Genomic DNA, 57671 nt, shown 5'->3' on the forward strand with positions numbered 1-57671 from the left:
GGCTCAGGCTCAGGCTCAGGCTCAGGCTCAGGCTCAGGCTCAGGCTCAGGCTCAGGCTCAGGCTCAGAAAACTCTAACGATTCGGAAGGGGCGGCAAGCGCCGTTTCCTCTTGCGCAATCTCGTCTTGCGCAGGCGCTTCAGGCTCGGGCGTATCGGCAACCTGCGGCACCTCATCGTCCGCCTCGGCCTCCATCTCGGCCCGGCGGGCAGCGCGGCGGCGCATGTACTCTTCATGGCGTTTGAGGGTCATGACAGCACCCCATGACACAGCCCCGCGCCGGGGCGCGTGCCTGTGGGTTTGCCGGGGGTGGCCTGTCCTGCCATTGCAAGGTCTCCTGCCTGTTGGCACAGATATGCCCGGCAATTCCGGCAACAATGCGACCAAAACTTAGGGATTGTATGCCGCCGGTTCATATCTCAAAAGCCAAGCAACCCGGCGCGATCCACGGCCTCTTGCAGGAATTCCTCACGGTTCGACACCGGCGTCCAGCCCAACAAGGCCTTGGGTTTGGTATTGTCGAACTGAGCGTAATGCGCCCGCGACTGCCAATCGCGCAAGGAGGCGCGGATCACGCCGGGGCGGCGCAGGGCATGGGTCTTGAGCGCCGATTTGACCGCATCCGCCGCCCACATCGTCGTCAGATTGCCGGAACTCACGCGAATTCGCGCTCCAAGCCGCATATGGATCGCGTTGAAGTAACTGCGCGCCGTCAGGGGCACATCGCCCACAAGGTTAAAGGATTGGCCCGGCGCGGCCATGCTTTCGCCCATGCGGATAAGCCCGTCGGATACATCCCCAATCAGCACGAAGGGCAGCGGGTTGTCCCCCGACCCCCAGAGCCGCACCGCCCCCGCCCCGTGCCATCGCCCGATGCCCCAATGCTGCAACGGCCCTCCTTGTCCGACCACGATGCCGGGCCGCGCGATGGTCAGCGGCAGACCATGGTCACGTGCCATCTCCCACAGCCGCCGCTCGCATTCCGCCTTGGAGCGGGCGTAGAGATTGCGGTCGGTCATATCCTGCGCGAAGGGCGTCGATTCAGCGATCACCGTTTGCGGGTTGGACATGTCATAAGACGCAATCGTCCCGGTATAGACAAAACGCTTGACCCCAGCCGCCTGTGCTGCCCGCGCAATGCGGTCGGACACGGCCACATCGTTTTCCAGACAATCCTCCCATGTCGTGCCCAAAGCACGGGCAAGGTTGTAGACAACGTCAATGCCCTGCATTGCTTGGCATAGCCCCGCCTCATCACGCAAGCTGACTGCGCAGGTCTCGACGCTCTCGGGCAGGTCGTCAAACGGGCCATGCGCCCCACGCGACAGCACCCGCACATCCTGTCCCCGCGCGACGAGCCTGCGCGTGAGGTCACGACCCAGAAACCCGGTGCCACCGATGACAAGGGCGGTGGGATTTGGCCTGCGCCGGGGCTTGGGCGGGATCCAAGTCTCGCGGCCCTGATCGGGCATAAGGGCAATCGCCGCGTCAATCGCACGCATCACCCCCTCTGCGGCCGCCCCGTCAAACCGCGTATCCAGGGGCTTGCCGTCGCGGATGGCACCATAAAACGCCTCGAATGTGCCGGCAAAGCCGAGGGCATAGGGCGATTTTCTGTTCAGCGATCCAATTTGCCGCGCGGCATTGCCAAGGCCTTCGCGCAGATGCCCCCATGCCCCGCCCATTTGGCGCAGAAAAGGGTTGAGGACCAGATCAGCAGTGTTCTCATGGCTGACGCTCAGCACATCGGCGGCATAATCCAGCCGTGCCAGCCCCGAGGACCCGCGCAACGTAACAGAGCGGTCATCGACGCTCTCGACCAATTGCATGTTGAATGCGATATCGACGCCGCCCGCCTCTGCGGTGATCCGCCAGCTTTGCGGCCGCGTCCCCGCACCCAGCAGCGCGACCGGCTTGCCCAGATAGAGCCCGGTGACGGTGACAGGACCAAAGAGGTCATGGGCAAAGGCAAAAAGATGCGGTCCAAGCTCCAATAACAGGTTGCGCGGCTCCCGCATAAGCCAGAGGCCATAGGGACCAGAACGCAAGGGGGCGAGGGGCAAGGCCCATGTGATCTCGGCGCTCGAAATACGGCCTAAGTCACCCCGTGCAATCTGCTGCTTGAGCCGTTGATAGCTGGGCAGCCCGAGGAAATTGTGACCGACGGCAAAATGGCGATCTGCCGCCCGCGCTGCATTGGCAATTCCGGCGGTTTCGTCCCCCGAGAGGGCCACCGGCTTTTCCACCAACACATGCAGCCCCGCCGCCAAACATTTGCGTGCCAGCTCCGCGTGGCTATCTGGGGGTGTCAAGATATGCACAGCCTCGACCGTTCCGCTGGCAATCAGATCGTCGAGCGCGGAAAAGGCCCGCGCTCCATACGCCGCCGCCAACCCATCGGCGGCCGAGGCCGACAAATCACAAACCGCCGACAGGCGCGCACTCGGTGTCAGTTTCAACGCCCCCGCGTGCCAGCCCGCGATATATCCCGCACCGATGAGACCCACGTTGATCCGTTTATCCACCATGAAAATTGCTCACTTATATTCGATGATCCGCATTGCCGCACCCCGCCGCTTGCGCAAGCGATAAGTGAGCATGCCAATCAGGTTTGGAAATTTGGACAGGCTGAGAAAGACCGCCTGATGCAGCGCCGCCCGTGGGGCCATTCCAGACTTGCGCAATCCCTGCGCCGTCTTGACATATGATATCGCGTAAGCGGCCACCACGGCCACCAAAAGCGGAAACCAGAAGAACCCCGCGAAAGCCAACAGAGGCAGGACCAGGCCATAGCCCCAGACTCGCGCCCTCTCCCGCGCGAAGTAGCCGGGGTGCATATCCCCAACTTGCGCGAACCCATGCCCCGTCCGCACAGCGCGCCGCCACCATTGCCCAAAGGTCCGCATCGCGGCATCGTGGCGGGTCATCGGGTGCGGCAAACGGATCAGGTGCCACCCTGCCTTGCGCAGGCGTTGGCAAAATTCGTCATCCTCGGCGGCGATAATTGACCCGTCAAAGCCGCCGACCTCTTGATAGGCTGCAACGCGAACCATCATGTCGCCGCCACAAGCGGTAATTTCTCCTGCCGGTCGGTGCCATTCATGCTCGCACAGCGCATTATAAACCGAAGCGTTCGGATGAATTTCCGAGCGCCAGCCGGTAACAAGGCCAATGCTGTCATCCGCCATCAATGCGGCAACAGCCCGGTCGATCCAGCCCGGCACCACGATGCAATCCCCGTCGATGAATTGCACTGCATCGGGCAGGTCCGGGGCCAGAGCGGCAAAACCCGCGTTGCGCGCCCGCGCGGCGGTAAAGGGCATGGTTGTGTCCAACTCCACCACCTCGGCCCCTGCCGCCCGCGCCGCCGCCACGCTGCCGTCGGTCGAGCCGCTATCGACATAAACCACCCGCAGCCCCTGCCCGCTGAGCGAGGCCAGGCTTGCAACAAGGCGCACACCCTCATTACGCCCAATCAGAACAACCGCAATGCGCAGGGTCATGTGGTGGCCTTTGGTCGGAGGGATTTAGGCGGAACACCCGCGGAGTAGCCTGCAAAGAGCGCGGCAAGCCATGCCGCCTCGTGATCCGAGGCGAACTCGACCTCAACCCGCAGCCGTCCCGCCTCGCCCACGTCTCGGCACAGGTGCTTATCGTACAGCAAGCGCTCAATTGCCGCTTGGAGGGCATGGACATCACCGGGGGGCACCAAGAGACCACTCACACCGTCCTCGACCAGTTCCGGCACGCCCGCGATACGCGTTGTCACGACCGGCACCCGCGCCGCCATCGCTTCCATCAGCACGACCGGCACGCCTTCGGCAAAGCTGGGCAGGACAAGAGCCGTCGCCGTGCGCAGCAGGTCCGCCACCTCGGCCTGAGATTTGTAACCTGCAAAGGTGATACGCGACGTTAGGCCCATTTCGCGGGCACGCCGCTCCAGTGACGCGCGCTCTGGCCCGTCGCCCACCAGCGTCAGGTGCAGCGCGGGATGATCCGGGCTCAAGTCACGCAGGACGTCAAAGAGCATCGGCACGCCTTTGACTGCCGCCAGACGGCCCACAAAGAGCAATTGCGCCGGGGCAGGCGTGGCGGGGAGGTCATAGCGCGCGGGATCAACTCCGCAATGGACGATATGCAACTTGTGCCAATGCCGGGGGTCGGAAAAGGCCATCGCCTGCGAGCGGGCGAAATGGCTGATACAGACGACAAAGCGCGCGCGGGCAATCTTTTCATCCAATCGCCAGCGATAGGGTTCGTAAAAGATATCCGGCCCGTGCAGCGTGAAGCTATAGGGAATGCCTGACATTTCGGACATGAGCATCGCCACCGTGCAGCTCGATTTGGCGATGTGGTTGTGCAGATGCGTCAGGCCACGGGCGCGCAGATGCTGCGCCAGAACGGCAGCCTCGGCAAGATAGATGAACTGGTATAGCGTCGCCTTGATCCCCCCGGGGCTGGTGCTCCACGCTAGGCGCAGGGCACGCAGCCACGCCCCCGGCCTGCGCCACGCCGCCAGATGCGCCGCGATCAGGTGGCGGGGCGAAAGGGCGGTTTCCAATACGTGAAATGTCCCCGCCGCCTCGGCCCGTTGCTCGGGTCCGGTGTGATGTTCGGCCCCGGTGCGGCGGATCGAACATGTTTCGACCATGAGCCCCCGCGCGCGCAGCGCCGCCACCTCGCGCTGGATGAAGGTATCGGTGGCGCGCGGATACTCGCCGGTCAGATACGCGATGCGCAGGCTCATGCCGCCCCCTCCTGCGCCCGCGCGAGGGCGGTGTCGAAATCATCCTGCGGCACCCAGCCAAGCGCCAACTCCGCCGCCGTGATGTCATAGCGAACCGGTCGCATCCGTGCGCGCAGGACGGCAGGGCGCAAGAGACCTGGCACGCGCGCGCCAAGTGGTGAGAGAAGCCATGCCAAGGGTGCTACCATCCGCCAGTTGAACGGCAGCACATGGCGCGGCCAGCCTGTGCGTCGCAGCGCTGCGACGTATCGCGCCCGCGTGGGCCGATCCGCCCCGAGGATATTGAGCGCCCGCCCCTCGCCCGCTGTCTCTGCCGCCAGAACAAAGGCGCGGGCGCAATCCGTGAGCGACACCACCGGCACCTCGCCCCCCCGCTCCATCAGTATGAGCGTGCCGCCCATCCCCGGCCCCAGATGCGCGGTCATCACCCGATCCGGCCCAAGGATCGCGCCGGGACGCAGGATCGTATGGCGAAGGCCGCTGCTACGCATCAAATCTTCCTGTACCAGCTTGGCGCGGGCATAGGCATCGCGCCGCTCCGGTCGATCCTCAAGCGGCGTGGCCTCGGTGACAACGCCCGACGCATCGGCGCTGTAGACGGCAATGGAGCTGGCCAGCACCAGACGTGGCGGAAGGGGCTGCGCCTGCATGGCGGCAATGAGGCGACGCGTGGCACTAAGCGTATCGCGCGACTGCACGGCCCAAACCCCGGAAAGAGAGCCCGCCAGATGGATCACGCACTCTATCCCGTCCAGAAACCCGCTAAGGTCCCCTTTTGCCAGATCGACTTCGGCGCGCGTCACTTGGCGCACCGTGTGCCCTCGCGCGCGGGCTTCTGCAACCACAGCGCTGCCCAGAAACCCACCTGCGCCCGTAACAAGAAGGTTCAGACCCATGCCGCAACCTCCATCGGGGCACAGCGGCTCTCGATCTCCACCACGCCACTGGGGCCCTGAAGGGCCAGCGTCACCTCGGTCAGGTGCAGCGCCATGGCGTTGGTCAACCGACAGGCGCGCCCTTCGGCCAGAGCCGCCAACATCTCGGCTGGACCAAGCGCGAAGTTCATCGACGCCGCCCCCCACCTCCCCACCTTGGGATGCGAGGGGCCACGCGCGCGGATGCGCCGCGCGAATGGGTGCTCGATCAGCCTGCGCCGCAGCGTGAAACGGCGGTGAAATCGCACGGCTGCGGCATTGTTCCACACCTCGCGCACCTGCAAAACGCCGGTGTCTCCAAACACCCGCAGCCGGTGATCATGGGAGGCCACAATCGAGCAGGTGAGCCGCGCCATCGGACCTGTCTCGAAATGCAGCGTGGAAACCGAAACATCGGGCGCATGCGCGCCACCAGGCTTGTCCGGAATAACCTCGGCAGAGGCCGACACCACCCGCGTCACGCTGCCGAACATGGCGATGAGCCAGCTCAGCACATAGCCCGCGTGCTCCAGCGTGCAGCCAACCGCGAATTCATCGGCATGAGGCCACGGTGCTCCGCTCTCACTCTGCCATTTGGCGAAGGGGGCTTGGGGGATGAACCCGTCGTCCATCTCGGCATAGATCAGCCGCGGCGTGCCCGCCAACCCGCGCCGCACCGCGCCGATCAGCACCTGCGCCGCCTCGCCCAACACAGATGAAGGCGCCGAGGCCAGCATCAGCCCACGCGCCTCTGCCAAATCATGCAGGGCGCGGGCCTGCGACAGCTCCAGCGTCAGGGGCTTTTCGCTCCACACATGATGTCCCGCCTCCAGACAGGCGCGGCTCACGGCATAATGCGACGAAGGGTTCGTGAGGTTCAGCACAACATCGTCAGGACCAAGCCGCGCCAAAAGCGCCGCAAGCGTCGGTTCAACCACAACATCCCAGTGCGCCGCAAAAGCGGCCAGTCGCGCCGGGTCATGGTCGTGGACTGCGATCACGGCAATCTCGGGATGGGCCGCGAGCGACCGCATGTAGAGATCGGCCACGAATCCGCAGCCTACCAGCGCCACGCGCCCCAGCCTTGCCTCTCGGCTGCTGTTCTCTTTGCCCTCTACCTGCATCATTGCCCCTGTGTCTCGTCCTCTGGATAATCACAGGATCATGGCGAGAATCTGACCATTTCCCTACGGTTTCAAGCCTTTGCGCGCGCCCGACGGAACGCGGGCACAGGTATTGGCCGCAGTGCCGTCAAAGCCGCGCAATTTCGCCCTAGTGTCACCACGGGTCACAGTTGATATAGCATTAAAGGCCGCGACTGTCGCAGGGGGTTCGGGTGAAATTTCACATTCAGGATCAGGTGATACGGGTTGCGCCCCGCGATACCCCACGCCTGCTGTCTGTCCTGAGCGAGCGGTTGCGCGCGCGGCGTGGCTTTGCCTTGGCAACGCTCAATCTCGACCATCTGGTGAAGTTGCGTCGCGATCCTGCGTTTCTGGCGGCCTATATGCAGCATAATCTGGTGGTTGCGGATGGGAACCCGGTGGTTTGGCTCTCGCGCATTGCCGGGCGTCCAGTGGGGCTGGTGCCGGGGGCGGATATGGTGGTGCCAATTGCACGCCTGGCGGCTGAGGCGGGGGTCAGCGTGGCCCTTGTGGGGAGCACCGAAGATGCCCTGCGCGCCGCAGGCGAGGGGCTCTGCGCCCGCGTGCCGGGGCTGGTGATCGCCGCGCGGGTCGCGCCGCCCATGGGGTTCGATCCGGCGGGCCAACAGGGGGCCGAGGTGATCGCCGCGCTGCGCGCCTCTGGCGCGGGGCTCTGCCTTTTGGCGCTTGGCGCGCCCAGGCAAGAGATTCTCGCCGCGCGCGCCCATACCGCTCTCCCGCAAATGGGCTTTGCCAGCATCGGGGCCGGGCTCGATTTCATCGCAGGGGTACAGTCGCGTGCACCTCTTTGGATGCGACGTCTGGCGCTTGAATGGCTGTGGCGCGCGCTCACAAGCCCGCGTCGGATGCTGCCGCGCTATGCGCGCTGTGCGGCTATTCTGCCGGGCTTGATAATTGCGGCGTGGCGTCTGCGCGGCTGACGCTCTGCCGACGCGGACCAAACAGCGCCGCAAGCCCAAGGATCACGCCCGAGACCGTGGCAATCATGCCGGCCGCGCTGACTGCATTGTCATAGCCCAGCCAGAGCGGACCATAACCCGCCAATACATAGCCCAAGACGGCCGACAGTGTGGCAAAGACAACGCTCCACGCCACCTGACGCCCCAAGCGGTCCGTCATCAGCCGGGCACTTGCGGGCGGGCAGATGAACATCGCGATCACGATGATCGAACCCACCGCGTCAAAGGCAGCCACCGCCGACACAGCCGCCACTGCCACCAATGCCAACCCTAAAATGGCTGTGGGGATGCCCATGGCGCGGGCGAACCCCTCGTCAAAGGTGGCAATCACCAGCGGTCGCCACAGCACCGCAATAAAGAGCGCGGTGCAGAGCAACACCGCGCCCATGCGCCCCAATTCGGGCGGCAGTCCAGCCAAGGCCGCCGGATCAGTCAGCGCCCCCCAGCCGTAACCATCCAGCCAGATCAGGCTTTCGAGATTGCCGTAGAGGGCGTGTTGCACATCGAGATGCACGCCGGACGCAGCGCTTTGTTCCAAGAGCAGCACACCGCCCGCAAACATGGCGGTAAAGACCACGCCCATCGCCGCCCCCGGCTCGATCCGGCCCAAGCGGCGGATTGTCTCGATCAGGATGACAGCCACCAGCGCCGCCGCGGCCGCCCCCAACATCATCGGTCCGGTGGCAACCATCCCGGTGACAAGGAACCCGGCCACGATCCCCGGCAACACCACATGGCTGATCGCATCGCCGATCAGCGCCTGCCGCCGCAAAAGCAGGAAGTTCCCCGGCAGCGCACAGGCCACCGCCGCCGCAATGCCAATCAGCAGCGGCGTGAGCGACAGCATAACAAAATCCTGTCCCATCACACCGCCCCCTCTGGCCCAAGCCCCCGGTCAAGGGCTGCAATCTGATCTCCTGTCAGCACCTCGTCCAACGGTGTCAGCCCGTCATAGCGTGCCGCTGCCGCCTCGAACGCAGGGTCAGAGCGCAGGATTTGCCAACGCCGCTCGTCCAGGCGCGCGCGTGCCGCCATGGCGCGCCCTGCCTCAGTCGCAACCCCGTCCGCCCGCGCCAGCCCGGCCCGGCGCATCAGGCGCAGGGTCAGCGGTTCATAAACCGGCTGCCCGGCCCCCAGCGCCAACAATCCCTGCCGCAGATGCACTCGCCGCTGAAACCGCATATGCCGTACCGACGCCGCAAGCACGCCACGCCCCGGTGCCACCAAGAGCGACAGCACGAACAGCGCAAAGGCCGCCAACACAATGAGCGGTCCGGTGGGCAGGTCCGGCGCCGTTGCAGAAACCGCGGCCCCAAGATAGCCCGCCAGCCCGCCAATGATCCCTGCAATGACCACCACATTACCTGCACGTTCGGACCAGAACCTCGCCGCCACCGGCGGAATGATCAAGAGCGCCACGATGAGCACGAGGCCCACCACCTTGAGTCCGGTCACGGTGATGGCCAGCGCCAGCCCCATCATCGCCAGATCGACATGCGCAAGCCGCATCCCCTGCCCCACCGCATATTCTGGATCAAACGCCACGAGGATCATGGGCCGATGCAAGAGTCGCACCAGCGCCAGCACCAGAGCGCCGCCTGCCGCAATCGTCACCGCCTCATCGCGCAGCATGCCCGCCGTGGCCCCAAGGAGAAAGGTCTCAAGCCCTGCCTGTCGCCCGGCATCCATCACCTGCACCACCGTCAGCAACACGACGCCAAAGCCAAAAAAGACCGACAGCACTGCACCAATCGCCGCGTCCTCGTGCAGTCGCGTGCGCGTCTTCAGCCATGTGACGGCGAGAAGGCCAAGCCCCGCCGACAGCGCCGCCCCCAGCATGAGACCGGGCAGAAACCGGCCCTCGCCGCCAAGCGTCACCATCACCATGAATCCGAGCACGACACCGGGCAGGGTGGCATGACTGATCGCATCCGACACCAGCGCACGCTTGCTAAGATAGAGATAGGTGCCTGTGGCCCCCGCCCCCACGCCCAGCATCATCGCCCCCAGCGTGACCAGCGTGGCGTTGTACCCCAATTGCAGCGTCAGAGCGTCCCAGAGCATGCTCAACCCGCCGCCGCGCCACCCATTTGCGCGAGCGCCAGCCGACCGCCATAGGCGGTTTGCAAATGGTCCGGGGTAAACACCTCGGCCACCGGTCCTTCGGCAATTGCGGTGGTGTTGATGAGAAACACACGGTCGAAATAATCTGCCACCGTGGCCAGATCGTGATGCACGGCAATCACCGTCTTGCCCTCGGCTCGAAGCCCGTGCAGCACCGCAATGATTGCCTTTTCCGTGGCCGCATCGACCCCGGCAAAGGGCTCGTCCAAGAGATACAGATCCGCCTCTTGCGCCAAGGCCCGCGCCAGAAACACGCGCTGTTGCTGCCCGCCCGAAAGCTGCCCGATCTGGCGATGGGCGAAGCCCGCCATCCCGACCCGCTCGAGACTGGCCACGGCGCGGGCGCGGTGGCTCGCCCGGATCCGCCCCAAGAGGCCCAATTCGCGGGAGAGACCCATCATCACGACATCGAGCACGCGAGCCGGGAAATCCCAATCCACACTGGCGCGCTGTGGCACATAGGCAATCCGCGCGCGCCGCTCGTTCAGCGGACGGCCCAGGCTTGTGACCTGCCCTGACAATGGCCGTATGATCCCGAGCGCCGCCTTGAGCAGCGTCGATTTGCCCGCACCATTCGGTCCGACGATAGCTGTCATCTGACCAGGCCGAAAACTGACATCAACGGAGAAAACCGCAGGCTTTTCACCATAGGACACTGTCAGACCCCGGATCGACAGAGGGCTGTCAGTATCGGGTGCGGGCCGTGATCCGACCAGTTCCAATGGCATTCTCATCCCCCTGCTGACAGGTTGCCATCCATGCCCCGCGCCGGGGCGGTGCCGCCCAATGCAGCGGCGATGGTGGTTACATTATGGTCGATCATGCCCAGATAGCTACCCTCATAGGTGCCGGGCGTGCCCATGGCATCCGAGAAAAGCTCGCCGCCGACGATCACCTCATGGCCCTGCGCCGCCGCTCCCTCGATCAGCGCGCGGATATTGCGATCCGAAACGGTGCTCTCGACAAACACCGCCCTGATTTGACGGCTGACCAACAGATCAACGAGATCACGGATACGCGCGAGACCGGCCTCGGATTCCGTGGACAGCCCCTGGATACCCTCGACGCGGTAGCCATAGGCGCGGCCAAAATAGCCAAAGGCATCATGCGCCGTGACCAGCACGCGGGCCGGTTCAGGCACAGAGGCCAAAACATCCTTTGCATAGATGCCCAGCCGCGCCAAATCGTCCTTGTAGCGCGCGGCATTGGCAACAAAGAGCTGCGCACTCTCTGGTCTTGCGGCACTCAGCGCTTCGGTGATGCGGTCCACCACCGCGCCCCATAGCTCCGGCACCATCCAGACGTGAGGATCGTAGCGCCCCTCGTAATCCTCATGCGCGATGCGCGCGCTCTCCGGTACCGCCTCGCCAACGGCAACGACCGGCGACCGCGCCGCCAGCTTGAGGAGAAACTCCTCCATCTGCGCCTCGAGATAGAGACCGTGCCAGAGCACCAGATCGGCTCGCGCGAGCGCTGCAATATCGCTGCGGGTCTGACGATAGGAGTGCGGATCAATCCCCGGCCCCATGAGGGCGCGCACCTGCACGTGGTCACCGCCCACAACGCGGGCCGCATCTGCAATCATGCCGGTGGTGGCGACCACCTCTAACGGGGCGGTTTGGGCAAAGGCTGGACGCGAGGTCAGCGCCACGGCACCCAGCGCAAGGCCAAGCGCGCGGCGGCGGGTCAGTGAGGGAAGAGATTTCATAGACTGCAACATGAGAATGAATATGAGAATTATTCGCAACAAGTCAAGGTCCCTCCAGCCGATTGATCCCCCTCTTCTTTCATGCCACCGTCGCGACAGAGGCACGAGGGAGGGAACCACCATGCAGGGCCAGATGATGCATCGGCCGCTCAGGATCATCGACATCCTGTTGCACGCCGCCGAAGCGCATGCTGCCGAAGGCATCGTGTCCGCACGGGTCGAGGGCGATCTCCACCGCCAGACCTATCCGCAAACGCTGGCGCGGGCGGCGCAGCTGGCGCAGGCGCTTACATCACTGGGTGTAGAACCGGGCGACCGGATCGGCACGCTGGCATGGAACGGACACCGGCATTTCGAGCTGTATTATGGGATTTCGGGCATCGGTGCGGTGTGCCACACTCTCAATCCACGGCTGTCACGCGAACAATTGCTCTATATCATCGCCCATGCCGGCGACCGGATCTTGTTTCTCGATCTCACCTTTGTGCCGCTGATCGAGGCGCTCTTGCCCGACTTGCCATCCGACCTGCGCTTTGTCATCCTGACCGACCGCGCGCACATGCCCGACTGCGCCTTTGACGCGCTCTGCTACGAAGAGTTGCTCGCGGCTCAGTCCCCCGTTTTTGACTGGCCCAGCTTTCCCGAAGAGATCGCCGCTGGCCTTTGCTACACCTCCGGCACGACCGGCAACCCCAAGGGCGCGCTCTACACCCACCGCTCCACGCTCTTGCATGCTCTGCAAGTGCCGCTATGCCAGACCTCCAGCTTTCGCGCCGGGGCGCGAGCACTGCCCGTGGTGCCGCTTTTTCACGTCAACGCGTGGGGACTGCCCTATGTCGCGCCGCTCACTGGCATGACTCTGGTGATGCCAGGGCCAAACCTTGACGGTGCCAGCCTCTTTCGCCTGATGGACGCAGAGAGTGTCTATTCCGCCTGGGGCGTGCCCACGGTTTGGGCGGGGCTGCTGGCGGAAATCAAGGCAAAGGGGCGCATTCCCACAGGCTTTGCCGATCTGGTGGTCGGCGGCTCGGCCATGCCGCGCGTTATGATCGAGGCCTATGAGACACGCGGCGTCGTGGTTTCGCAGGCCTGGGGCATGACCGAAACCAGTCCCATCGGCGCTTATGGCGTTCTTTCGCCGGAGATGCAGACTGCACCGCTGGCAGAGCGTATCGCCGCCAAATGCTGCGCCGGGCGGCGCCTCTTTGGAGTGGAGTACAAGATCGTCGATGACGCCGGCCAACGCCTGCCGCATGACGGACAGGCGGCGGGCGAACTCTTCATTCGCGGCAATACCGTCATCAGCGGATATTTCGAGAACCCCGAGGCCACGCGCGCTGCGATGGATGCCGAGGGCTGGTTTGGCACTGGCGACGTCGCCTCGGTCAGCCCCGAAGGGCGGCTCACGATCCGAGACCGGTCCAAGGACCTTGTGAAATCGGGGGGCGAATGGATCAGTTCGATTGATCTGGAAAACGCCGCCCTCTCGCATCCCGGCATCGCCGCCTGTGCTGTGATCGCCGTACCGCATCCGAAATGGGATGAGCGCCCCGTCCTGGTTGCGGTGGCCGCAGGGGCAGAACGCCCTACGCTGGCAGAGGTCTGCACCCATATGGAAACGCATTTCGCCAAATGGCAATTGCCTGACGATCTGCTTTGGGTCGAGGCGCTGCCGTTGACCGCCACGGGCAAGGTCTCGAAGCTCACGTTGCGCGAGCAGTTTGGGGACTACATCCACCCCGACCTGCGCGGGGACGATGCATGAGCACGCTTGATACCGATGCCGTCGCGACATGGCTTGCCGCGCATCTGCCGGGCTTCGAAGGGCCGCTTACTGCACAGAAATTCAGCGGCGGGCAATCCAACCCGACCTACCGCCTGACAACGCCCAAGTGCTCTTATGTCCTGCGCCGCAAACCGCCCGGCGTGCTCTTGAAATCCGCCCATGCGGTCGAGCGCGAATTCCGCGTACAGCGCGCGCTCTACGGCACATCCGTCCCCGTCGCCCGGATGCACCTTTTGTGCGAGGATGAGCGTGTCATCGGCACGCCCTTTTACATCATGGACGAGGTCAAGGGCCGCACCTTTGATGCCCCCGCGATGCCCGGCCTCTCTGCGCCCGAACGCCACGCTATCATCGACGAGATGAACCGCGTTCTCGCCACGATCCACAACGTGGACCTCGTGCAAACCGGCCTCACGGATTATGGCCCCTCTGGCAATTACTATCGCCGTCAGGTGGACCGCTGGTGCGCGCAATATACTGCCACCGCCACCGAGGACCTGCCCGACATGACCGCCCTCATGGCATGGCTTGATGCACGTATTCCCGACGATGACGGGCAACGCACGCTGGTGCATGGCGACTACCGGCTCGACAATCTGCTTTTCGAACACGGCGGCACCGCCTGCGCCGCCGTACTGGATTGGGAGTTGTCCACGCTCGGCCACCCCTATGCCGATCTTGCCGCCGTGATCATGCAATGGTCGATGCCCGCAACCGCGGAGGGGCGCGGGTTGGCGGGAGTGGACCGTGCCGCCCTTGGTCTTTGGTCGGATGCGGAGTTTATCGCCCGCTATTGCGAACGACGCGGAATTGCCCCGATCGAGGGGTTCCATTTCTACCTCGCCTTCAGCTATTTCCGCATGGCGGCCATTCTGCAAGGCGTCAAGAAACGCGCTCTGGATGGCAACGCCTCGGACCCTGCACGCGGCTTGCGTCTTGGGGACTATGTGCCGGAATTCGCCCGCGCGGGCCTGTGCGCTACCAAGGACAAGACATGACACAAGACCTTGACCCAAACCTGCTCGAACCGCCCTCGGCGCTGCAAAGCCATCTTGGATATCGCCTGATTGCCTGGTCCAAGGACTTTGCGCGGCTGGAATTGCCGCTGGAACCGTTCCTGATGAACCGCCAAGGCTTGCCCCATGGCGGCATTCACGCGACCATGCTCGATACCGCCATGGGGTTTTCCGGGTGCTATACCGGCGATCCCGCGCGACAGCAGATGGCGCTCACCCTGTCGCTTACGGTCAACTATCTGGGGCAGGCTAACGGAAAGAAGCTGATCGCCGAGGCACGGCGCACGGGCGGCGGTAAATCCACCTATTTCGCTGAAGGCATGGTGTGGGATGATAACGGCACCCTCATCGCCACGGGCACGGGCGTATTTCGCTTGCGGCGAGATCACACGCAATAATCATAGATTATGATTACATTTAGTAAATCCAATTATTAATTATTAAAAGCATCTGTTACACCGCGCGAGGATAACGCGCGTGGCCTCTGGAATCGGTCGCATCCTTAGCGGCGAATCCAACCACTCACCGACGAAAACGCTTCAGGTAGGAGACAAAAATGGACGGCAACAACATCGGCAAATGCCCGGTTATGCATGGCAGCGTGACCGAAACAGGCGCCAGCGTCATGGATTGGTGGCCTAAATCCCTCAATCTCGACATCCTGCATCAGCACGACCAGAAAACCAATCCGCTCGGCGCAGACTTCAACTATGCCGAAGAGGTCAAGACCCTCGACTTCGAGGCGGTCAAGGCCGACGTCAAGGCGCTGATGACCGACAGTCAGGAGTGGTGGCCCGCCGATTGGGGCCATTACGGTGGTCTGATGATCCGTCTCGCATGGCATTCCGCCGGCTCCTACCGTCTGGCCGATGGGCGTGGCGGCGGCGGTCATGGCAACATCCGCTTTGCGCCCCTGAACAGCTGGCCGGACAATGGCAACCTCGACAAGGCACGTCGCCTGCTCTGGCCGGTCAAGAAGAAATACGGCAACAAGCTGAGCTGGGCCGACCTGATCCTGCTCGCGGGCAACATCGCCTATGAGTCGATGGGCCTCAAAACTTTTGGCTTTTCGTTCGGTCGCGAAGACATCTGGCACCCCGAGAAAGACACCTACTGGGGCGCTGAAAAAGAATGGCTGGCCCCCTCTGACAGCCGTTATGAGAGCGTCGAGAACCCGGCCACCATGGAGAACCCCCTCGCCGCCGTGCAGATGGGCCTGATCTATGTAAATCCCGAAGGCGTGAACGGCAAACCCGATCCTCTGGCGACCGCCGGTCAGGTGCGCGAAACCTTCGCCCGCATGGCCATGAATGACGAGGAAACCGCAGCCCTGACCTGCGGCGGCCACACGGTAGGCAAGGCGCATGGCAATGGTGATGCGTCCGCGTTGGGCGCAGAGCCGGAAGCGGCAGATGTGGAAAATCAGGGCTTTGGCTGGGTCAACCCCAACCTCGGCGGCAAGGCAACCAATGCCGTGACCTCGGGCATCGAGGGTGCATGGACCACCCACCCGACCAAGTGGGACATGGGCTATTTCAAACTGCTGTTCGGTTATGAGTGGGAACTCACCAAATCCCCCGCCGGTGCGCAGCAATGGCGGCCCATCGACATTCGCGAAGAGGACATGCCGGTCGATCCAACCGACGAGACCAAGCGCGTCATGCCGATGATGACCGATGCGGACATGGCGATGAAGATGGACCCGACCTATCGCGCCATCTGCGAAAAATTCATGGCCGATCAGGCCTATTTCGAGGATTGCTTTGCCCGCGCGTGGTTCAAGTTGACCCACCGTGATCTGGGCCCCCGGACCCGCTACATCGGCCCGGACGCCCCGCAAGAGGATCTGATCTGGCAAGACCCGATTCCCGCGGGCTCGACCGGCTACGACGTCGCCGCCGTCAAGGCCAAGATCGCCGCAAGCGGTCTGAGCCTGTCGGACATGGTTGCCACCGCATGGGATAGCGCGCGCACGTTCCGCGGTTCGGACCTGCGTGGCGGTGCCAATGGCGCGCGCATCCGTTTGGCCCCGCAAAAGGACTGGGAAGGTAATGAACCTGCCCGTCTGGCGCGAGTGCTGGCCGCGCTCGAGCCCATCGCGGCAGAGACCGGCGCAAGTGTGGCGGATGTGATCGTTCTGGCAGGGAATGTCGGCATCGAACAGGCGGCCAAAGCCGCAGGTTTCGATATCGAGGTGCCCTTTGCCCCCGGTCGCGGCGACGCGACTGCGGAAATGACTGATGCCGCATCCTTTGAAGTGCTGGAGCCGCTGGCCGATGGCTTCCGCAACTGGCTCAAGAAGGACTATGTCGTGTCCCCCGAGGAAATGCTGCTCGATCGGGCGCAGCTCATGGGCCTCAGTGCACATGAGATGACCTGCCTCATCGGTGGCATGCGGGTTCTGGGAACCAACCACGGCGACACGGCCCATGGTGTCTTTACCGACAAGGTGGGCGCGCTGACGACGGACTTCTTCACCACGCTCACCGACATGAGCTACAAGTGGGAACCAAACGGCGATGGCACCTACAACATCACCGATCGCAAATCGGGCGCAGTGAAACACACCGCCACCCGTGTCGATCTGGTGTTCGGGTCGAATTCGATCCTGCGGGCCTATGCCGAAATCTATGCACAGGACGACGCCCCGGAGAAGTTTGTGCGCGATTTCGTCGCCGCGTGGACCAAGGTGATGAACGCAGACCGCTTCGATCTGGCCTGATCGCTTCTCTTGATGAAAATAGAACGGCGCGGCGAGGCATCGCCGCGCCTTTTCGTTTCGCACCCGGACAATCGGCAATCCGGCGCGCGCGCATCCTGAGATCGCTTTTGATTCGGAAACAATCGGGCTATCTTGAGACCAGAGCCACACAACAAAGAGGCCGGGCCATGCGAGCAGCATATCTAGGACTATTGAGCGTTCTGATCGGGGCATCCCCAGGGTTGGCCCAAGCAGTTGAGCAATCGTTGCGCCCCCAGATGCGGCCCGGTTCTGGTCTCATCACGGCAGCGGTAATTGTGGCCAGTGACGTGCCGATACGCAGCCTCCGTCCCCAGATGCGCCCCTCTGGCGTGTCAGAGACTGCCATCGTGCCGGTTAACGCAAACCCCCGCTTCGACAGTTGGGTTGCCGGTTTTCGGGGCCGCGCCCTGTCGCAGGGGATCAGCGGTCAAGTGTTCGACCGCGCCTTTCTCGGCGTGACCTTCAATGCCGAGATCGTGTCCAAGGACCGCAACCAATCGGAATTCAAGCGCGAGATCTGGGATTATCTCGACAGCGCCGTCTCACCCGTCCGGGTCAAGAACGGGCAAGAGGCGCTGCGCAAGCACCGCCGCGCGCTGGAACGGATCGAGGCGCATTACGGCGTGGAAAAAGAGGTGGTCGCTGCCGTCTGGGGCATGGAGAGCACCTATGGCGAACGGCTGGGCGATCTGCCGCTGATTCAATCGTTGGCAACGCTGGCCTATGACGGACGGCGCGGGGCATTCTTTGAAAAACAGCTCATCGCCGCCTTGCAGATCCTGCAATCTGGCGATGTGACGCCAGAGAACATGAAGGGCTCTTGGGCTGGTGCCATGGGGCATACGCAGTTCATGCCAACCTCTTACCTCGCCTATGCAGTGGATTTCACCGGCGATGGCAAGCGTGACATCTGGTCGGACAACCCCACGGACGCCCTCGCCTCGACCGCGGCCTATCTCAAACGCTTTGGCTGGACCAAGGGTCAGCCCTGGGGTGTCGAGGTGCAAGTGCCGCGTGGCTTCAGCGCCGGGGCGGCCAAGGCCAAGCGCCTGCCGTCACAATGGGCGGCGCAAGGCGTCGTCGGCATGGATGGACGCGCGGTGCGCGATTACGGCAATGCCTCGATCCTGCTGCCTGCAGGGCTTCAGGGGCCAGCCTTCATGGTCTTTGACAATTTCGGTGTGATCAAGCGCTACAACAATTCCGATGCCTATGCGCTTGGCGTCGGGCATCTGTCGGACCGGATCGGCGGAGGGCCTGAAATCCGTGGGGCCTGGCCTCGCGGCTATAACCCCCTGTCCTTTGAGGAAAGGATGGAGATGCAGCGCCGTCTGCAACGCAAGGGTTTCGCCATCGAAAAGATCGACGGCATCATCGGCCCCAACACGATCAACGCAATTCGCGCCTTTCAGCAATCCGTGGGGGCGACGCCAGATGGCCTGCCGTCGCAGGAACTGCTGGCGCTGCTGAAACGCTCGTGAGCGCCTGCGAGGCGGACAGCGGCGCTCTGGCGGGCCTCATCTGCTGCCCGACCTGCGATCTGGTTTATACAGCGCCAGAGGTGGCGATGCGGCAACGCGCAGTTTGCGCGCGCTGCCATACGGTGCTGATCGCGCCCCGGCGCAAGGCGGGCAAACAGTTGATTTCCCTCGCGCTGACGGTGCTCATTCTCATCGTGGCGGCGGTGCTCTTTCCGTTCCTGTCCATCGGGGCGGGCGGGATGCATCATGACGCATCCATCCTGCAGGCGGCTTTCGTGTTCGAGGGCGGGCTGTCGGTGCTGGCGGTGGCCGTGCTTTTCTTTATCGTGGTGATCCCGGCGCTGCGCCTGCTCTTGTTGATCTATGTGCTCGCCCCCATCATCGGTGACCGCCCGCCTGCGCCCCTTGCGCGCCCCGCCTTTCGCCTCTCCGAGGCGCTCGTGCCTTGGTCCATGGCCGAGATTTTCGCCATCGGCTGCGCGGTTGCCTTGGTCAAGCTGAGCGATTTGGCCGACGTGGCCTTTGGTCCGGCCGCGTGGATGTTCGCGATACTTGTGGTGCTCGTCGTGGCGACGGACAGCCTGATGTGCCGCTATTCGATCTGGGCCTCGCTGGATCAATGAGAACCGCGCGCGACATGGGCCTGGTCGGCTGCACCCGTTGTATGAGAGTTGCCCCGCTCGGCACGGCCCTTTGTCCGCGCTGCGGCAGCATCTTGCACTCCCGCGATCCCATGGCCCTGCAAAAGGTCTGGGCATGGTGGTTGTTGGGTCTTGGCTGTTACATTCCCGCCAACCTCTACCCTATGCTAGAGACGCGGACATTGGTCAGCACGCAGTCCGACACAATCGTGGGCGGTGCCGTGACATTGGCGCAGCATGGCAACTGGGGCGTGGCCTTGATCATTCTAGTGGCCAGTGTGGTGATCCCGGTGGCCAAATTCCTCGTGTTGGCCGGCCTTGCCTTTGGCGTATGGCGTGGCACGCGCCTGTCACAGGCGCGGCAACATCTGCTTTACGAGATTGTGGAATATATCGGCCGCTGGTCCATGATCGACGTCTTCGTTGTGGCTATTCTGTCGTCTCTGGTGCAATTGCAGGCCTTGGCCACGATCACGCCGGGGCGCGCCAGCCTGTTTTTCGCCCTTTCGGTGATTTTCACCATGCTTTCAGCCCAGAGTTTTGATAGCCGCATGATCTGGGACAGCGCCCGCCCGCCTGACGATCAAGAGGACCGCCAAACGTGACCCAAACCGCCACGCCGCCGCCAGAGCCCCCCGTCACCCCAGCAGGGCGCAGCCTGATCGACCGCATCTCGGTGATCTGGCTTGTGCCCTTGGCGGCTCTGCTTGTCGTGTTGGGTGTTGCATGGCAGGCCTATTCCGAACGTGGGCCACTCCTCGAGATCGCCTTTGATAACGCGTCTGGCGTGCGCGCGGGGACGACCGAATTGCGCTATCGCGATGTCACCGTCGGGATGGTTGAGGATGTAAGCTTTGCGCCCGGGCTGGACCGCGTGCTGGTCAAGGTTCGCGTGGATCAGGAGGTAGCCCCCTATATCGACGGGGATGCCCAATTCTGGGTCGTGCGCCCCCAGGTCACAGCGCGGGGGGTGACGGGCCTGGGGACGGTGCTCTCGGGCGTGTATATCGAGGGTCTGTGGGATAATAGCCCCGGTGCGGCAGTCACGCAGATCACCGGCCTGCCCGATGCCCCGCTGGAGCGTGTGGGACAGGACGGACTGCGCCTCATGCTGCGCGCGCAGGGGCGTGCCTCGCTGGTCGAGGGCGCACCGGTGGTCTATCGCGGTATCGAGGTGGGGCGCATCGGGCGACCGCGGATCACCGCCGATGGGGCCTCGGCAGAAGCGGAGGCGCTGATCTTTGCCCCGCATGATCGGCTGATCAACAGCGCCACGCGGTTTTGGGACACGTCCGGGTTTTCCTTTTCGCTGGGGCCCGGCGGCGCGCAGCTCGATTTTTCATCCGTGGCGGCCCTCGTATCGGGTGGTGTGACGTTCGAGACGATGATTTCTGGCGGCACCGCAGCACGCGCCGGGGACGACTATACCGTCTACCCAGAGGAATCCGCCGCCCGCGCCAGCCTCTTTCGCGGCGATGACAGCGAAGTCTTAACGCTGTCCGCGGTGTTCGAGGACAATATTGCCGGCCTCACCGTCGATGCTCCGGTGGAATGGAACGGGCTGCGCGTCGGTCAGGTGAGCGCTCTCAATGGCGTGGTGGACGAGGACAGGTTCGGCGACGGGCGCGTGCGGCTTTTGGTGGATCTGGCGATACGACCCGGTCGGTTGGGACTGGAGGGAGCCGCAGGGCGCGAGACGGCGTTGGAGTATCTGCACGAAAGCGTCGCGCGGGGGCTGCGCGCGCGCCTCGCCTCGGCCTCGCTTCTGACGGGCGGGCTCAAGATCGAACTGGTCGATGTCCCCGATACCCCCCCAGCCGAGATCGAAACGATGGAGGGCGGCGACCTGCTCCTGCCCACCACCGACAGCGAGATCGCCGATGTTTCGGCCACCGCGACAGGCGTCTTCGAGCGGATCAACGCCCTGCCCATCGAAGAGGTGATGGCCGAGGCGATCGCTCTCATGCAAAATGCCAATGCGCTTGTCTCGAGCAGCGAGACCCGCGACATACCGGGCAGTGTCAACGCGCTTTTGGATGAGACACGCGGCGTCATCGGCGCGCCAGAGGTTCAGGCCCTTCCCGCGCGGCTTGATGCGTTGCTGACCGAGATGGAAACGCTGGTCGCACAAATCGCGCAAGAGGCACTGGCGACCAAGCTGAGTACCGCGCTCAGCGATGCCTCCGCGGCCTCGCAAGGGGTGAGCGACGCGGTCAGCGGCGTACCCGATCTTGTCGCGCGGCTGGATGCCGTGGCGCAAAAGGCCGAGAGTGTCGAGATTGACGCCTTGGCAGCAGAGCTGACCGAGCTCATCCGCAGCGCGGATGCGTTGATCGCCGGAGAGGGCGCGCAGGCGTTGCCAGGTACGCTGAATGCCACCCTTGAAGAATTGCGCAGCGTGCTGGCGCAATTGCGCCAAGGCGGCGTAGTCGAGAATGCCACGGCGGCCCTCGGCTCGGCCCGCGACGCGGCGGATACCTTTGCCGAGGCAGGGCGCGATCTTCCCGGTCTCATTGCCGAAGCCGAGGCGGTGCTGGCACAGGCGCGCGGCACATTGGCAGGCTATGCTGCGGACAATGGCGTGGGCCGCGACGCCCGCGCGGCAATGCGCGAGGTTGAACGCGCCGCCCGCGCCGTGTCATCATTGGCCCGTGCGATTGAACGCAATCCGAATTCGCTGCTGTTGGGAAGATGATGAGAATGAAGAACTTTTCTGCCGTCCTCGTGCTTGCCACACTCGCCGCTTGCACCTCTGCGCCCGAACAGCGCCTGACCGTGCCGCGCGCGCCGGTCGAGACCAAGCTGCGGATCGCCTTTGCGTCGGTCGCGCTGCGCGAAGTGTCCTTGCCAGGCTACGCGGCGGGCGAGGACGTCTATCTTTCGGATGCGGCGGGCGTACTGCGCACCCAACCGGGCCTCTTCTGGGCGGATGACCCAAGCCGCGCCATCACGCTGGAACTCAGCCGTCATCTGGCGCAGATCACGGGCGCCAAGATCGCGGCAGAGCCTTGGCCCTTTGGCGGATTTCCTGAGGCGCAGGTCGAGGTGCGGGTCGAAGAGATGCTGGCACAGGAGGGCGGCATGTTCCGCCTTGCCGGGCAATATTTCGTGTCGTCCGAGACTGGCCGCGCAAGGGCGCAACTCTTTGATCTGAGCGTGCCGTTGCCGCTTGAGGCGGGTGCAACTGCCATCGCCGCCGCGCGCGCCCAAGCGGTGCGGGATCTTGCGGTTGCAATCGCCCGCGACGGGCTTCGATAACACCTGCGCTACCGCCGCTTACGCTCCGCCTTGCGGCGATCAACCGCCGCTTTGCGCTTGGCGCTGCCCAGTTTGCGCTTGGGCGGTCTACCTCGAGAGGCCCGCGGGCCCTTTGGCAAAGTCTCGCCATCAAGGCTCACGAGTTCCAGCGCGATGCCACCTGTCACCGGCGCGGCCTCGGCCAGCTTGACCGTGACGCGCTGCCCAAGTCCAATCAGGAGCCCGGTATCAGACCCCATCAGCGTCCCCGCCTCGCGGTCGAAATGGAAATACTCACGCCCCAATGAGCGCACCGGGATCAGCCCATCGGCCCCGGTCTCGTCCAGTTTCACAAAGACCCCGAACTTGGCGATGCCGCTGATCCGTCCGGTGAATTCCTCGCCCAGCCGTTCCGACAGGAACGCAGCCAGATAGCGATCATTGGTGTCACGCTCAGCCATCATCGAGCGGCGCTCGGTATCGGAGATGTGCTGCGCCGTGGCCTCAAGCTGAGCTTCTTCCTCGTGGCTCAGGCCGTCCTTGCCCCAGCCATGCGCCGAAATCAGCGCTCGGTGCACAACCAGATCGGAATAGCGCCGAATGGGCGATGTGAAATGCGCATAGGCCTGAAGGGCCAAACCGAAATGCCCGAAATTCTGCGGTGCATAGTAGGCCTGCGTCATGGCCCGCAGGGTGGACATGTTGATGACTTCGGAATGGTCCGTGTCGCGCGCGGCATGCAAAAGCGCGTTAAGATGCGCAGTTTTCAGCACCTGCCCCTTGGCCAGAACCATCCCCGCCGCCGCTGCCACGTCGCGCAGCGCGTCGAGCTTCTCGGGGCTTGGTTCCTCATGCACCCGGAACAAGAGCGCCGATTTGCGCGCCACCAGCGTTTCGGCGGCGGCCACATTGGCCAGCACCATACATTCCTCGATCAGCTTGTGGGCCTCCAACCGCTCGGTGAAATTCACCGACAGAACCTTACCCGCATCGCTCAGCACAACCTTGCGCTCGGGCAGGTCGAGATCAAGCGGCTGACGCCGCCGCCGCGCCTCTTCAAGGGCAGCATAGGCGGCATAGAGCGGCGTGATCACCTCCTCCATAAGTGGCGCGCATTTGTCATCCGGCGCGCCATCCTGCGCGGATTGCACCTGTTGATAGGTCAGCGAGGCGGCAGAGCGCATGAGCCCTCGCACAAAGCGATGCCCGATCTTGTCGCCTGTCGCGGTGATCTGCATCCGCACCGCGATACAGGCGCGCGGCACCCCTTCGTGCAGAGAACACAGATCGCCCGACAACCGGTCAGGCAACATCGGCACCACGCGGTCGGGAAAATAGCTTGAGTTGCCGCGCTTGCGTGCTTCATGGTCCAGCGCGGTGCCGGGGCGCACGTAATGCGCCACATCGGCAATCGCGACCCAGATCACATGCCCGCCCGGGTTCTTCGGATCGTCATCGGCATGGGCCCAGACCGCATCATCATGGTCGCGCGCATCCCATGGGTCGATGGTGATCAGCGGCAGGTCGCGCAGATCCTCTCGGCCCTTGAGCCCCGCCGGTTTCATCGCATCCGCTTCGGCGATCACCGCATCGGGAAAGGTATCGGGGATTCCGTGCTGATGGATCGCAATCAGCGACACGGCCTTGGGTGCCGAGGGATCGCCCAGCCGGTCGAGCACCCGCGCCCTTGGTAGCCCCATGCGGCCCACCGGCCCCGCCTGTTCCCCTTCGACCAGTTCGCCGTCCTGCGCACCGCCTGTGGCATCGGCAGCCACCAGCCATTCCTTGCCGTCGCCCTTGTCGATTGGCAGGATACGCCCGCCCTCGGCCCCCTTGCGGAAAATCCCCAAGACCTTGCGTGGATTGGTACCGATACGACGGATCAGCCGCGCCTCGTAATGGTGGGTCTCGCCCTTGACCTCTTGCAGCCGCGCTAAGATGCGGTCTCCCGCTCCCATTGCAGGATCCGAGGCCCGTGGAACGAGCAGCACAACGGGTTCCACACCCTCGCCCGTCCACTCGAGGGGACGCGCCAAAAGCTCGCCGTCAGAGGCTGGTCCGGTGATCTGCAACACGCTCACGGGTGGCAGGCGATCAGGGTCACGATAAGTCTTCTTGCGCTTTTCCAGGTGGCCCTCGTCCTCCAGTTCCTTGAGCAGGCGCTTGAGGTCGATCCGCGCAGCCCCCTTTATGCCAAAGGCCTTGGCGATATCGCGTTTCGCGGTGAGGGTCGGGTTGTCCGAAATCCATTGCAGGATTTCGATCTTGCTGGGCATCTGGCTCATGGTTTGGCCCTATCACGAAGCACGGGCGGCGTCATCTGGGAAACCACCGAAATCCCGCGTCAGGTTTAGAGAATTCTTCACCCTTTGGCCTCTAAGGTCAGCCCTGACCCGCAGAGAGGCCCGCGATGAAAGCACCCACTCCCTTGGCCCGTCTGGCCCCGCCCCATCGTGGCGGGGTGGCGGCCCATCTGACCCGCTCGCAAAAGGCGGCTATCATCGTCCGGTTTCTGATCAATGAGGGTGCCGAAATCGCGCTGACCGACCTGCCGGATGTGCTTCAGGTACGGTTGACCACACAGATGGGGTCGATGCGTTATGTCGACCGCGGCACGCTCGCCGATGTGGTCGCGGAGTTCGCGCAGGAGTTGGAGGGCATGGGCCTGACCTTTCCGCGCGGGGTGGCAGGGGCGCTCAGCGCGCTTGATGGTCGGATCAGTCCACAAACCGCCGCGCGCCTGCGCAAAGAAGCGGGCGTGCGTCAGCAGGGCGATCCTTGGGAGCAGGTGAAACAGGCCGATCTTGACGCGCTCATCCCGATTGTCGAACGCGAGAGCACCGAGGTTGCGGCGGTGCTCTTGTCCAAGCTCGACGTGGCGCGCGCGGCAGATCTCTTGGGCAAACTGCCCGGTGAACTGGCGCGGCGGATCACCTATGCCGTGTCGCAAACCGGCGTAGTCAGCCCGGAAGCGGTGGACAGGATCGGTCTGGCGCTCGCGGCGGAACTGCATGACATTCCAGAGGCCGCCTTTGCCCAAGGGGCGGTCGAGCGTGTCGGCGCAATCCTCAACTTCTCCCCCGCCGCGACGCGCGATGACGTCCTGACAGGATTGGACGAAGCCGATCAGGAATTTGCAAACCTCGTGCGGCGGGCAATCTTTACCTTTGTGCATATTCCCGACCGGGTAAAACCCACCGATATTCCACGCATCACCCGCGAGGTGGATCAGGCTGTCCTCGTCACGGCGCTTGCAGGGGCGGCCTCGGGCGACCTGGCGCCGGTGGCGGAGTTCATCCTCAATAACATGGGCAAACGTATGGCCGAAGCCATGCGCGAGGAGATGCAAGAGCGCGGCCGCGTGCGCCTGCGCGATGCCGAAGAGGCCATGACCGCAGTGGTCAACGCCGTGCGCACCCTCGAGGCGGCAAGCGAGATCGCCTATGTCACCGCCCCTGAGGACGATGGCGCGTGACCTCTGGACAAGCCCTGCCTTCCCTCCTACGCTTCTTGTCATGAGCGATTGGAATGGACGCCGTTGGCATGACATGGGCGGACAGGCTGCCGGGCCTGTGCCAATGGAAGGGCATGACTTCGCCCTTTGGGAGAAGCGTATCGACGCGCTGATGGTGCTCTGCGGGCAAAAGGGACTGTTTACCGTCGACGGGCTGCGCCGCGCGCTCGAGGATATGGGCGAGGACGCCTTCGAGAAACACTCCTATTACGAACGCTGGATCGCCGCCGTGAACCAGAACCTGCTGGAAGCCGGGGTCTACTCGCTGGAAGAGCTGGCCACCCGGATGGAGGCGGTCGCGGCCCGTGGCCCCACCTATGCCGAGGCGCAAGATGGCTGAGCGGGTACGGGTCAAGGCTCTCACGCCGCCGGGCCATGTGCGCGCGCCGTGGTATCTGCGTGGCAAGGAGGGCGTGATCGAGCGGCCCTTGGGGGCATTTCGCAACCCCGAGCAATTGGCATACGGCCTGCCTGCCGAGGAAAAGCCACTTTACCGCGTGCGTTTTGCCATGCGCGACATCTGGGGTGAGGCGGCCGAGAACCCCGACGACACGCTCGATGCCGAACTCTACGCGCATTGGCTCGAAAAGGTGGATCACCATGCCCCATGACCACCACGATCACGACCATTTCCACCACGAGGGAATGAGCCCCTCTGGACACCCTTACCGCGCCGATAATGATGGCCCACTGACCTATTGGCAGCGTATGGAAATCGCGGTGCGCGAATTGCTGCTGGAAAAAGGCCTTATCACCCCTGCCGAGATTGCCGCACAGATTGAGGCGATGGATGCCCGATCCCCGGCCAATGGCGCGGCAGTGGTGGCGCGCGCTTGGGTCGATCCCGATTTCAAGGCGCGGCTTTTGGCGGATGCCTCTGCCGCCAGCCGCGAGATGGGGTTCGACATCGGTCCGCTCCACCTGATCGCGGTCGAGAATACCGCGCAGACCCATAATCTCATCGTCTGCACACTCTGCTCCTGTTATCCGCGCAATCTCTTGGGCCTGCCGCCCGATTGGTACAAAACGCGGGAGTATCGCAGCCGCGCGGTACGCGAACCGCGCGCGGTGCTGCGCGAATTCGGCCTCGATCTGCCCGATGATGTCACAGTGCGCGTCCACGATAGCACCGCCGACATGCGCTATATCGTGCTACCGGCGCGCCCCGAAGGCACAGAGGGTCTGGACGAGGCGCAATTGGCCAGCCTCGTCACGCGCGATTCGATGATCGGCACCGGCCTGCCCCGTCAGCCCTGACGCGGCGGCGGGCATGTGCGGGCGCTTTGTCATCACCCTGCCAAACGACGCGATGGCGCAACTCTTTGGCGCGGCCCCCGACAATGACCTGCCCCAGCCCCCAGATTACAACGTCTGTCCCACGGCGCGGATCGCCGCCGTGCGTCTGGGAGAGAGCGGCGCGCGGCGGCTTTCGGCCCTGCGGTGGGGATTCCTGCCCTCTTGGTATGACAGCCTGACCGCCGGACCGCTCTTGATCAATGCCCGCGCCGAGACCATCGCCGACAAGCCCGCCTTTCGCGAGGCGGCGCGCGCGCGCCGCTGCCTGATCCCATGCACGGGGTTCTACGAATGGACCCGCGACGGCGACAACCGCCTGCCATGGTTCATCCGGCGGCGGGATGGCACACCGTTGGTCATGGCCGGGATATGGCAAAGCTGGGCGCGCGGGGCCGAGCGGATTGACACCTGCGCGATTGTCACCTGCGCTGCCAATGACAGCATGGCGCAGCTGCATCACCGTATGCCCGTGATCCTCGAGCCGCAGGACTGGCCGCTCTGGCTGGGCGAGACAGGGCATGGCGCGGCGCGGCTGATGCGCTCAGCGCCCGAGGATTGTCTGGAGATGTGGCGTGTCGCCCCTGCGGTCAATTCCAACCGCGCACGGGGCGCGGACCTTATCGCGCCGGTCACAGACGCGGTGGATTGAATGGCTTCTTTCACGGGAACCCTTTTCTAACCCCGGTCAAACGATATATAGACGTCATGAAACAGACCCTGTCACATGGCAATGATCCGAGTGTGCGACTGAAATGATCCAGCATCCGATGACACTGACCGGGCCCAAGGAGGACGCGGGCGATCCTGCGGTGGTCGTTGCAACACGCCCCAAGACCAAGCGTCCGCCGCTTTACAAGGTTTTGCTACTGAATGACGACTACACCCCGATGGAATTCGTCGTCGCTGTGCTCGAGCGATTTTTCGGCATGTCGCATGCGCAGGCCTTTGAGATCATGCTGACCGTTCACAAGAAGGGACTGGCTGTGGTTGGTGTCTTCAGCCACGAAATCGCAGAAACCAAGGTGGCTCAGGTGATGGATTTTGCGCGTCGTCACCAACATCCGCTGCAATGCACCATGGAAAAAGAATAGCTTGGCCCTTGCCACTCGCCTGACACTTGCCCTCGCCGACGGGGTTGCGCCCCTGCCCGAGGCGGGACGCATTGCCGTTTTAACCCCGCGCGCAGGTGCTGATCTGTCGGCCCTACCTAAAGAGCGCGTGCAAGTGATTACTGCGCTCAAGCCCGATCACGATCACTTTGCCAGCTTGGGATATGACTGTGCCATTGCCACCGAGGGGCGGTATGGTGCCGCAATCCTCTGTCTACCCCGCGCAAAGGCGCGGGCGCGCGCGCTCTTGGCAGAGGCCGCCGCTGTCACCGATGGCCCGATCATCGTGGATGGTCTCAAGACCGATGGCATCGAATCGTTGCTGCGCGATTGCCGGCGCCGTGTGACGGTCAGCGCGCCACTCTCCAAAGCGCACGGAAAGATTTTCAGCTTTGCCGCAGGTCCAGAGTTTGCCGATTGGACCGCCACCGCATCGCAGCCCATCGCAGACGGCTTTGTCACGGCGCCGGGGGTCTTTTCGGCCGATGCCATCGATCCGGCATCGCGCTTCCTGGCCGAGAGCCTGCCGCAGGCGCTTGGCGCGCATGTAGTCGATCTGGGCGCGGGCTGGGGCTATCTGAGTGCACGAGCACTGGAGCGCGCAAGCATCGCGCGGCTTGATCTGGTCGAGGCGGATCATGCGGCCCTCGACTGTGCACGCAAGAATGTGACAGATTCACGCGCGCAGTTTTACTGGGCCGATGCAACCGTTTGGCAGCCGGAGGCGCGTGCCGATAGCGTCATCATGAACCCGCCCTTTCACGAGAACCGCAGCGCCGATCCCGATATGGGCCGCGCCTTTATCCGATCGGCAGCGGGAATGCTCAAACCCTCGGGTAGCCTCTGGATGGTCGCGAACCGCCACCTGCCTTATGAAACCACGCTTGCGCAAGCCTTTAGCTCGGTCATCGAGGTTACAGGCGATACGCGCTTCAAGATACTCCACGCCAGCCGTCCGATGCGACAGGGCCGATAGCACCGCCCGTGCGCCATGGACCCAGCTTGAAAGGCCAGACATGTCCTTCTCCATTACCGGGAAAACCGCCATTGTCACCGGGGGCGCCAATGGCATCGGCCTCGCCATTGGACGTCATTTCGCGGACAAGGGCGCCAATGTCGTCTTTGCCGATATGGACGAGGCGCGCCTGATCAAGGAATTGGGCGAGAATGACGACAGCAGCAACATCCGGTATTTTGCAGGCGACCTGCGGCAAAAGCTGACGCAGGCCAATCTGCTGTCAGCGACGATTGACGCCTTTGAGCAGGTGGATATTCTCGTCAATGCCTGCCGTCAGGTCGTGCCTTCAGACGCGCTCAACCCGGATGACGATGCAGTGGAGATGCTGCTGGAACAGAACCTCTTGACCGCGCTGCGCATGAGCCAGCAGGTCGCGCGCCGGATGATCAAGCAATCCGAGGGCCAGACCGAGGGCAGCGCCGGCACCATCGTGAACCTGTCCTCGATTGCCGCGCGCTGCACGCATCCCGATCTTTTGGCCTATTCTGTGGCCTCGGCCGCCCTTGATCAGATGACGCGCAGTCTGGCACTGGCACTGGCACCGCACCGTATCCGCGTCAACGCCCTGGCCTTTGGTTCGGTCATGAGCGCTTCGCTCAAGGAAACGCTGAGGGAACACAGCGATTACCGAAGCGACATCGAATGTCACACCCCTCTGGGTCGGATTGCATCGGCGGCAGAACTGGCCGAGGCGGTGCATTATCTGGCCTGCGATGGGTCGGCATTCATGACCGGGCAAATCATGACGGTGGATGGCGGACGCACTCTGCTTGACCCCTGCGCGGCCCCGGCGCACTAATAGGCATCATGGCCCTAGGACAAGACGAATGACCGACGATTTCACCCAGCAGAAGACCCGCGCCGCCGCATGGTTCCGCCAATTGCGCAACGACATCGTCGCCGCCTTCGAGGGGTTGGAAGACAGCCATGTCACCGGACCAATGTCAGAGGCGGCACCCGGACGGTTCGAGGTCAGCGAGACCCGCCGCCACAGCGATGACGGATCGGACGCCGGCGGTGGGCTCATGAGCGTGCTCCGTCGCGGCCGGGTGTTTGAAAAGGTCGGTGTAAATGTGTCCGAGGTTTACGGCACCTTGGGCGAAGCGGCCCAGCGTGCGATGGCCGCGCGGGGCGTGCCCGGCATGGACAGTGACCCACAGTTTTGGGCCTCTGGGATCAGCCTTGTGGCGCATATGCAGAATCCACATTGCCCGGCCGTGCATATGAACACCCGCATGTTCTGGACCCCTCATGCGTGGTGGTTCGGTGGCGGTTCGGATCTTAATCCTTGTATCGAATATCCCGAGGATACGGCGCATTTCCATGACCAGCAGCAGGCGCATCTCGACCCGCACGGGGCCGATCTCTACCCCAAACTCAAGGCTTGGGCGGATGAGTACTTCTATGTGCCGCATCGCAACCGCGCGCGCGGCGTGGGCGGTATTTTCATGGATGACCGCAACACAGGCGATTGGGAAGCCGATTTTGCGCTGACGCAGGACATCGGCCGCGCCTTTCTGCCCGCCTATGTGCCGCTGGTGGAAAAGCGCAGGATTCAGCCGTGGTCGGACGCGGACAAGGACACGCAGCTTCTGCATCGCGGCCTCTACGCCGAATACAACCTCGTCTATGACCGGGGCACCAAATTCGGGCTGGCCACGGGACACGATGCCAACGCCGTGTTGATGAGCCTGCCACCTCTGGCGAAATGGGTCTGAGCGCGCCTCAGGCGACCAGTTTCGACAAATCCGCCGCCGCCGCGCGCATTGCATCCAAGAAATCCATCGCCTGCTCGATACTGAAGCGCTGAGTGGGCGCGTGAAAGGCAAGTGTCGCCATCAACCGGTCATTGACATCGAGGATCGGCACAGCGAGGGCGATCATATCTTCCATGAACTCCTCTCGGTCGAGCGAATAGCCCTGATCACGCACACGCTGAATTTCCGCCAAGAGCGCGTCGGGATCGGTCAGAGTGTTCGGAGTGCGGGCCACAAGATCGGTGGCTGAGAGGTAGCGCACAAGGTGGCTGCGCGCCAGCGTGCTGAGATACATCTTGCCGCTTGCGGTACAGTAGAACGGCACACGCGTGCCGATGGGTAATTGTATGCGCAATGGCCATTGCGTCTCGACCCGCTCGAGATAGATCATCGCGTCCCGATCCGGCAGAGCGATATTGCAGGTTTCGCCGACCTCTTGGCTCAGGCGTTGAAGGATCGCCTGACGCGCGGTGCGGATGCGCAGCGAGGACAGAACCCCGCCCGCCAAGGTGCGCAGGCGTGGCCCCGGCGCATAACCGCGCCCATCGAGATCGCGTTGCAAGAACCCTTCTTCCTCGAGCGTGGAAAAGAGGCGGTGGATGGTTGGCTTGGGCAGCCCGAGGGTTGCATTGATCTCAGTGGGCGTGACTGGCACGCCCACGCGTGCGATTTCCTCGAGCACGAGTAGAAGTCGCAGATTGGTTGGGATTGTCCCTGCGCCTTCGCCATCCATGTTCAGCCCTTTCTTACCGTTGCGGAAGCAGCGCTGTAGACAGGGCAGGCACCAGAGCCACAAGCACCCAGACCGACAACAGCGCCACAAGGTATGGCACGGTGTAGCGTAAGAGCTTGAAATATGGAACGCCCGTCACCCCAGAGGCCACATAGAGGTTGAGGCCATAGGGCGGCGTGACAAACCCGATTGAGGCCCCAACAAGGAAGATCACCGCGAATTGCACCGGCTCGACCCCGACGGAATGTGCAATAGGGGCCAGAATCGGGGCCAGAATGATCGTCACCGGCAGGCTCTCGAGCACCATTCCGCAGACAAAGACGATGGCCATCGCGGTAAAGAGCACCGCGTAGTAGCCGCCCATCGAGGTCACGAAATTGCCGATTACTTCCTGCGCACCCAAAACCGAAAGGATTTGCTGCATCACTACCGAAACCGCGATAAGCGGTGCGAGAATGCCCGTGATCTGCGCCGAACGCATGGTGATCGAGGGCAATTCCAGAGGGCTGAAGCCTTCCACCACCAGCATTTCCGAGATCTTCTTTTCGCTGACGTCGCGCCCCTTGGCACCGCCCATCAGCTTGTAGAGCGGCAGGCTAAGAAAGCCCACGATGACGCAAAAGCCCACCGTCACACCCGCCGCCTCAGTGGGTGAAAATTTACCAGTGTAGATGCCCCAAAGCACGAGACCGATGGCAAAGAACCCCAGCCATGCGCCAATCGCGGTCTTGAAAACCCGCAGCGGGCTGAGCGGGATCAGGAACCCCCAGCCATTGCGCCAGCAGATCAGGAAGGCGGCGAACATCATGGCCAAAACCATCAATGTGCCCGGAATGATGCCCGCGACGAAAAGTTCGGAAATCGGCAGGTTGAGCAAGAAACCATAGACGATGAAGATGATCGAGGGCGGGATGATGATGCCCACCGTGCCGCCCGCCGCAGCCGTCGCCGCCGAGAAGCGCGCATCATAGCCGCCTTTGACCATCTCGGGATGCAGCATCGAGCCGATGGTCGCGGTGGTGGCCGAGTTGGACCCCGAAATTGCTGCGAAGAGACCGCACGCGCCAAGCGCCGCCATGGCCAGCCCGCCGCGTATCCAGCCAAGGCAGGCATAGGCGAAATCGCTCAGGCGCCGCGCAATCCCTGAGCGGTTGATGAGATCGCCGGTCAGAATGAAGAGCGGCATCGCCAGAAGCGCAAAGCCGTCGGTGAACACATCCCCGAGCGCCCCGCCAATGTTCTGAAGCGGCATGCCAAGAACAAAGGAGACGCCGATCACCCAATAGCCGATGACCAGAAACACCGGCACACCCAGCATGAAGAGAAACGTTACCCCGATGGAGATAGCAGTGATCAGAGTTGGGTCGCTCATGTCAATCGCCTCCGATCACTGCCTGGGTGATCAGGGTCTCGCCACTGCGGAAATTGGCAATATCTATCACAACATTCTCGATCACCCGCGCAACCAGCGTGGTAAAGGCCAGAGGCACGGACAAAAGGAACCACCATTGCATCACATTGTCGGTGCCCAGCATGATCTGAAAATTCGCGGCCGAGTTGATGGCGACTTTGGTTGACGTAACAACGACGACCCAGGAAAACCCGGTCCAAAGCAGTGCGTCGAGCATCAGGCACCCCATCTGACCCGCACGCGACATGGCGTTGCGGAATTCGGCAAAGGCCAAATGCGTGCGTAGTTTGACGTTATAGCTGCACCCGAAATACGTCATGATCAGAAAGAGAAACGGCGGCAGCGTAGTGGACCATGGTACCTGTTGCGACAGCGCGAAGCGGCGAAACACCTCGACAAAGATGATTCCGCCGATAGCCAGATAAGACACGACCATGATGGTCTTTTCCAGATTTCGCTCTGCCCAAGGGCTAAGGCGATAGAACACCAATATCACCAAGGCCAACGCCAGCATCGCGGCCAGACCGAGCGGCCAGGCCGCTGGTTCGTCCATCGCCTGACTCAACATCCAGGAATCGCCTGCCATGAGGGCACTCAGGATATCGCCTGTGCCCTGAAACCAGCCGGTCATGCCCGTTCCTCCCTTTGGGTTGCCGTATGTCCGTGCCGCACGTGTCGGCGGCTTGGGGTATCGGGCCACGCGGATTGCGCGACCCGATCAGAGCCTATCGTCTTAGACTGACCGCCACCAGCGGCGCGGTTCGACATTCTCAGGCAGCGTATCCACAGGGATCTCCCGCGCGACGTTGTAGATTTCCTGATAAGTGTCGATGCCATCGGCCCAACCATTGAGCCGCTCGCGCCACTGCGCCCAAGGCTCCGGATTGAACTCGGGCGAGCACATTTCCTCGGCCATCTTGATCTGATCATCGGCGAGAAACGCGGGGCGCACGCCGTTCTGGGCAAAAATGGTGCCGGGCAGTTGCGGGTCTGAAAAGCCCACCGTCTTGACAAGCGCCGCCTCGTTGGCCGCCTGCACATGGACCTGCGCCAGATAGGCGGACTCCATGATTGCATCCTGCAAATGCGCCTCCATCGCGTCGAACACCTTGACCGACATCGAAGTGTGCTCTGTGCCACAGAAGAATTTGAGGTCGACCGACTGGCTGACAACGGGGGCCATATTCGCATAGGCTACGGCAGAGGCCCAGGTTTCGGCCCCGTCGATCAACCCCTGCTTGAGCCCATCGAGCGTTTCCTCCCACGCCACTGGCACCGGGTTAAGGTTGAGCAGTTGCATTGCGATCCGACCGAGTTGCGTGCCGGTCACGCGGTTCTTGGTACCGAACAATTCCTCGAGCTTGGTCACGGTGGGCTTATCGGCAAAGGACTGGCCCATCTGGAGACCGCGCAATTCGCAATGCGAGAACAGGAACTTTAGCCCATGCCGCTTTTCCAAGGGCTCGCGCAGAATTTTCTGCGAGGCGGGGCTATAGAGGAAATGATACTGCGCGGCCCGGCTGGGGAACATATAGGCATAGTCGAGCACGTTCAGATAGGGCGCACCGCCGGCAGAATTCTGCGTCGAGGCGGAATACATATCGACCACACCTGTTTGGGTCTTTTCCACGCAGTTGAGCTGTCCACAGATCTGGTTGTCGCCGATGAATTCCACACGAATTTCGCCCTCGGTCCGCTCCTCCAGATCGCGGGCGAATTCCAGAACGCCGGCGCGTTCGATCAAGAGGTTGCGCGCGTTGAAACCCGCAGCCCCCAATTTCAGCGTGTGCTTGGGCTCTTTGCCAAAGCGCTTTTCATAGGTGCTCTCGGCCGCGCGCGCCAAAGACGGAAGCGAGACCGCCCCCGTCAGCGCCCCCGCACCCAATACCACGGATGACAGGCCGAACTGACCTGACAGGCGGAACAGGTCCCGGCGGGAAATTCCGCTCAGGGCTTTCGATACTTTCATGGTCTCCTCCCTATTGTGCAATTTTGATACTTGCAGTCTCAATATTGATCGAATTATCCTTAATCTGGCAAGGATATTTTTTCCATGCACCAAGAATGACCAGATGGAGGCCCGGAATGTCGGAGATTTCAGCGGATTACGTGATCGTCGGCGCGGGCTCTGCCGGATGTGTGCTGGCGAATCGCCTCTCAGCGAACCCCGCGATCAAGGTCGTTCTGCTTGAGGCAGGCGGCCGCGACTGGAACCCGTGGATTCATATTCCAGTGGGCTACTTCAAGACCATGCACAATCCGGCGGTGGATTGGTGTTATCGCACAGATCCCGATCCGGGGCTGAATGGCCGCGCACTCGATTGGCCACGCGGCAAGGTGTTGGGTGGCTCGTCCTCTCTCAACGGGTTGCTCTACGTGCGCGGTCAGCCGCAGGATTACGATCGTTGGGCGCAAATGGGCAATCCGGGCTGGGGGTGGGAGGATGTGCTGCCGCTCTTCAAACGCTCCGAACATCAAGAACGCGGTGCCGATGAGTATCACGGCGATCAGGGCACGCTTTGGGTCTCTGACATGCGCCTCAAACGCCCGATCTGTGACGCTTGGGTGGCCGCCGCACAGGAGGCGGGCTATCCGTTCAATCCCGATTACAACGGGGCCACGCAAGAGGGCGTGGGATATTTCCAACTGACCACGCACAACGGGCGGCGGTGTTCTGCGGCTGTGGCCTTTCTCAACCCGGCGCGCAAACGGCCGAACCTGACCATCATCACCCATGCCCAGGCCAGCCACATCATCCTTGAGGGGCGGCGCGCGACCGGCGTGGCCTACCGCGACCGGGCAGGCTTGGATCAGGTGGTCCTGGCGGGGCGCGAGGTGATCCTGTCCTCGGGTGCAATCGGCTCGCCCCAGATATTGATGCTGTCGGGCATTGGCGAAGCAGCGCATTTGCAGGATCACGGAATCGAGGTGCGCCGTGACCTGCGGGCGGTGGGGCGTCACATGCAGGACCATCTGCAAGCGCGGCTGGTGTTCAAATGCCATGAGCCGACGATGAACGACGAGGTGCGCAGCCTCACCAACCAGGCTCGCATCGCGCTGAAATATGCTCTCTCGCGTTCAGGCCCCATGGCCATGGCGGCCAGCCTTGCCACCGGCTTCCTGCGCACGGGCGACCATGTCGAGACACCAGATATTCAGTTCCATGTCCAACCATGGTCCGCCGACAGCCCAGGTGAAGGCGTGCATCGCTTCTCGGCCTTTACCATGTCGGTCTGTCAGTTGCGGCCGGAAAGCCGGGGAGAAATCCGCCTCGCCTCAGCCGATCCGCGGCGCTATCCGAGGATCATCCCCAACTACCTCTCGACCGAGACCGATTGCCGGACCATCGTCGAAGGGATCAAGATCGCTCGCCGCATCGCGCGCTGCGCGCCGTTAACGTCAAAGATCTCAGAGGAGTTCCGCCCCGACCGCACGCTTGACCTTGAGGATTACGAAGGCACGCTGGATTGGGCGCGGCGCTATTCAACCACGATCTATCATCCGACCGGCACCTGCAAGATGGGACAGGGACCAGATACCGTGGTGGATGCGCGGCTGCGCGTGCATGGCATTGACGGGCTGCGCGTGGCGGATTGCTCGATCATGCCCGAGATCGTTTCGGGCAACACCAACGCCCCCGCCATCATGATCGGCGAGAAAGCCTCGGACATGATCCTCGAGGATCGCGTGGTGGGCTAAGCGCGGCTCGTGGCTAGGTTTCGGCCTGTAATACCTCGGGCGGCCCGTCTCAGCCGGATCAGTCCGCGTCGCCACGTCCGCGCAGGTGGCTAGCGCTAATCTTGGCGTTCAGTGTGCGACGCGGGATGCCAAGCTCCTGCGCCGCGCGGGCGGTGTTGCCCTTGCAGCGGTCCAGCACACGCGCGATCTCCATCGTCTCGAACTGGCGGACGCGCTCCTTCAGCGTGCCAACGGGGGCGGCGCCCGTGCCGCCGGCGCGGGTGTCGAGGCCGATGACGCGGCGCTGCGCAAGCTGGCGGAGCTCATGCGCGTTACCGGGCCAGTGGTGGCGCAGCAAGGCCTTGCGGTCGGCGAAGGTAATCTCGGGTTCCGGCAGGCCGTAGCGGGCGGCGGCTTCGGCCACGAAATGAGTGAAAAGCAGTGGGATATCGGCGGATATCTCGCGCAGCGGCGGCAGGGTCAGCTCGACCGCGGCGAGGCGGAAGAAGAGATCGAGGCGGAAGCGGTCCTGAGCGATCAGGTCCTTCAGGTCAGCGGCGCTCGCCGCCAGGATGCGCAGGTCGACGGGGCGAGTGTCGCCGTCGAGTTCCACCGCGCAGGACTGGATCACGCCGAGCAGCCGGGATTGCAGCGAGAGGGGCAGCGCCTCGATCTGGTCAAGAAAGAGCGTGCCGCCGTCCGCCTGGACGATGCGACCGGAGCGATAGGTGCCGTCAGAGCGGAGGTGGCCGAAGAGGTCTGCGTCGAAGTTGTCCTCGCGAAGGGCCGCGCAGTTAATGGTGACGAAGGGACCCGCTGCGCGCGGTCCTCTCTGGTGCAGGATGCGCGCAGTGAGGTCTTTGCCGGTCCCTGTCTCCCCCATCAAGATCACGTCGACGTCGAGGGGGGCGATCTTTTCAATGCGCTTGCGTATGTTGTCGATCGCCGTGGTCTCTCCCAACAGACGCGGCTTCAGCGCGTCGAGGGAGGCGCGGAGTGCCGCGTTCTCTTTCCGTAGGTGAACGGCTTGCAGCGTTCGGGTCACAACGGAGAGAAGGTGATCGGCGTCATAAGGCTTTTCGAGGAAATCCTGCGCGCCAAGGTGGATAGCCTTGACCGCCTGTCCGACGTCGCCATGGCCGGTGAGCAGGATCAGCGGCAAGTCGACGGCGCGGCCGCGGACCGCTTCGAGAAAGGCGATGCCGTCCACGCCGGGCATCCGCAGGTCGCTGAGGATGAGGTCTGGCGTGTCGACGTCCATCTGGTCGAGGGCGGCGCGCGCGCCGTCGAATCCCTGCGCGTCATAGCCTGTGGTGGCCATCAGATCGCAAAGACCGATGCGGTGGTCGTCGTCGTCGTCCACGACCCAGATGCGGGCGCGGGTCATGCGGCGTCAACCGCTGTCGCCCCGGCGGCGCGAGGCAGTGTGATGGTGGCGCAGGTGCCGGCGCCGGGGTTAGAAGTCAGGCGAAGGGTGCCGTGGAAATCCTCCACGATGGTCTGGCTGATCGAGAGTCCGAGGCCCAGACCGTCGCCGCCGGTCTTGGTGCTGTAGAAGGGTTCTCCGATCTTGCTGAGCGCGGCAGGCTCGATCCCGGTGCCGGCGTCGGTGACGCGCAGGATGACCTGGGTGGCCGTCACTTCCCGTGACACAGTCACCGCGCGAGTCTCGACGTTTGCCACTGCGTCGAGCGCATTCAGCAACAGGTTCACCATCACCTGTTCCAACCGGACGAGGCCGCCGATGACCTCTGGCGCCGGGCCCTCTCTTGGGGCGGAAAGGGTGACGCCCAGAACGTCGGCGCGGTGGCGGACGAGGTCGAGGGCATTGTCGACCACCTGATCCATATCGACCCGAGAGAGGTTGCCGGTTTCCCTACGTCCGAAGCTCTTGAGATGACGGATGGTGCGCAGCATCCGTCGGATGTGACCGCGGGCGCTTTCTATCCGGGCGGTGGTTTCATCGTCGGTGCCTCGCGTGCTGATGACGGCCGCTGCAAGGGTCGCCTCCATCGCCGCAAGGGGCTGTGATACCTCGTGCACGATGGCCGAGGACATGCGGCCGAGGGCGGCCATCTTTTCCGAATGGATCAGCGCCTCCTGGGTGTCGCGCAGTTCGGTTTCGGCGGCGCGGCGGGTCTCGATCTGCTCGGCCAGTTCACGGGTGCGCCGCTCGACCTGCTGTTCCAAGAGGCGACCCTGTTGCAGTCGCATCGCGACGAGACGGCGACGTTGCAGGAGGGTCTGCGCCAGCAGGGCAGCAGCGAGCGCCGTCAAGCCGGAGATCGCGGCACCCGCCAGAGCTGCGCGCAGGGCACCGCGCGCGGGGAGGGCGGAAAGCACCTGCCAGCCGTCGGGATCGATCGGTAGCCTGCGCATTAGCAGCCAACGCCCGTTGACGTCGACCGGGCGCGCGTTCTGAAGCGCGCCGTCTATCGAGAGGAGCGGCGGCGTGGTGTCAAGCGCGACCCCTTCGTAGCGGCGGGTGGCAGACACGCGGGCCAGCACCTCGGGGCTCAACGCCAGCAGCGGCTTGTAGAGCCAGGAGGGGTGACCGGAGAGGAAGACAATGCCGTTGTCATCCGCGATGGCGACATCTGCGGCCGCGTTGCGCCAGGCGTCCTGCAGCGGCACAAGGTCGACCTTAACGACGATCACCGCACGCGTGCCATTCGGAAGGGTGACGCGCGACGAGAGGAAATAGCCGGGCCGGCCGGTGGTCACCCCGATGGCGTAGAACCGCCCCGACCCCGTCTGCATGGCGTCGCCGAAATAAGGGCGAAAGCTGTAGTCCGCGCCAACGAAACTTTCCGGCGTGTGCCAGTTGCTGGCGGCAAGTGTGCGGCCCTGATCGTTCAGCAGGTAAAGTTGATCGGCTCCGGAGGCTCTGGCAACGGTTTCGAGGTAGCGGTTGGCGGCGTCGATCGCCGAAGGGTTCTGCGGGTCGGTTATGGCTTGACCGATCCGCACGTCCTCTGCCGCAACGCGGGGGAGATATCGGAAACGGTCGATCTCTGTCTCAATGGCGCGGCGCGTAAGAGTGAGGGACTGGTCCAGCGTTTCGGCCACGCGGGAGGTGGCGATGCGATAGGCAACGGCCCCCCCGGCCAGCGCCACGGCAAGCGCAAGGCATACAAGCAGGATCAGCGGGCGGGTCCGGAGTGGGCGGGTCATGGCGTCGCGCAGTCTGGCACCATGCTTGCGGAAAGTTAAGCCACTTATCGGCATGGCGAGAGCGTGATGGGCGCCCCCATTTCCGCACCAATGACACGACAGCTGCCGTCCCCGCAGAGCGTCCAGCCGTCTTCTGTCGCGCCGGAGGCGGCAAGCGTCAACTCCGGCACATCAAGGTGGCCCGGCGAGACCCACCAACCGTCCTGCAGGACGGCGTCCGGTCCGGGCTCCATCCCTGCGCCAGAGCCCTTGATCCGGGACTGTCGCAGGGTGAGACCGGTTGCCGTCACGTGCCAGGCCTCCTCCCACGTCACCTTTTCGACGGAGTGGGTCCAGGACAATGTCACCACCGGGTCGGCCAGTGTCAGCGCAAAGGTTCCGATGGCGAGGCAGATGCTCATGCCGCTGCCCGCCGGCCCATCAGAACGACCCCCGCGACAAAGGCGGCGGCCAAGGCAAAGCCGATCTCGTCCGTCAGGGGCAGAGCCGCGATCAGCGTTCCGGCCGCGACGACGCCCAACAGGCGCAGCGGCCAGCCGAGTGGTCGGCCCAGCCATCCGATCACCGCGGCGCCCCAGAGACCGATACAGATCACGGTTTTGAAAACGATGTAGGCGACGGCCGGCCAGTAGCCGATGGCATCCGCCAGCGGCCCGCCCGCCTGTAGCATCAGCGCCGGAGTATAAACCGCCATGAAGGGAATGACAAAGCCCGCCGCCGCAACCTTGATTGCCTCAAAGGAGATTCGCAGCCCGTTCTCTTTGGCTATCGGCGCCGCAGCAAAACAGGCGAGCGCGACAGGCGGTGTCAAGTCCGCGAGAATGCCGAAGTAGAAGACGAACATGTGGCTGACGATCAGCGGCACACCGAGCGCCAACAGCGCGGGTCCAGCGATGGAAGAGGTGATGATGTAGTTGGGAATTGTGGGGATTCCCATGCCAAGCAGGATGCAGGTAAGCATGGTCAGGATCAGGCTAAGCAGCAGGGATGTCTTGCCGACCGAGACGATGAACTGCCCGAAGGTATTGGCCGCACCCGTTAGCGTCATGGTGCCGATGATGATGCCGACGAGGGCACAGGCGACACCAACCGGCAGGGCGGTCTTGGCCCCTTCGGCCAGAGAGTCCCGACAAAGGTGCAGCGTCTCGCGCCCTCCGTTCGTCACTGCGCACCACAGGATCAGCGCGGCGAGTGCGACCACCAGCACTTCGATCCCGAACTCAAAGAAGGCTGCGGCGACAAGGCCGAGGCAGACCCAGAACGCTAGGCGCATGGCCCCCGCGGGCAGGTTCATCACCGCCGTGCCACCGAGGATCAGCAGTACGGTGAGGCCCAGGCCGATGGTCCCGGCAAAGAGCGGAGTGTAGCCGCCGAACAGCAGGTAGATCAGCACGCCGAGTGGGACGAGCAGCATCCAGTTTTCTGCAATCGCCTTACGGGGGGAGGGCAGGTCTGCCTTGGCGAGGCCCTTGAGCCCGTGCTTGCCCGCCTCAAGGTGCACCATCCAGAATGCGGAGGCGAAGTAGAGGATCGCGGGGATCAGCGCGGCCTTCACGACCTCGACATAGGGCACGTCCAGTGTCTCAGCCATGATGAAGGCGACGGCCCCCATCACCGGCGGCATGATCTGCCCGCCCATAGAGGCCGTGGCCTCGACCCCGCCGGCGAAGGCGGAGCGGTAGCCAAACTTCTTCATCAGCGGGATGGTGAACTGACCGGTCGTCACGACGTTGGCAACGCCCGAGCCAGAGATTGTCCCCATGAGTCCCGAGGAGACTACTGCGACCTTGGCAGCACCGCCCTGCCGATGGCCGAAGAGACCCAAGGCGACGTCCGTGAAAAGCCGGATCATTCCGGCCCGTTCGAGGAAGGAGCCGAAGAGGATGAAGAGAAAGATGTAGGTGGAGGACACATACGTCGGGATGCCGTAGATACCTTCCGTGCCATAGGCCATGTGGTCGATGACCTGGGTGAAGTCGAAGCCCCGGTGGTTCAGCGGAGAAGGCAGGTATTCGCCGAAAAGGCAGTAAGCCAGGAAGGCCCCAGCAATCAGCGGCAGAGCCGGGCCCATCATCGTCCACGCGGCGGCGAAGACAACGATCAGGGCAACGACGCCGACCACGATGTCCTGGGTCAGGGGACGCCCGGCGCGCATGATCAGCGGCTGGTATTCCCACCACTGGTAGAGCGCGACCGCAACACCGGCGGCCGCGAACAGCCACGCGATCGCCCTGAGTTGGAGCCCCACGCCGCGCCCGTAGGCGATCAGCGGGAAGGCGAGCAACGTCAGGAAGCCGACGTGGAAGGCCCGCGTGATTTGGCTGGGCATGTCGATGATGTGGGCTGCCGTGGCGATCTGAAAGACAGAGAAGACGACGGCGATCCAGAACAGGAGGCGGCCGGTCATGTCGGCAGCAAAGGACATCTCGTGTCCCTCCTGCGGATCAGGGGGAGTGGTGACGTCGGTCATGGGAACCTCGCTTTTTCTTGAGGTAGGACCTGGCGCACCGATACGGAGCGCCAGATATTGCCGTGGCGCACCGCTTACTTGAGAACGCCAACCTCGCGGTAGTACTTCTCCGCACCCGGATGCAGCGGAATGGGCATGCCGCTCAGTGCATTCTCGATTGAGATCTGCGCGGCGGCCTTGTGGGCGGCGGTCAGAGTCTCGAGATTTTCGAACAGCTGCTTCGTCATCAGATAGGCTGTTTCCTCACTGACACCCTCGTGGGTGACCAGAAAGTTGGAGACGGCGACGGTAGGCACATCCTCGGTCTGGCCGTCGTAGGTCCCGGCCGGAATGGTGGCCGCGACGTAGGGCGCGCCGAGCTTCGTTGCAACATCCCCGGGAATGGACACGACGTTGATCGGCAGGGAGGAAGCGAGATCGCGGATCGAAGCCACGCCCAGTCCCGCGGACTGCAGAGTGGCATCAAGCTGACGGTTCTTGATCAGTTCGACCGACTCTGCAAACGGCAGATATTCGACCTTGCCGAGGTCGTCATAGCTTATCCCCTCCGCGCCGAAGATTGCGCGGGCATTCAATTCAGTGCCGGAAGCAGGCGCGCCGACGGAAAGGCTCTTGTCCTTGAGGCCAGCAAAATCGGTGATGCCGGAGTCCTTGGAGGCAACGACCTGAATATAGTTCGGGTAGATCGCCGCGATGCCACGCAGCTTGTCGAGCTTGTGGGTGAAACCCGCGTCCGGGTTGCCTTCCCAGGCCATCGCGACGGAATCACCCAAGGCGAAGGCCAGTTCGCCGCGGCCGTTCTGCAGAAGGTTCAGGTTCTCGACGCTCGCCTTGGTCGACTGGACGGATGTGCGGGCGCCCGAAATCTTCTCGCCGTAGATATTGGCCAGACCCGCGCCGAGCGGATAGTAGACGCCCGAGGTGCCGCCGGTCAGGACATTGATGAACTCGTCGGCCTGTACCGTAAACGGCACCGTGGCGAGGGCGGATGCAACAAGGCACCCGCGCAAAGCGGATTTCAGATTGATCATGGTTTCCTCCCAGAAATGGCAGTCCCGCCGATCGGGCAGGTCAGTGGTGGAAGTCTGTGCCGCGGACCCCGAATCGGGCAAGAATACGCAGGTTTCTGGGCGAATCCAGCGGGCATAAAACAGCCCGGCGTCTGGCAGATTTCTGCCAAGACCCTTGTTGATATGGTTGAAACGATGCGCCGCCGGTCTGGATGCAGGCGGGTATCCAGTCATCAAAATGATGTTGTCACGTTAACTCGTTAAGGTTGCAAGTTGGCATGCCGATCGTTGATCAAGCAACATTCGCGGTGCATTTCCACGCGTCTAAAGCTTTGAGGCAACCGGTGCAGCACACGGTCATTTTGCCGCCGCTGGACGAATATCAGGCGGTGTCGGCGCTTTTCTCGGGCGTGCTGCCCCAGCCCAGGATTGTGTCAAAATTGTAGACAGGGCGATTTGCTTTACCTAAGGTTCATTGGGCGGTAGATTTCCAAGGCCTTTTTTCACATCCGGTCTTCCACCATCATTATGAGACAAGACATAGGTATGACAGAATCCAGCCCGTTTCAGGGTGTTTCCGAATTACGCTCGTGGGTTGCATCCGGCGGTGTTGCCCGCGCCGGACTTCCTGCCAATTTCATATCTGAGCTGCTGGCTTCGCTGTCAATTTTCGCCGTCCTCGCCAATAATCTATCAGAAAGTCTTGTGAAGATCGACGCCAGGTGGCGCGATATGGGCGGGGACAACATGCTGAAGGCCTCGCTCGGTCAGCTTCTCGTGCTTCTCGGCGACACGGTCGCTGAATCACGGCACGCCACGCAACAGGCGATGAGCGTCAAAGTAGCCGGAAACAAGGTCTTCGGAAGGATTGAGCGCGAAATCGCGATACACGGCAACCAGATCAGGGAGATGACGGCCGCAATCCAAACCTCTGAAGAGCGCATGGAGGCTGCCGCAAAGGCCGCGAAGGAGGCGAGCGCCAAACTGAACGCGGGCGATTACATCCTGCACGGTCTGGAAGCAATCTTTACCTTTGGTCAGGTCGACAAGAACCGCGACAACCTCAACAAGCTCAACACTTCGATTGCGATCCACAAGGGCGAGGCCGCCTCCCAACGCCAGCATCGAGAACTTCTTGCAATGTACAAGGCCGAGCTTGTTGCGCTGCGAAACGGGGTCGAGCGTGTACTGACCGTCGACCAGACAATGACACAGTTCCAGAATGACTTGGTCGCCTTGGGACCCCTGCTACTTCCGGCCTACCAGCAGATCGAGAAATCCGAGGCTGCGTCAAACCTCAAAGTCGCAAACATCCACCTCGAGCGGGCGCGTCCAAAGATGGACGCGATATCGAGATGGATACAGGGCCTCGCCATCAATTAGGTAGCTCAGCCTGAGCTGAAAGGAACCAGCATGACCGATGACAGCATTGAAACAATCGACTTCACCAAGCCATTCGAGCCCTTGATGTCGCTCATTGGGCGCGAAGGGTCAAACCGGTCAGAGCTTTGGCAGGCTTGGCACTTTCTTCAGGTCTACGCGAACTGGGGTATCCGTTTGCCGACGTCAGAGACGGACTTCAAGGCGATCATGGGTGCCGATGCTCTGAAGTTCGATTTTCTGCCTCCAATGCAAGACGGCAATTCGCTCATCTCGAAAGCCTGCGAGGCGTTCCTGAAGAACGTCTTCTCCGAGGTCATTCAAGTGGGCATGGACCTGAAGGTCTATGCCGAGACAACCGCCGGGGGCGAGGACGGGATGCTGCAGATCATCCTCGACTCGGTCGAAGACGGCGATACCGAGACAGCACTCGAGCTTCTGACAGATCTTCAAAAAGACGCCATTTCCGCCAGTACGAGGGCGGGCCATGTCAAAGTAGCTCTCGACGAGTTCCGGACGGAGCTTGGCAAGGCCTTGGGAAAACTCGACACCGCCCGCACGAGCCTCGATAGCGACAGCAGCACGAACGAGGAGACCCTCGGTATCCTCGCGGCGGACGCGAACACCGAGGGCTCAATCGCCTATAAACACAAGATGCTGGAAGAGGCGCGACGGCTGCACACAGAGGCGACAATAGCGGCGGCGACGTCGCCCACTTACATCTGGGTGCTGCCACCCCTTGGCCTGATCGCAACGGGCGTCGTGATGGGCATCTACACGGACAAGGCGATCCAGCGAATGAAGGATATCGAAGAACTGGAGGATTCGATCCAGAAGGAGGGTGCGCATCTTAAACAAGCTCTCGCGGCGCGCAGCGTCTTTACCCAAGGCTCAAACGGCTTGACGAACGTGATCAGCTATACCGAGGCGGCCTCGGCTAAATGCGGCGTGGTTCAAGAGACATGGAAGGGGATCGCCTCGCATATCTCCGAGATGACGAAATACCTGGAGAACACGACGAGACAATCACCCGACGGAGAGATCGAGGTGAAATCGAAGCGGTTGTTGGGCGTGGCTCTGCGCAAGGTCGAAAAAAACTGGCAGACGATGCTGCCGGACCTGAGCGAGCTGATGACAGACAACTACGTCAGCATCGCTCCTGGAACGGCCACCGTTGCCGAAGTGTTCAAAAAGCTCAACGGCTGAAGCGTGGGGTCCCTTGTGGGCCCGCACACCCCTTCGAGCATCCAAGGCGCAGAGAGAGTTTTCGATGACACACAATTGGGCCGAGCTTTATTCCGCCAAGACCATCCAGCGCTGGCACCTTCCAGAATATCAGCACCTCAACCCGGACTATGGAGAGTTCCGCGCGCCGCTGCTGCGTTGGAGCGAGCTGGACGCAAGCATTCAGGACGCCGACAATCTGGCGATGCTGGTGATCTGCTGCGACGTTCTGGTCCTGGATAAAACACCGACGCTGCGGTGCCCAACTTTCATCTTCGCGCGCGTGATCGAGGTAGGAGCCAAGGCCGAACTGATTTTCGACCTGAGCGACGGCACAAAGCTTTCCTCCATCATCACGGCGCAACGCATCGTTGATGCCGCCACGGGCGTGCCCGCCACTCTGACGCTTGCGACCGTCAGTCTCGACGCTGGTGGCGACCTTGTCGAGGCCGAGACGCATATTGTCGCCGACGGCAGCACAACTGCCTATGTGATGGAGCGCGGTGAAGAACGGGCGACAAAGGCCGCCGCCTCAGCCGCTGCGCTCGACTTTCTTGCGCCCGGAGAGCCGCTGGCAGTAATGCTGACGACAACTTTCCAGATCGCTTGCCTGCTCTCGACCGAAGAGCCACGCCTTGCGGCGGACCAAGTCATGTGGGTTGCTGCATTGACGGCACAGCACCCGACCTCGCACATGCTGTCGTCGGATTGTCACGCGCTTTACAAGACATTGATTCAACTGATGGACATCGGTGCTGACGCGCTTCTCGTTCCGCACCTTGACCATGAGATCTACGCCGAAAAATCGAAGGCCTGCCTTGCGTTGCTGCACCAGCGCGTACAGCGCTACGACGCTCTGGTCGAGAAGGCGAGGACAGACGAGCACTGGCGCGATCAGGTCGCAATCACTATCGCAGACAAGCAGAACGAGGTCGAGCTCGCCGCGAACCTACGCGCGCAGACTGAGGCGACCTGCGAGCAGATGCGCAAAGCGCGCCAGATAGCGGCGGCAAACCTTCTGGAATGCCAGACCGATCTGACAGATCTGATGGTGGACTTCCAGCGTGGCATCAACAACTGGCAGCGCGACGAGACGATCAAGGCGTCGATCGAGATATTCACAGGCGTAGTGGATTTGGTTCAACAAGTCGGGACGATTGTCGCCTCGGGCGGAACGCTCGCGGCCATCCCCGTCATCGACAATATCAAGATGTTGGCAGGTATGTCGGTAGACTTGTCAACGCGCGCTGCGAAAGGTGACAAGTTCGAGGACGTCATCGATATCAGTTGGCTGTTCGAAGACAACGGTGATGACGATCCGCCGGAATATACGGCCGAGAACGCCAAAGAAGACATCATTTCGTATTTCGAGACACGCAAAGCTGATCAGGAAGCGGCGCAAAAGGAGAAGTCGCGACAGGATAAGATCAAGAAGGGTGCTGCCGATCTCAAGAAAGCCGGGATCTCGGCTGGCAAGGATATAAAGGGCATCTACGACGGCATCATGCGTATCGTCGACATAGCGGAGAAGGCGAAGAAGCTCGAGCAGCAAAGCGAGGATTTTCTCGTCAAGGCGGCAGCCCAGGTGAATACGTCCTTCGGGGCGATAGCGCCCATCGGACTCGACGTCGTGACCGGGGGTGAGGACGGCTGGGCGCAGACCGAGCTGGGCCTCGAGGAGATGTTCGATAAAGTCGGCGACATGATGGACAAGCTCGGCGGCGGACGCGCCTACCGGCTAGCGCTCAGGCGGATGGTCCTGCATGGCCGCACCATGAGCCAGACGCGCCTCGCGCTCGCCAAGGCGAACAACGACCTCGCGGATGCGATCCTGCGCGAACGGGCGGCGCAGGCCTCGCGACGCCTCTACGATGGCTACCTGCGCGATCTTTCGCAGTCGCAGGCGCGCGATACGGCGTTGCGGCAACTTGCCTTTGGGCGTGTGCTCGACAGCAAGCGCAGCGTCTACTTGGCAATGGAAGCCTTCATGCGTGCGGCAAGCTACTTCACGCTTCGTCCAATCGACCGGTCCGTTCTGCCCCGGATCACCGACAGCGTCGACGCGTTCTCCGAGGCGGTGATGACGCATACGGGAACCTGGGTCACCAGCATTGCACTTGGCCGGTCGCCAGGGCCGATGGATGTCTGGCTAGACGTCGATCTGACTTCGGCGACTGGTACGGCCGACGCTCCAGACATGGTCGTTGCGCAAGGCGATGCCAGAGCCAAGGACGTGACGAACGCCGACGGAGAGGACGACCTGACTTCGTTGGCGATCATGCGAAGCGCAGATGGCTCCGTCAGTGTGACGATCCCGACCGATCACCCACGGTTCAACCGGTGGTACAGGGTTCGTCTGGACGCTGTACGAGTCTATGCAGACGGCGTGCACTCCGACGGCGATCTCTGGATCGACATCCAGACAGATGGCACCTACCTCGACAAGACGCCCTCCGGTGGCACGGCGCGATTTGTGACGCAGCCCTTCGTGCGCGCCTTCGTTTATAACCCGCTGGACGCGGCGGCAATGCCCACTGGCGACAGCGCAACGACCGGGCGCTTCGCCGAGGATTTCTTCAAGCCGACACCCTTCGCGACCTGGCGCTTCACGATTTCTCGGCAGGACGGCAGAAAACTCGACCTGCGCGCGTTGACGAGGCTGCGAGTGAACCTGAAGGGAAGCGTCATGTCATGAGCTGCGCCGCTCCGCTCATCAAGCGAATCACGAACCCGATGATGGGCTTCAAGGCTTTCCATTCGGCCTCAGAGACCATCGCAGGCATCGAGAACTCCCACAGGATCCACAAAGGTCAAATCACGGCCAACGGCGCAACCGCAATCCAAACCTTCGCGGAACTTGCAGCATAATTCTGTCCGCAGATCAGCCTATGCCGACACTGGGCAATATTTAGGACGGAACCCCAAAATCTACCCCAACCTGTCCGAGCGATTACTCTTTGGTGCGATTGCCGCCAAAGAGGCGCGTCACGATAACAAAGAAGAGTGGCACGAACACCACGCCGAGCACCGTGCCCGAGATTGTTCCGCTCAGCACGCCAGACCCGATGGCATTGCGCCCACCCGACCCCGCGCCGGAACTTAGAACCAGCGGCAGGACACCCAAGGAGAATGCCATGGAGGTCATGATGATCGGGCGGAACCTCTGGCGCGCGGCCTCGGTCACGGCCTCGAGAATACTCTCCCCCGCCTCATAGCGTTCTCGGGCGAACTCCACGATCAGGATTGCGTTCTTGCCGGTCAGGCCCACCACGGTGAGCAATCCAACCTGAAAGAACACACCATTCTCGAAACCACCGATCCACGCGCCGGTCAAAGCACCGACGATGCCAATGGGCATGGCCAGCATAACTGCAAAGGGAATCGACCAGCTTTCGTAAAGCGCTGCCAACGATAGGAATACCGCCGCCAGGGATAGCGCGTAGAGAAGCGGCGCTTGATTGCCCGACTCCCGCTCTTCCAGAGACAGCCCTGTCCAGGCCAGCTCATAGCCTTGCCCCAGTTGCGCCACCAGACGCTCCATCTCGGCCATCGCCTCGCCGGTCGACACGCCAGGCGCGGGCGTGCCCTGCAGCTGCACCGACGGGATGCCGTTGTAGCGATAGAGCCCCTGCGCGCCATAATCCCATCGCCCTTCGGCGAAGTTTGAAAACGGAACCAGCCCGCCGCTGGCATTGCGCACCCGCCATTTGTCGATATCGGTGGGCTGCGCCCGCGCTTCGGCCTCGCCCTGAACATAGACCCGCTTGATCCGGCCCTGATCGAGGAAGTCGTTCACATAGCTGCCCGCCCAGGCAATCTGGAGGAGCTGCCCAACATCCGTGGGTGTCAGCCCCATCGCCCCTGCCTTACGCCAGTCGATATCAAGATTGTATTGCGCCGCATCCTCTAGCCCGTTGGGGCGTGCCGAGGCGATGAGATCGCTTTGCGCCGCCATGCCCAGCAATTGATTGCGCGCCGCCATAAGGTCCGCATGGCTCTGTCCGGCCCGCGCCTGAAGGTAGAAATCAAACCCCGAGACGTTGCCCAGTTCGATCACCGAAGGCGGCACCACCGGGAATACCATCGCATCGCGGATCTGGCTGAACGCGCCAAAGGCGCGCCCGGCAAGCGCTTGCACACTCTGGCCCGGCTCAGTCCGATCTTTCCAATCCTTGAGCTGGACAAAGGCCAGACCCATGTTCTGCCCATTGCCCGAAAAGCTGAACCCTACGACGCCGAACAAGGAGTTCACGACATCGGTTTCCTGTTCAAGGTAATAGTCCTCGACCTGCTTGACCACCTCCAGCGTGCGCTCCGCGCTTGATCCGGTGGGCGTCTGGATGAGGGTGAAAAGAATGCCCTGATCCTCTTCGGGCAGGAACCCGGTAGGTGTACGCAGAAACATCAGCGCCATGCCCAAGGCGAGCGCCAAATAAACCACGAAGACCCGCACCGGGCGGCGCACGGACCAACCAACCGTGCCGCCATAGCCATTGGTCAACTTGCCAAAGCCCGCGTTGAACCATGCAAAGGGTCCGCGTGCAGCACCATGCCCCTTGGCCTTGAGCAGGGATGCGCAGAGTGCGGGCGTCAGAGTGATTGCCACCACCACCGACAGCGCCATGGCCGACACAATGGTGATTGCGAATTGCTGATAGATCACACCCGTGGAGCCGGGAAAGAACGCCATCGGCACGAAGACCGCCGAGAGCACCATCGCAATGCCCACCAACGCGCCAGTGATCTGGCCCATGGATTTGTGCGTGGCCTCACGGGGTCCAAGCCCCTCTTCCTCCATGATCCGCTCGACGTTTTCCACGACCACGATCGCGTCATCGACCAAGAGGCCAATGGCCAGCACCATGGCCAGCATTGTGAGCGTGTTGATCGAGAACCCCGCCGCCGCCAGCACACCGAAGGTGCCCAACAAGACAACCGGCACCGCGAGCGTCGGAATAAGTGTCGCGCGCAGGTTTTGCAGGAAAAGGAACATCACGAGAAACACGAGGCCAATCGCTTCGAACAGGGTCTTGACCACTTCCTTGATCGAAATCTCGACAAACGGCGTGGTGTCATAGGGGATCACGTAATCCACGCCTTCGGGAAAGAAGCGGGCGAATTCTGCCATCCGGTCCTTGATCGCGCGCGCCGTGTCGAGGGCATTCGCCCCCGGTGCCAGCGTGATCGCCATGCCCGCCGCCGGATCGGTGTTGAACCGCGCCGTGGTGGCATAGTTTTCCGCCCCGATCTCGACCCGTGCCACATCGTCGAGCAGCACCAGACCGCCGTCGGTCTCGGCGCGCAGCACGATCTGGCGGAAATCCTCGGGCGAGCTCAAGAGCGATTGCGCGGTGATCGTGGCGTTGAGCTGCTGGCCCTCAACGGTGGGGCGTGCACCAAAGGACCCCGCTGAAATCTGCGCATTCTGCGCCGAAACCGCCGCCACCACATCCGAAGGAGTCAGGCCAAACCCCGCCAGCTTGGACGGATCGAGCCAGATGCGCATCGCATATTGCGCGCCAAAGACATTTACCGATCCGACGCCTTCGATCCGGCTCAGCTCGTCCACAAGGTTCGTGACCATGTAGTCCGACAGGTCCACTTGGTCGAGCGTGCCATCGGTCGAGATCATGCCCACCACCATCAGGAACCCGGCCGAGGACTTCTCGACCGTGATGCCCTGTCGTTGCACGATTTCGGGCAAGAGCGGCGTGGCCTGTCCAAGTTTATTCTGGACCTGCACCTGCGCGATATCCGCATCGGTGCCGGTCTCGAAGGTCAGCGTCACCTCTGCGCTGCCAGCCGACGTCGAGCGCGACGAGAAGTAGCGCAAGCCATCCAGGCCGGTCATCTGCTGCTCGATCACCTGCGTGACCGTATTGGCCACCGTGTCGGCCGAGGCACCGGGATAGGTGGCCGTCACCGTGACCGAGGGCGGCGCAATCTGCGGATATTGCGCGACCGGCAGGATCAGGATGGCCAGCACCCCGACCCCCATGATGAGGATCGAAATGACCCAAGCGAACACCGGGCGGTCGATAAAAAAGCTGGCCATGCGGAATATCCTCTGCCCGGTCGGTTACTGTTGTGGCGCGGCGGCGCGCTCTTCGGGGGCGACCGTGGCACCGGGGGCGGTTTTCTGGAACCCGGCCACCATCACGCGATCACCGGGGTTCAGCCCCTCCTCCACAACCCAGGCATTGCCACGATCCTGAATGACGCTCAGCGCGCGTTCCTCGATCACGCCGTCACCTTTGACCACCCAAGCCATAGGGCGCCCGCGTCGGTCGCGGACTACCCCTTCTTGCGGCACGAGATAGACGTCCCGGGCCACCTCGACGGGCATTTCCACCTGCACATACATACCCGGCAAAAGCAGCAGATCGGGATTGTCGAACTGCATCCGCAGCGTGACGACCCCGGTTTGTGGATTTACATTCGGTTCCGCCGCCTTGAGCTCTCCGGTTTCGCTGTAATCCGAGCCGTCTGCCAACTTTAGGCGTACCGTCGCATCTGCGCCGGCAAGATCGCGCTCAGTCTCGCCGCGCCGCCATCTCAGCAAATCTGCGGCGGATTGTGTCACGTCGACGTAAACTGGGTTGATATTGCGGATCACGGTCAGGGGTTGAGACTGGCTTGCGGTCACAAGCGCACCCTGCGACGTTAGCGACAGGCCAATCCGCCCCGAAAGCCGCGCGCGAATGGTGGTCCGCGACAGTTCGATTTCGGCGGAATTGAGCTGCGCTTCTGCCAGTTCCAGCCCCGCAGCGGCAGCATCGCGAGTCGATGTGGCCTCGTCCAGAGCCTGTTCACTGGCGACGTTGCGCGATTGCAATTCGACCAGACGCTGCGCCTCGCGCTCTGCTGCGCGCAACTGCGCGGCGGCCTGCGCCACACCGGCGCGGGCCTGCCGCACGGCGGCCTCATAAGTGGCCTTGTCGATCTGATAGAGCGGATCACCCTCGGTTACATCTGCGCCCTCTTCGAACAGCCGTTCGGTGATGATCCCGTTGACCTGCGGGCGCACTTCGGCCTCTGCCGAGGCCGCAACCCGCCCCGGCAAGAGAGAGGTCAGCGTCACGTCCTGCGGCGCAAGCGTTACCACGGTGACGGGCGTGGGCCCCTGCCCCTGTTGCGCCACGACACCCCCCGGCACGAGGCAGGCACAGAGCGCGAGCACGCGGATCATTCGGGGAAACGCAGCCATCAGGGACCCTTTCACGATATGGATTGGCAGAACAGCGTCCGGTCGATATAAAACGCCTGAGTTTTATAAATATGACAATCGGGAAAATGGCAACAGCACAAGGCCGCGCGCACAACCGTTGTGCGAAAATGAGGCGATAGGGTGTAGGTAGCATGCAGCGCGACCAAGCCCAGAGCAAAATCCGTCGTGGCCGCCCTGTCACGCTCAGTTGCGAAGATCGGCGCGAGGCCATTTTTGCGGCGCTTGAGGCGGTACATGCAGAGCGCGGGCTGGACGGGGCCACAATGGAGGCGATCGCCGTGCGTGCGGGCATGTCCAAGAGGACGCTCTACACCGCCTTTTCCAGCCGCAGCACGCTCTTTCGCGCCTATATCGACAAGGTGGCCAACGGGTTCATTCGTCCCCTGCCCGACAGCGACACCGCCCTTCCAATCGCCGAGCGGTTGGAACGCGTGCTGTCGCAAGGTCGTCATCAGGGCTATGGCCTGCCGCTCGAAATCCTGCGGGCCTTTGTGGCCGAGGTGCCCCACGCGCCGGACATAGGCCGCGATTTGGTCCAGACCCTGATGCGGCGCGATATGTGCATTCTCAAAGCTGAGTTGGAGCGAGGTTTGGCGCGCTGCGAAATCGCGGTCGAGGACACCACCGACGCAGCGCTGCTACTGCTTGACATGGTGCGGCCATGGCCGCTCGAGTCATTGCTCGATCCTGACTGTCTTGCCACGCCAGAGGCGCTCGCAACGCGGCAAAAATTGGCGATCCAGGTGTTTATCAAAGGCCTTCAATCTTAGCCCCCCGATTCAAAAACCGCCGTCGCGCGCGACGGTTGCACCTGCAAGCCCCCCTCCTGCAACATGAAATCGACCACGGCATCAACGCCCAAGCCGAGACGCAATTGCGCCAGCACATAGGGTTTGCCTGCACGGGCATGTGCGGTATCGGCCTCCAGACGCGCCAGATCAACGCCCACGTAGGGGGCGAGATCCGTCTTGTTCACCACCAGAAGGTCCGATTTCGTCACTCCCGGTCCACGCTTGCGCGGAATGTCCTGACCGGCGGCGGTGTCGATGACATAGAGGGTGATATCCGCCAGTTCGGGGCTGAACGTGGCAGCAAGGTTGTCCCCGCCCGACTCGATCAGGATCAGATCAAGATCAGGAAAGGCGGCCGACAGGTCATCCACCGCCGCCAGATTGATCGAGGCATCCTCGCGGATGGCCGTATGCGGGCAGCCGCCGGTTTCCACGCCCCGGATGCGATCGGCGGGCAGCACCTGTGCCCGCATGAGATAGTCGGCATCCTCGCGGGTGTAGATGTCATTGGTGATAACCGCCATCGAACAGTGCTGCGCCAGTGCGCGGGCCAGCATTTCGGTCAGCGTCGTCTTGCCCGCGCCCACCGGGCCGCCGATGCCCACACGTAGCGGGCCGTTCATGCTTTTGGCTGTCATGTGCGGAATATCCTTACGTCCATGGTTTCGTGGCGCAGCGCCGCCAGATCGCCCGCCAGCGTGCAGGTGCCGATGTCGTCCAGTGTGGCGCAAGCGGCACGCTCTGCCAGCGTATGAATAGAGGGCAAAAGCCGCGCCAGAACCGCCTGCCCCTCGGTCTGACCCAGAGGCACATGCCGAATGCCGATGGTCACGAGGTTGCCGGCAAAGCCCTGCAGATAGAGCGCGATCACATCCTTTTTGGGCAATCCCAACTCGGCGGCCGCCGCTCCTACCGATACGGGCAAGAGGCGCGCGGGCAAATGATGGCCTGTCATCCCTGCCACGCACCGCGCCAAAGCGGCCCCCTGTTCCAGACTTTCCCGCAAGCGTTCCGCGCAGGGTTGCAGCGCACGGGCAAGATCGTCGAGCGCGTCGCACTCTCCCTCGAGCGCTTGCGCCAGCAGCACCGCATCCTGCCAGCCCGCGCCAAAGCGCAGGATATTCCCGAGCCAAGTCTCAAGACTGGCGGCATCATGCACCACACCCGATGCAATCTCGGCCTCTAGCCCGTGGGAATAAGCAAAAGCCCCGGTCGGAAAGGCGGGCGAGAGCCAGTGCACAAGGGTGAGATGGGAAAGGGTGAGCATCAGGCGTGGCTATGTGTGTGACCGTGATCATGCCCCCCATGATCATGCCCCATGGTGCGCCCCTTGCCATAGGCCCCACCTTCGGGGCGGAACGGACCGGTGACGGGGGTCAGATCCGCGCCCAGATGCGCCAGCATCGCCTCGATCACATGGTCGCGCCGGATCGTCAGGTGACCCGCACCGATCTGACAGGGCGTGTGCCGGTTGCCGATATGCCAGGCCAGCCGCGCCAGATCTCCGCGCACCTCGATCAGATCCTCGGGGGCCGCCTCGACGCCCACCGCGCGCCCATCCTCCAGCACAAAGCCCCAGTGATCGTCCAGGTTCGTCACCTCCGCCAGATCGACCAGAAACGCGAGGCCGCCGCGCCCCACCAGTCGTTTGCGCCGCATCAGCCGCGCGTCATAATCGAGCACGACGGTATCTGCGATGCAGTCGGGCGCGTGATGCAGCAGGCGGCGGGTTACGGGCAGATCGGTCATGGATGGGCCTTCAGAACATGAAATAGCGCTGAGCGAGGGGCAACTCCGAGGCCGGTTCGCAGGTGAGCAATTCACCGTTGGCGCGCACTTCGTAGGTTTCGGGATGCACCTCGACCTCAGGCGTGAGGTTGTTGTGGATCATGTCGCGCTTGGTGATCTTGCGGGTATTGGCAACGGCCACGGTCTCCTTGGCCAGCCCGAGCGTGGCGCCAATCCCGTCCGCCTGCGCCGCTGCGCTGACAAAGAGCACGGCAGAGCGTTCGACCGCACGCCCATAGGCCCCGAACATCGGCCGCGAATAGACGGGTTGCGGCGTGGGAATGGACGCATTGGGATCCCCCATCTGCGCCAGCACGATAGAGCCGCCCATCAGCACCATTTCCGGCTTGGCCCCAAAGAACGCCGGGTCCCACAGCACCAGATCGGCGCGTTTGCCGGGCGTGACGCTTCCGATATGGGCGCTCATCCCGTGGACGATGGCGGGGTTGATGGTGTATTTCGCGATATAGCGTTTCACCCGCACATTGTCGTTGTCGCCCGTCTCTTCTGCCAACCTCCCGCGCTGTTTGCGCATTTTCGAGGCCGTCTGCCAGGTGCGGATGATCACCTCGCCCACGCGCCCCATGGCCTGACTGTCCGAGGCCATGACAGAAAACGCGCCCATGTCGTGCAGAATGTCCTCGGCCGCGATGGTTTCGCGGCGGATACGGCTCTCGGCAAAGGCCACATCCTCGGGGATCGCCTTGTCGAGGTGGTGGCAGACCATCAGCATGTCGAGATGTTCTTCGATCGTGTTGACGGTATAGGGCATGGTGGGGTTGGTCGACGACGGCAGGATATGATCATAGCCCACCACCTTCATGATGTCGGGCGCATGGCCGCCGCCCGCGCCCTCGGTGTGAAAGGCATGGATCGTGCGGCCCTTGATGGCGGCAAGCGTATTCTCCACAAAGCCGCTTTCATTGAGCGTGTCGGTGTGGATCATCACCTGCACGTCCATGTCGTCTGCGACGCTCAGGCAGCAATCAATCGCGCCGGGCGTGGTGCCCCAATCCTCGTGCAACTTCATCGCGCAGGCCCCCGCGCGGACCATCTCGACCAGTGCTTCGGGTTGGCTCGCGTTGCCCTTGGAGGAGAGGCCGAAATTCATCGGAAAGGCGTCGAGCGCTTGCAGCATCCGCCCGATATGCCACGCTCCCGGTGTGCAAGTGGTGGCGAGCGTGCCATGGGCGGGGCCGGTGCCGCCGCCGAGCATCGTGGTGATGCCGGAATGCAGCGCATCCTCGATCTGCTGAGGACAGATGAAGTGGATATGCGCGTCGAACCCGCCGGGGGTGAGAATGCGGCCCTCTCCGGCGATGATCTCGGTTCCCGGTCCGATGACGATATCGACGCCCGATTGCGTATCGGGATTGCCCGCCTTGCCGATGGCGGCAATGAGGCCGTCGCGCAGACCGACATCGGCCTTGGTGATCCCCTGATGATCGACGATCAGCGCATTGGTGATGACGGTGTCCATGGACCCACCCGCACGCGTGGTCTGGCTCTGCCCCATGCCGTCGCGGATCACCTTGCCACCGCCGAATTTAACCTCTTCGCCATAAGTGG

50 protein-coding genes and 2 pseudogenes (1 of these 52 running past the window's edge) are annotated in these 57671 nt (G+C 62.8%); 26 read left to right on the forward strand and 26 right to left on the reverse strand.

What is annotated here, in order from left to right; all coding sequences use genetic code 11:
* The 6 genes and pseudogenes from AACZ65_RS13320 to AACZ65_RS13345 form a co-directional block, all read right to left on the reverse strand.
* Positions 1–251 (reverse strand): annotated as a pseudogene (locus AACZ65_RS13320) (hypothetical protein); the annotation flags it as partial.
* Positions 252–418: 167 nt separating this feature from the next.
* Positions 419–2527, reverse strand: coding sequence for an NAD-dependent epimerase/dehydratase family protein (locus AACZ65_RS13325; protein ID WP_339671619.1), 2109 nt, complete (start codon positions 2525–2527; stop codon positions 419–421).
* A 9-nt stretch (positions 2528–2536) separates the two neighbouring features.
* Positions 2537–3502 carry a glycosyltransferase gene (locus AACZ65_RS13330; RefSeq protein ID WP_339671621.1) on the reverse strand — a complete coding sequence of 322 codons (966 nt, stop codon included), beginning with the start codon at positions 3500–3502 and terminating at the stop codon, positions 2537–2539.
* Entirely contained in the window at positions 3499–4746 is a 1248-nt protein-coding gene (locus tag AACZ65_RS13335; RefSeq protein ID WP_339671623.1) for a glycosyltransferase, read from the reverse strand. Before AACZ65_RS13335 ends, AACZ65_RS13330 begins: the two co-directional genes overlap by 4 nt.
* Positions 4743–5642 carry an NAD(P)-dependent oxidoreductase gene (locus tag AACZ65_RS13340; protein ID WP_339671625.1) on the reverse strand — a complete coding sequence of 300 codons (900 nt, stop codon included), beginning with the start codon at positions 5640–5642 and terminating at the stop codon, positions 4743–4745. Before AACZ65_RS13340 ends, AACZ65_RS13335 begins: the two co-directional genes overlap by 4 nt.
* Entirely contained in the window at positions 5633–6787 is a 1155-nt protein-coding gene (locus AACZ65_RS13345) for a Gfo/Idh/MocA family oxidoreductase (protein WP_339671627.1), read from the reverse strand. The genes AACZ65_RS13340 and AACZ65_RS13345 overlap by 10 nt, the downstream gene beginning before the upstream one ends.
* Positions 6788–6996: 209 nt before the next feature.
* Between AACZ65_RS13345 and AACZ65_RS13350 the strand changes: the two genes are divergently transcribed.
* Entirely contained in the window at positions 6997–7746 is a 750-nt protein-coding gene (locus tag AACZ65_RS13350; protein WP_339671628.1) for a WecB/TagA/CpsF family glycosyltransferase, read from the forward strand.
* Here the strand turns inward: AACZ65_RS13350 and AACZ65_RS13355 are convergent.
* The 4 genes from AACZ65_RS13355 to AACZ65_RS13370 are packed head-to-tail and all read right to left on the reverse strand — an operon-like array spanning position 7700 to position 11617.
* Positions 7700–8650 carry a metal ABC transporter permease gene (locus tag AACZ65_RS13355; protein ID WP_339671629.1) on the reverse strand — a complete coding sequence of 317 codons (951 nt, stop codon included), beginning with the start codon at positions 8648–8650 and terminating at the stop codon, positions 7700–7702. The genes AACZ65_RS13350 and AACZ65_RS13355 overlap by 47 nt on opposite strands.
* Positions 8650–9849: a metal ABC transporter permease gene (locus AACZ65_RS13360; RefSeq protein ID WP_339671631.1), complete on the reverse strand. Its 1200-nt coding sequence runs from the start codon at positions 9847–9849 to the stop codon at positions 8650–8652. Before AACZ65_RS13360 ends, AACZ65_RS13355 begins: the two co-directional genes overlap by 1 nt.
* A 2-nt stretch (positions 9850–9851) precedes the next feature.
* Positions 9852–10643 (reverse strand): metal ABC transporter ATP-binding protein, encoded by a 792-nt coding sequence (locus AACZ65_RS13365; protein WP_339671633.1) that lies wholly within the window; start codon positions 10641–10643, stop codon positions 9852–9854.
* Positions 10640–11617 (reverse strand): zinc ABC transporter substrate-binding protein, encoded by a 978-nt coding sequence (locus tag AACZ65_RS13370; RefSeq protein ID WP_339671635.1) that lies wholly within the window; start codon positions 11615–11617, stop codon positions 10640–10642. The genes AACZ65_RS13365 and AACZ65_RS13370 overlap by 4 nt, the downstream gene beginning before the upstream one ends.
* A gap of 121 nt (positions 11618–11738) precedes the next feature.
* Between AACZ65_RS13370 and AACZ65_RS13375 the strand changes: the two genes are divergently transcribed.
* The 9 genes from AACZ65_RS13375 to AACZ65_RS13415 all read left to right on the forward strand — a co-directional run bounded on the left by AACZ65_RS13375 (position 11739) and on the right by AACZ65_RS13415 (position 22542).
* Positions 11739–13382 carry a long-chain fatty acid--CoA ligase gene (locus tag AACZ65_RS13375; RefSeq protein ID WP_339671636.1) on the forward strand — a complete coding sequence of 548 codons (1644 nt, stop codon included), beginning with the start codon at positions 11739–11741 and terminating at the stop codon, positions 13380–13382.
* On the forward strand, positions 13379–14401 hold the full coding sequence (locus AACZ65_RS13380) for a phosphotransferase family protein (protein ID WP_339671638.1): 1023 nt from the start codon (positions 13379–13381) through the stop codon (positions 14399–14401). Before AACZ65_RS13375 ends, AACZ65_RS13380 begins: the two co-directional genes overlap by 4 nt.
* Positions 14398–14817 carry a PaaI family thioesterase gene (locus tag AACZ65_RS13385; RefSeq protein WP_339671640.1) on the forward strand — a complete coding sequence of 140 codons (420 nt, stop codon included), beginning with the start codon at positions 14398–14400 and terminating at the stop codon, positions 14815–14817. The genes AACZ65_RS13380 and AACZ65_RS13385 overlap by 4 nt, the downstream gene beginning before the upstream one ends.
* 158 nt (positions 14818–14975) lie before the next feature.
* Complete coding sequence (katG, locus tag AACZ65_RS13390) at positions 14976–17141, forward strand: catalase/peroxidase HPI (protein WP_339671641.1); 2166 nt, start codon at positions 14976–14978, stop codon at positions 17139–17141.
* A 167-nt stretch (positions 17142–17308) separates the two neighbouring features.
* Positions 17309–18643: a lytic murein transglycosylase gene (locus AACZ65_RS13395; protein WP_339671642.1), complete on the forward strand. Its 1335-nt coding sequence runs from the start codon at positions 17309–17311 to the stop codon at positions 18641–18643.
* Positions 18640–19266: a paraquat-inducible protein A gene (locus tag AACZ65_RS13400; protein ID WP_339671643.1), complete on the forward strand. Its 627-nt coding sequence runs from the start codon at positions 18640–18642 to the stop codon at positions 19264–19266. Before AACZ65_RS13395 ends, AACZ65_RS13400 begins: the two co-directional genes overlap by 4 nt.
* Positions 19263–19889, forward strand: coding sequence for a paraquat-inducible protein A (locus AACZ65_RS13405; protein WP_339671645.1), 627 nt, complete (start codon positions 19263–19265; stop codon positions 19887–19889). The genes AACZ65_RS13400 and AACZ65_RS13405 overlap by 4 nt, the downstream gene beginning before the upstream one ends.
* Positions 19886–21979, forward strand: coding sequence for an MlaD family protein (locus AACZ65_RS13410; RefSeq protein WP_339671647.1), 2094 nt, complete (start codon positions 19886–19888; stop codon positions 21977–21979). Before AACZ65_RS13405 ends, AACZ65_RS13410 begins: the two co-directional genes overlap by 4 nt.
* 5 nt (positions 21980–21984) lie before the next feature.
* Positions 21985–22542, forward strand: coding sequence for an ABC-type transport auxiliary lipoprotein family protein (locus AACZ65_RS13415; protein WP_339671650.1), 558 nt, complete (start codon positions 21985–21987; stop codon positions 22540–22542).
* An 8-nt stretch (positions 22543–22550) separates the two neighbouring features.
* Here the strand turns inward: AACZ65_RS13415 and rnr are convergent, their stop codons facing one another.
* The gene (rnr, locus tag AACZ65_RS13420; RefSeq protein WP_037274317.1) at positions 22551–24806 is read right to left on the reverse strand and encodes a ribonuclease R; all 2256 of its coding nucleotides are present in this window, start codon (positions 24804–24806) and stop codon (positions 22551–22553) included.
* Positions 24807–24931: 125 nt separating this feature from the next.
* Between rnr and AACZ65_RS13425 the strand changes: the two genes are divergently transcribed.
* The 9 genes from AACZ65_RS13425 (at position 24932) to hemF (ending at position 31176) form a co-directional block, all read left to right on the forward strand.
* On the forward strand, positions 24932–25996 hold the full coding sequence (locus AACZ65_RS13425) for a FliG C-terminal domain-containing protein (RefSeq protein ID WP_339671653.1): 1065 nt from the start codon (positions 24932–24934) through the stop codon (positions 25994–25996).
* Between the two features lie 40 nt (positions 25997–26036).
* On the forward strand, positions 26037–26375 hold the full coding sequence (locus AACZ65_RS13430; protein WP_339671655.1) for a ScnB-like protein: 339 nt from the start codon (positions 26037–26039) through the stop codon (positions 26373–26375).
* Complete coding sequence (locus AACZ65_RS13435) at positions 26368–26646, forward strand: SH3-like domain-containing protein (RefSeq protein WP_037274325.1); 279 nt, start codon at positions 26368–26370, stop codon at positions 26644–26646. Before AACZ65_RS13430 ends, AACZ65_RS13435 begins: the two co-directional genes overlap by 8 nt.
* On the forward strand, positions 26636–27292 hold the full coding sequence (gene nthA, locus AACZ65_RS13440) for a nitrile hydratase subunit alpha (RefSeq protein ID WP_339671658.1): 657 nt from the start codon (positions 26636–26638) through the stop codon (positions 27290–27292). Before AACZ65_RS13435 ends, nthA begins: the two co-directional genes overlap by 11 nt.
* A gap of 13 nt (positions 27293–27305) precedes the next feature.
* Positions 27306–27980 (forward strand): SOS response-associated peptidase, encoded by a 675-nt coding sequence (locus AACZ65_RS13445; RefSeq protein ID WP_339671660.1) that lies wholly within the window; start codon positions 27306–27308, stop codon positions 27978–27980.
* A gap of 103 nt (positions 27981–28083) precedes the next feature.
* Positions 28084–28422 carry an ATP-dependent Clp protease adapter ClpS gene (gene clpS, locus AACZ65_RS13450; protein ID WP_037274334.1) on the forward strand — a complete coding sequence of 113 codons (339 nt, stop codon included), beginning with the start codon at positions 28084–28086 and terminating at the stop codon, positions 28420–28422.
* Between the two features lies 1 nt (position 28423).
* The gene (locus tag AACZ65_RS13455) at positions 28424–29416 is read left to right on the forward strand and encodes a methyltransferase (RefSeq protein ID WP_339671662.1); all 993 of its coding nucleotides are present in this window, start codon (positions 28424–28426) and stop codon (positions 29414–29416) included.
* A 40-nt stretch (positions 29417–29456) separates the two neighbouring features.
* Positions 29457–30257, forward strand: a complete 801-nt coding sequence (locus AACZ65_RS13460) for an SDR family oxidoreductase (protein ID WP_339671664.1) — start codon at positions 29457–29459, stop codon at positions 30255–30257.
* Positions 30258–30285: 28 nt separating this feature from the next.
* Complete coding sequence (gene hemF, locus AACZ65_RS13465; RefSeq protein ID WP_339671665.1) at positions 30286–31176, forward strand: oxygen-dependent coproporphyrinogen oxidase; 891 nt, start codon at positions 30286–30288, stop codon at positions 31174–31176.
* Between the two features lie 7 nt (positions 31177–31183).
* On the opposite strand, the gene AACZ65_RS13470 is transcribed toward hemF, so the two are convergent.
* The 4 genes from AACZ65_RS13470 to AACZ65_RS13485 form a co-directional block, all read right to left on the reverse strand.
* Complete coding sequence (locus tag AACZ65_RS13470) at positions 31184–31948, reverse strand: IclR family transcriptional regulator (RefSeq protein ID WP_339671667.1); 765 nt, start codon at positions 31946–31948, stop codon at positions 31184–31186.
* 13 nt (positions 31949–31961) lie between these two features.
* A complete protein-coding gene (locus AACZ65_RS13475) occupies positions 31962–33320 on the reverse strand; it encodes a TRAP transporter large permease (RefSeq protein ID WP_037274350.1) in 1359 nt (452 codons plus the stop codon).
* Between the two features lies 1 nt (position 33321).
* Positions 33322–33990, reverse strand: coding sequence for a TRAP transporter small permease subunit (locus tag AACZ65_RS13480; protein WP_339671671.1), 669 nt, complete (start codon positions 33988–33990; stop codon positions 33322–33324).
* Between the two features lie 102 nt (positions 33991–34092).
* The gene (locus tag AACZ65_RS13485) at positions 34093–35328 is read right to left on the reverse strand and encodes a TRAP transporter substrate-binding protein (protein WP_339671673.1); all 1236 of its coding nucleotides are present in this window, start codon (positions 35326–35328) and stop codon (positions 34093–34095) included.
* Between the two features lie 116 nt (positions 35329–35444).
* Here AACZ65_RS13485 and AACZ65_RS13490 point away from each other — a divergent pair, with 116 nt between their 5' ends.
* The gene (locus AACZ65_RS13490) at positions 35445–37058 is read left to right on the forward strand and encodes a choline dehydrogenase (RefSeq protein WP_339671675.1); all 1614 of its coding nucleotides are present in this window, start codon (positions 35445–35447) and stop codon (positions 37056–37058) included.
* 58 nt (positions 37059–37116) lie between these two features.
* Here the strand turns inward: AACZ65_RS13490 and AACZ65_RS13495 are convergent, their stop codons facing one another.
* The 5 genes from AACZ65_RS13495 to AACZ65_RS13515 form a co-directional block, all read right to left on the reverse strand.
* A complete protein-coding gene (locus tag AACZ65_RS13495) occupies positions 37117–38424 on the reverse strand; it encodes a sigma-54 dependent transcriptional regulator (RefSeq protein ID WP_339671677.1) in 1308 nt (435 codons plus the stop codon).
* On the reverse strand, positions 38421–40211 hold the full coding sequence (locus AACZ65_RS13500; RefSeq protein WP_339671679.1) for an ATP-binding protein: 1791 nt from the start codon (positions 40209–40211) through the stop codon (positions 38421–38423). Before AACZ65_RS13500 ends, AACZ65_RS13495 begins: the two co-directional genes overlap by 4 nt.
* A 44-nt stretch (positions 40212–40255) precedes the next feature.
* Entirely contained in the window at positions 40256–40612 is a 357-nt protein-coding gene (locus tag AACZ65_RS13505) for a DUF1850 domain-containing protein (RefSeq protein WP_339671681.1), read from the reverse strand.
* Entirely contained in the window at positions 40609–42681 is a 2073-nt protein-coding gene (locus tag AACZ65_RS13510; RefSeq protein ID WP_339671683.1) for a TRAP transporter permease, read from the reverse strand. The genes AACZ65_RS13505 and AACZ65_RS13510 overlap by 4 nt, the downstream gene beginning before the upstream one ends.
* 74 nt (positions 42682–42755) lie before the next feature.
* Positions 42756–43712 carry a TAXI family TRAP transporter solute-binding subunit gene (locus AACZ65_RS13515; RefSeq protein WP_339671685.1) on the reverse strand — a complete coding sequence of 319 codons (957 nt, stop codon included), beginning with the start codon at positions 43710–43712 and terminating at the stop codon, positions 42756–42758.
* 257 nt (positions 43713–43969) lie between these two features.
* Here AACZ65_RS13515 and AACZ65_RS13520 point away from each other — a divergent pair, with 257 nt between their 5' ends.
* From AACZ65_RS13520 to AACZ65_RS13540, 5 genes and pseudogenes are all read left to right on the forward strand, one after another.
* On the forward strand, positions 43970–44137 hold the full coding sequence (locus AACZ65_RS13520) for a hypothetical protein (RefSeq protein WP_339671687.1): 168 nt from the start codon (positions 43970–43972) through the stop codon (positions 44135–44137).
* Between the two features lie 100 nt (positions 44138–44237).
* Complete coding sequence (locus AACZ65_RS13525; protein WP_339671689.1) at positions 44238–45074, forward strand: hypothetical protein; 837 nt, start codon at positions 44238–44240, stop codon at positions 45072–45074.
* Positions 45075–45104: 30 nt separating this feature from the next.
* Positions 45105–46277 carry a hypothetical protein gene (locus AACZ65_RS13530; protein ID WP_339671691.1) on the forward strand — a complete coding sequence of 391 codons (1173 nt, stop codon included), beginning with the start codon at positions 45105–45107 and terminating at the stop codon, positions 46275–46277.
* 64 nt (positions 46278–46341) lie between these two features.
* A complete protein-coding gene (locus tag AACZ65_RS13535; protein ID WP_339671693.1) occupies positions 46342–48990 on the forward strand; it encodes a hypothetical protein in 2649 nt (882 codons plus the stop codon).
* 17 nt (positions 48991–49007) lie between these two features.
* A pseudogene (locus AACZ65_RS13540) lies at positions 49008–49163 on the forward strand (IS6 family transposase); the annotation flags it as partial.
* Between the two features lie 82 nt (positions 49164–49245).
* Here the strand turns inward: AACZ65_RS13540 and AACZ65_RS13545 are convergent.
* On the reverse strand, positions 49246–52350 hold the full coding sequence (locus AACZ65_RS13545; RefSeq protein WP_339671695.1) for an efflux RND transporter permease subunit: 3105 nt from the start codon (positions 52348–52350) through the stop codon (positions 49246–49248).
* Between the two features lie 24 nt (positions 52351–52374).
* On the reverse strand, positions 52375–53502 hold the full coding sequence (locus AACZ65_RS13550; protein ID WP_339671697.1) for an efflux RND transporter periplasmic adaptor subunit: 1128 nt from the start codon (positions 53500–53502) through the stop codon (positions 52375–52377).
* Between the two features lie 152 nt (positions 53503–53654).
* Between AACZ65_RS13550 and AACZ65_RS13555 the strand changes: the two genes are divergently transcribed.
* Positions 53655–54293, forward strand: a complete 639-nt coding sequence (locus AACZ65_RS13555) for a helix-turn-helix domain-containing protein (RefSeq protein WP_339671699.1) — start codon at positions 53655–53657, stop codon at positions 54291–54293.
* On the opposite strand, the gene ureG is transcribed toward AACZ65_RS13555, so the two are convergent.
* The 4 genes in view from ureG to ureC are tightly spaced (at most 10 nt apart) and all read right to left on the reverse strand, a layout consistent with a single transcriptional unit that may run on beyond the window.
* A complete protein-coding gene (ureG, locus tag AACZ65_RS13560) occupies positions 54290–54952 on the reverse strand; it encodes an urease accessory protein UreG (protein WP_339671700.1) in 663 nt (220 codons plus the stop codon). The two genes, AACZ65_RS13555 and ureG, sit on opposite strands and share 4 nt — an antisense overlap.
* Entirely contained in the window at positions 54949–55581 is a 633-nt protein-coding gene (locus AACZ65_RS13565; RefSeq protein ID WP_339671701.1) for an urease accessory UreF family protein, read from the reverse strand. Before AACZ65_RS13565 ends, ureG begins: the two co-directional genes overlap by 4 nt.
* On the reverse strand, positions 55581–56063 hold the full coding sequence (locus tag AACZ65_RS13570; protein WP_339671703.1) for an urease accessory protein UreE: 483 nt from the start codon (positions 56061–56063) through the stop codon (positions 55581–55583). Before AACZ65_RS13570 ends, AACZ65_RS13565 begins: the two co-directional genes overlap by 1 nt.
* 10 nt (positions 56064–56073) lie before the next feature.
* Positions 56074–57671, reverse strand: the 3' portion of a protein-coding gene (gene ureC / locus AACZ65_RS13575) for an urease subunit alpha (protein ID WP_339671705.1). The gene runs 112 nt beyond the window's last position; only the last 1598 of its 1710 coding nucleotides appear in the window; its start codon lies beyond the right edge, outside the window — the gene reads right to left on this strand; its stop codon occupies positions 56074–56076.

It is taken from the genome of uncultured Roseovarius sp., assembly GCF_963972555.1.
GTDB classification, from domain to species: domain Bacteria; phylum Pseudomonadota; class Alphaproteobacteria; order Rhodobacterales; family Rhodobacteraceae; genus Roseovarius; species Roseovarius mucosus.

Excerpts from the sequence above, each read along its gene's own strand:
- AACZ65_RS13325 (WP_339671619.1), bottom strand. The coding sequence starts at position 2,527 with ATGGTGGATAAACGGATCAACGTGGGTCTCATCGGTGCGGGATATATC.
- AACZ65_RS13330 (WP_339671621.1), bottom strand. The coding sequence starts at position 3,502 with ATGACCCTGCGCATTGCGGTTGTTCTGATTGGGCGTAATGAGGGTGTG.
- AACZ65_RS13335 (WP_339671623.1), bottom strand. The coding sequence starts at position 4,746 with ATGAGCCTGCGCATCGCGTATCTGACCGGCGAGTATCCGCGCGCCACC.
- AACZ65_RS13340 (WP_339671625.1), bottom strand. The coding sequence starts at position 5,642 with ATGGGTCTGAACCTTCTTGTTACGGGCGCAGGTGGGTTTCTGGGCAGC.
- AACZ65_RS13345 (WP_339671627.1), bottom strand. The coding sequence starts at position 6,787 with ATGATGCAGGTAGAGGGCAAAGAGAACAGCAGCCGAGAGGCAAGGCTG.
- AACZ65_RS13355 (WP_339671629.1), bottom strand. The coding sequence starts at position 8,650 with ATGGGACAGGATTTTGTTATGCTGTCGCTCACGCCGCTGCTGATTGGC.
- AACZ65_RS13360 (WP_339671631.1), bottom strand. The coding sequence starts at position 9,849 with ATGCTCTGGGACGCTCTGACGCTGCAATTGGGGTACAACGCCACGCTG.
- AACZ65_RS13365 (WP_339671633.1), bottom strand. The coding sequence starts at position 10,643 with ATGAGAATGCCATTGGAACTGGTCGGATCACGGCCCGCACCCGATACT.
- AACZ65_RS13370 (WP_339671635.1), bottom strand. The coding sequence starts at position 11,617 with ATGAAATCTCTTCCCTCACTGACCCGCCGCCGCGCGCTTGGCCTTGCG.
- AACZ65_RS13375 (WP_339671636.1), top strand. The coding sequence starts at position 11,739 with ATGCAGGGCCAGATGATGCATCGGCCGCTCAGGATCATCGACATCCTG.
- AACZ65_RS13380 (WP_339671638.1), top strand. The coding sequence starts at position 13,379 with ATGAGCACGCTTGATACCGATGCCGTCGCGACATGGCTTGCCGCGCAT.
- AACZ65_RS13385 (WP_339671640.1), top strand. The coding sequence starts at position 14,398 with ATGACACAAGACCTTGACCCAAACCTGCTCGAACCGCCCTCGGCGCTG.
- katG (WP_339671641.1), top strand. The coding sequence starts at position 14,976 with ATGGACGGCAACAACATCGGCAAATGCCCGGTTATGCATGGCAGCGTG.
- AACZ65_RS13395 (WP_339671642.1), top strand. The coding sequence starts at position 17,309 with ATGCGAGCAGCATATCTAGGACTATTGAGCGTTCTGATCGGGGCATCC.
- AACZ65_RS13405 (WP_339671645.1), top strand. The coding sequence starts at position 19,263 with ATGAGAACCGCGCGCGACATGGGCCTGGTCGGCTGCACCCGTTGTATG.
- AACZ65_RS13415 (WP_339671650.1), top strand. The coding sequence starts at position 21,985 with ATGAAGAACTTTTCTGCCGTCCTCGTGCTTGCCACACTCGCCGCTTGC.
- rnr (WP_037274317.1), bottom strand. The coding sequence starts at position 24,806 with ATGAGCCAGATGCCCAGCAAGATCGAAATCCTGCAATGGATTTCGGAC.
- AACZ65_RS13425 (WP_339671653.1), top strand. The coding sequence starts at position 24,932 with ATGAAAGCACCCACTCCCTTGGCCCGTCTGGCCCCGCCCCATCGTGGC.
- AACZ65_RS13430 (WP_339671655.1), top strand. The coding sequence starts at position 26,037 with ATGAGCGATTGGAATGGACGCCGTTGGCATGACATGGGCGGACAGGCT.
- AACZ65_RS13435 (WP_037274325.1), top strand. The coding sequence starts at position 26,368 with ATGGCTGAGCGGGTACGGGTCAAGGCTCTCACGCCGCCGGGCCATGTG.
- nthA (WP_339671658.1), top strand. The coding sequence starts at position 26,636 with ATGCCCCATGACCACCACGATCACGACCATTTCCACCACGAGGGAATG.
- AACZ65_RS13445 (WP_339671660.1), top strand. The coding sequence starts at position 27,306 with ATGTGCGGGCGCTTTGTCATCACCCTGCCAAACGACGCGATGGCGCAA.
- clpS (WP_037274334.1), top strand. The coding sequence starts at position 28,084 with ATGATCCAGCATCCGATGACACTGACCGGGCCCAAGGAGGACGCGGGC.
- AACZ65_RS13460 (WP_339671664.1), top strand. The coding sequence starts at position 29,457 with ATGTCCTTCTCCATTACCGGGAAAACCGCCATTGTCACCGGGGGCGCC.
- hemF (WP_339671665.1), top strand. The coding sequence starts at position 30,286 with ATGACCGACGATTTCACCCAGCAGAAGACCCGCGCCGCCGCATGGTTC.
- AACZ65_RS13470 (WP_339671667.1), bottom strand. The coding sequence starts at position 31,948 with ATGGATGGCGAAGGCGCAGGGACAATCCCAACCAATCTGCGACTTCTA.
- AACZ65_RS13475 (WP_037274350.1), bottom strand. The coding sequence starts at position 33,320 with ATGAGCGACCCAACTCTGATCACTGCTATCTCCATCGGGGTAACGTTT.
- AACZ65_RS13480 (WP_339671671.1), bottom strand. The coding sequence starts at position 33,990 with ATGACCGGCTGGTTTCAGGGCACAGGCGATATCCTGAGTGCCCTCATG.
- AACZ65_RS13485 (WP_339671673.1), bottom strand. The coding sequence starts at position 35,328 with ATGAAAGTATCGAAAGCCCTGAGCGGAATTTCCCGCCGGGACCTGTTC.
- AACZ65_RS13490 (WP_339671675.1), top strand. The coding sequence starts at position 35,445 with ATGTCGGAGATTTCAGCGGATTACGTGATCGTCGGCGCGGGCTCTGCC.
- AACZ65_RS13495 (WP_339671677.1), bottom strand. The coding sequence starts at position 38,424 with ATGACCCGCGCCCGCATCTGGGTCGTGGACGACGACGACGACCACCGC.
- AACZ65_RS13500 (WP_339671679.1), bottom strand. The coding sequence starts at position 40,211 with ATGACCCGCCCACTCCGGACCCGCCCGCTGATCCTGCTTGTATGCCTT.
- AACZ65_RS13505 (WP_339671681.1), bottom strand. The coding sequence starts at position 40,612 with ATGAGCATCTGCCTCGCCATCGGAACCTTTGCGCTGACACTGGCCGAC.
- AACZ65_RS13510 (WP_339671683.1), bottom strand. The coding sequence starts at position 42,681 with ATGACCGACGTCACCACTCCCCCTGATCCGCAGGAGGGACACGAGATG.
- AACZ65_RS13515 (WP_339671685.1), bottom strand. The coding sequence starts at position 43,712 with ATGATCAATCTGAAATCCGCTTTGCGCGGGTGCCTTGTTGCATCCGCC.
- AACZ65_RS13520 (WP_339671687.1), top strand. The coding sequence starts at position 43,970 with ATGCCGATCGTTGATCAAGCAACATTCGCGGTGCATTTCCACGCGTCT.
- AACZ65_RS13525 (WP_339671689.1), top strand. The coding sequence starts at position 44,238 with ATGACAGAATCCAGCCCGTTTCAGGGTGTTTCCGAATTACGCTCGTGG.
- AACZ65_RS13530 (WP_339671691.1), top strand. The coding sequence starts at position 45,105 with ATGACCGATGACAGCATTGAAACAATCGACTTCACCAAGCCATTCGAG.
- AACZ65_RS13535 (WP_339671693.1), top strand. The coding sequence starts at position 46,342 with ATGACACACAATTGGGCCGAGCTTTATTCCGCCAAGACCATCCAGCGC.
- AACZ65_RS13545 (WP_339671695.1), bottom strand. The coding sequence starts at position 52,350 with ATGGCCAGCTTTTTTATCGACCGCCCGGTGTTCGCTTGGGTCATTTCG.
- AACZ65_RS13550 (WP_339671697.1), bottom strand. The coding sequence starts at position 53,502 with ATGGCTGCGTTTCCCCGAATGATCCGCGTGCTCGCGCTCTGTGCCTGC.
- AACZ65_RS13555 (WP_339671699.1), top strand. The coding sequence starts at position 53,655 with ATGCAGCGCGACCAAGCCCAGAGCAAAATCCGTCGTGGCCGCCCTGTC.
- ureG (WP_339671700.1), bottom strand. The coding sequence starts at position 54,952 with ATGACAGCCAAAAGCATGAACGGCCCGCTACGTGTGGGCATCGGCGGC.
- AACZ65_RS13565 (WP_339671701.1), bottom strand. The coding sequence starts at position 55,581 with ATGCTCACCCTTTCCCATCTCACCCTTGTGCACTGGCTCTCGCCCGCC.
- AACZ65_RS13570 (WP_339671703.1), bottom strand. The coding sequence starts at position 56,063 with ATGACCGATCTGCCCGTAACCCGCCGCCTGCTGCATCACGCGCCCGAC.